Origin of the sequence: Fusicatenibacter faecihominis, from assembly GCF_020686945.1 — a bacterium.
Classification (GTDB): domain Bacteria; phylum Bacillota; class Clostridia; order Lachnospirales; family Lachnospiraceae; genus Limivivens; species Limivivens faecihominis.
This window is the reverse complement of sequence record NZ_JAJEPR010000004.1, coordinates 1-57,671: the sequence shown is the minus strand read 5'-3', so window position 1 is coordinate 57,671 and position 57,671 is coordinate 1. Positions and strand designations below refer to the sequence as shown.

General features: G+C 51.2%; 51 protein-coding genes and 1 tRNA gene (1 of these 52 running past the window's edge). 11 read left to right on the top strand and 41 right to left on the bottom strand.

Features of this window, described 5'->3' with window-relative positions; genetic code table 11:
- The 9 genes from LKD71_RS03290 to plsX all read right to left on the bottom strand — a co-directional run.
- Positions 1-299, bottom strand: partial view of a CDP-alcohol phosphatidyltransferase family protein gene (locus LKD71_RS03290; protein WP_178046112.1) — the beginning only. It extends 325 nt beyond the left edge of the window; the window shows 299 of its 624 coding nt (coding positions 1-299); it begins with the start codon at positions 297-299; the stop codon falls past the left edge of the window.
- Between the two features lie 15 nt (positions 300-314).
- Complete coding sequence (locus LKD71_RS03285) at positions 315-1,367, bottom strand: lysylphosphatidylglycerol synthase transmembrane domain-containing protein (RefSeq protein WP_456298707.1); 1,053 nt, start codon at positions 1,365-1,367, stop codon at positions 315-317.
- A gap of 37 nt (positions 1,368-1,404) precedes the next feature.
- A complete protein-coding gene (locus tag LKD71_RS03280; protein ID WP_178046113.1) occupies positions 1,405-2,091 on the bottom strand; it encodes a phosphatase PAP2 family protein in 687 nt (228 codons plus the stop codon).
- A complete protein-coding gene (ilvA, locus tag LKD71_RS03275; RefSeq protein WP_227614323.1) occupies positions 2,078-3,295 on the bottom strand; it encodes a threonine ammonia-lyase in 1,218 nt (405 codons plus the stop codon). The genes LKD71_RS03280 and ilvA overlap by 14 nt, the downstream gene beginning before the upstream one ends.
- Before the next feature lie 24 nt (positions 3,296-3,319).
- The gene (ftsY, locus tag LKD71_RS03270) at positions 3,320-4,255 is read right to left on the bottom strand and encodes a signal recognition particle-docking protein FtsY (protein ID WP_178044656.1); all 936 of its coding nucleotides are present in this window, start codon (positions 4,253-4,255) and stop codon (positions 3,320-3,322) included.
- A gap of 16 nt (positions 4,256-4,271) precedes the next feature.
- Positions 4,272-7,832, bottom strand: coding sequence for a chromosome segregation protein SMC (smc, locus tag LKD71_RS03265; protein ID WP_227614322.1), 3,561 nt, complete (start codon positions 7,830-7,832; stop codon positions 4,272-4,274).
- A 4-nt stretch (positions 7,833-7,836) separates the two neighbouring features.
- Positions 7,837-8,535: a ribonuclease III gene (gene rnc / locus LKD71_RS03260; protein WP_178046481.1), complete on the bottom strand. Its 699-nt coding sequence runs from the start codon at positions 8,533-8,535 to the stop codon at positions 7,837-7,839.
- A gap of 124 nt (positions 8,536-8,659) precedes the next feature.
- A complete protein-coding gene (acpP, locus tag LKD71_RS03255; protein WP_117764539.1) occupies positions 8,660-8,890 on the bottom strand; it encodes an acyl carrier protein in 231 nt (76 codons plus the stop codon).
- A gap of 5 nt (positions 8,891-8,895) precedes the next feature.
- Positions 8,896-9,921 (bottom strand): phosphate acyltransferase PlsX, encoded by a 1,026-nt coding sequence (gene plsX, locus LKD71_RS03250; protein WP_227614321.1) that lies wholly within the window; start codon positions 9,919-9,921, stop codon positions 8,896-8,898.
- A gap of 162 nt (positions 9,922-10,083) precedes the next feature.
- Here plsX and LKD71_RS03245 point away from each other — a divergent pair, with 162 nt between their 5' ends.
- Entirely contained in the window at positions 10,084-10,326 is a 243-nt protein-coding gene (locus tag LKD71_RS03245; protein WP_178046483.1) for a hypothetical protein, read from the top strand.
- A 108-nt stretch (positions 10,327-10,434) separates the two neighbouring features.
- Here the strand turns inward: LKD71_RS03245 and LKD71_RS03240 are convergent, their stop codons facing one another.
- From LKD71_RS03240 to pta, 13 genes are all read right to left on the bottom strand, one after another.
- Positions 10,435-11,067 (bottom strand): GNAT family N-acetyltransferase, encoded by a 633-nt coding sequence (locus LKD71_RS03240; protein ID WP_178046484.1) that lies wholly within the window; start codon positions 11,065-11,067, stop codon positions 10,435-10,437.
- Between the two features lie 8 nt (positions 11,068-11,075).
- On the bottom strand, positions 11,076-13,085 hold the full coding sequence (locus LKD71_RS03235; RefSeq protein WP_227614320.1) for a M28 family peptidase: 2,010 nt from the start codon (positions 13,083-13,085) through the stop codon (positions 11,076-11,078).
- Between the two features lie 42 nt (positions 13,086-13,127).
- Entirely contained in the window at positions 13,128-14,801 is a 1,674-nt protein-coding gene (locus tag LKD71_RS03230; RefSeq protein ID WP_227614319.1) for a M3 family oligoendopeptidase, read from the bottom strand.
- 27 nt (positions 14,802-14,828) lie between these two features.
- On the bottom strand, positions 14,829-15,926 hold the full coding sequence (locus tag LKD71_RS03225) for a M24 family metallopeptidase (protein ID WP_227614318.1): 1,098 nt from the start codon (positions 15,924-15,926) through the stop codon (positions 14,829-14,831).
- Positions 15,907-17,559: an SEL1-like repeat protein gene (locus tag LKD71_RS03220; RefSeq protein WP_227614317.1), complete on the bottom strand. Its 1,653-nt coding sequence runs from the start codon at positions 17,557-17,559 to the stop codon at positions 15,907-15,909. The genes LKD71_RS03225 and LKD71_RS03220 overlap by 20 nt, the downstream gene beginning before the upstream one ends.
- A gap of 10 nt (positions 17,560-17,569) precedes the next feature.
- Entirely contained in the window at positions 17,570-18,691 is a 1,122-nt protein-coding gene (locus LKD71_RS03215; protein WP_227614316.1) for an MGDG synthase family glycosyltransferase, read from the bottom strand.
- Positions 18,692-18,700: 9 nt separating this feature from the next.
- Positions 18,701-19,312 carry a glycerol-3-phosphate acyltransferase gene (locus LKD71_RS03210; protein ID WP_178047164.1) on the bottom strand — a complete coding sequence of 204 codons (612 nt, stop codon included), beginning with the start codon at positions 19,310-19,312 and terminating at the stop codon, positions 18,701-18,703.
- A gap of 21 nt (positions 19,313-19,333) precedes the next feature.
- Positions 19,334-20,236 carry a D-alanyl-D-alanine carboxypeptidase family protein gene (locus LKD71_RS03205; protein ID WP_227614315.1) on the bottom strand — a complete coding sequence of 301 codons (903 nt, stop codon included), beginning with the start codon at positions 20,234-20,236 and terminating at the stop codon, positions 19,334-19,336.
- 67 nt (positions 20,237-20,303) lie between these two features.
- Positions 20,304-21,086, bottom strand: a complete 783-nt coding sequence (locus LKD71_RS03200; RefSeq protein ID WP_227614314.1) for a histidinol-phosphatase — start codon at positions 21,084-21,086, stop codon at positions 20,304-20,306.
- A gap of 122 nt (positions 21,087-21,208) precedes the next feature.
- Positions 21,209-21,391: a 50S ribosomal protein L32 gene (rpmF, locus tag LKD71_RS03195; protein ID WP_117764519.1), complete on the bottom strand. Its 183-nt coding sequence runs from the start codon at positions 21,389-21,391 to the stop codon at positions 21,209-21,211.
- A gap of 3 nt (positions 21,392-21,394) precedes the next feature.
- On the bottom strand, positions 21,395-21,922 hold the full coding sequence (locus LKD71_RS03190; protein WP_178047166.1) for a YceD family protein: 528 nt from the start codon (positions 21,920-21,922) through the stop codon (positions 21,395-21,397).
- A gap of 84 nt (positions 21,923-22,006) precedes the next feature.
- On the bottom strand, positions 22,007-23,200 hold the full coding sequence (locus LKD71_RS03185; RefSeq protein ID WP_178047167.1) for an acetate/propionate family kinase: 1,194 nt from the start codon (positions 23,198-23,200) through the stop codon (positions 22,007-22,009).
- Positions 23,201-23,316: 116 nt separating this feature from the next.
- A complete protein-coding gene (pta, locus tag LKD71_RS03180) occupies positions 23,317-24,312 on the bottom strand; it encodes a phosphate acetyltransferase (RefSeq protein ID WP_178047168.1) in 996 nt (331 codons plus the stop codon).
- 215 nt (positions 24,313-24,527) lie between these two features.
- On the opposite strand from pta, the gene LKD71_RS03175 reads away from it, so the two are divergent.
- Positions 24,528-25,802: a tRNA(Met) cytidine acetate ligase gene (locus tag LKD71_RS03175; RefSeq protein WP_227614313.1), complete on the top strand. Its 1,275-nt coding sequence runs from the start codon at positions 24,528-24,530 to the stop codon at positions 25,800-25,802.
- Here LKD71_RS03175 and LKD71_RS03170 read toward each other — a convergent pair.
- From LKD71_RS03170 to LKD71_RS03145, 6 genes are all read right to left on the bottom strand, one after another.
- The gene (locus tag LKD71_RS03170) at positions 25,799-27,163 is read right to left on the bottom strand and encodes a PFL family protein (RefSeq protein WP_227614312.1); all 1,365 of its coding nucleotides are present in this window, start codon (positions 27,161-27,163) and stop codon (positions 25,799-25,801) included. The genes LKD71_RS03175 and LKD71_RS03170 overlap by 4 nt on opposite strands.
- Positions 27,164-27,190: 27 nt before the next feature.
- Positions 27,191-27,463, bottom strand: coding sequence for an ACT domain-containing protein (locus tag LKD71_RS03165; protein ID WP_178046986.1), 273 nt, complete (start codon positions 27,461-27,463; stop codon positions 27,191-27,193).
- Between the two features lie 82 nt (positions 27,464-27,545).
- Entirely contained in the window at positions 27,546-28,343 is a 798-nt protein-coding gene (locus LKD71_RS03160) for an MBL fold metallo-hydrolase (RefSeq protein WP_178046985.1), read from the bottom strand.
- Positions 28,330-28,935, bottom strand: a complete 606-nt coding sequence (gene coaE / locus LKD71_RS03155) for a dephospho-CoA kinase (RefSeq protein WP_178046984.1) — start codon at positions 28,933-28,935, stop codon at positions 28,330-28,332. Before coaE ends, LKD71_RS03160 begins: the two co-directional genes overlap by 14 nt.
- A 12-nt stretch (positions 28,936-28,947) precedes the next feature.
- Positions 28,948-31,596: a DNA polymerase I gene (polA, locus tag LKD71_RS03150; RefSeq protein ID WP_227614311.1), complete on the bottom strand. Its 2,649-nt coding sequence runs from the start codon at positions 31,594-31,596 to the stop codon at positions 28,948-28,950.
- Positions 31,597-31,617: 21 nt separating this feature from the next.
- Positions 31,618-32,142 carry an anti-sigma factor family protein gene (locus LKD71_RS03145; protein WP_227614310.1) on the bottom strand — a complete coding sequence of 175 codons (525 nt, stop codon included), beginning with the start codon at positions 32,140-32,142 and terminating at the stop codon, positions 31,618-31,620.
- A gap of 166 nt (positions 32,143-32,308) precedes the next feature.
- Here LKD71_RS03145 and LKD71_RS03140 point away from each other — a divergent pair.
- Positions 32,309-32,391, top strand: a tRNA-Leu gene (locus LKD71_RS03140).
- Between the two features lie 119 nt (positions 32,392-32,510).
- On the opposite strand, the gene LKD71_RS03135 is transcribed toward LKD71_RS03140, so the two are convergent.
- The 8 genes from LKD71_RS03135 to LKD71_RS03100 form a co-directional block, all read right to left on the bottom strand.
- On the bottom strand, positions 32,511-33,953 hold the full coding sequence (locus LKD71_RS03135) for a TrkH family potassium uptake protein (RefSeq protein WP_227614309.1): 1,443 nt from the start codon (positions 33,951-33,953) through the stop codon (positions 32,511-32,513).
- A gap of 14 nt (positions 33,954-33,967) precedes the next feature.
- Positions 33,968-35,329 carry a Trk system potassium transporter TrkA gene (trkA, locus tag LKD71_RS03130; protein WP_178045692.1) on the bottom strand — a complete coding sequence of 454 codons (1,362 nt, stop codon included), beginning with the start codon at positions 35,327-35,329 and terminating at the stop codon, positions 33,968-33,970.
- A 113-nt stretch (positions 35,330-35,442) separates the two neighbouring features.
- On the bottom strand, positions 35,443-37,065 hold the full coding sequence (locus LKD71_RS03125) for an NlpC/P60 family protein (RefSeq protein WP_227614308.1): 1,623 nt from the start codon (positions 37,063-37,065) through the stop codon (positions 35,443-35,445).
- A gap of 12 nt (positions 37,066-37,077) precedes the next feature.
- A complete protein-coding gene (locus LKD71_RS03120) occupies positions 37,078-38,349 on the bottom strand; it encodes a diaminopimelate decarboxylase (RefSeq protein WP_227614307.1) in 1,272 nt (423 codons plus the stop codon).
- 15 nt (positions 38,350-38,364) lie between these two features.
- The gene (locus LKD71_RS03115) at positions 38,365-40,368 is read right to left on the bottom strand and encodes an LTA synthase family protein (protein ID WP_227614306.1); all 2,004 of its coding nucleotides are present in this window, start codon (positions 40,366-40,368) and stop codon (positions 38,365-38,367) included.
- A 21-nt stretch (positions 40,369-40,389) separates the two neighbouring features.
- On the bottom strand, positions 40,390-41,823 hold the full coding sequence (pyk, locus tag LKD71_RS03110; protein ID WP_227614305.1) for a pyruvate kinase: 1,434 nt from the start codon (positions 41,821-41,823) through the stop codon (positions 40,390-40,392).
- Positions 41,824-41,835: 12 nt separating this feature from the next.
- Positions 41,836-42,681 carry a rhomboid family intramembrane serine protease gene (locus tag LKD71_RS03105; RefSeq protein ID WP_227614304.1) on the bottom strand — a complete coding sequence of 282 codons (846 nt, stop codon included), beginning with the start codon at positions 42,679-42,681 and terminating at the stop codon, positions 41,836-41,838.
- A 36-nt stretch (positions 42,682-42,717) separates the two neighbouring features.
- Positions 42,718-43,659 (bottom strand): magnesium transporter CorA family protein, encoded by a 942-nt coding sequence (locus LKD71_RS03100; protein ID WP_227614303.1) that lies wholly within the window; start codon positions 43,657-43,659, stop codon positions 42,718-42,720.
- A 208-nt stretch (positions 43,660-43,867) separates the two neighbouring features.
- On the opposite strand from LKD71_RS03100, the gene aroC reads away from it, so the two are divergent.
- Entirely contained in the window at positions 43,868-44,971 is a 1,104-nt protein-coding gene (gene aroC, locus LKD71_RS03095; RefSeq protein WP_227614302.1) for a chorismate synthase, read from the top strand.
- Between the two features lie 44 nt (positions 44,972-45,015).
- On the opposite strand, the gene LKD71_RS03090 is transcribed toward aroC, so the two are convergent.
- Positions 45,016-46,086: a lactonase family protein gene (locus LKD71_RS03090; RefSeq protein WP_227614301.1), complete on the bottom strand. Its 1,071-nt coding sequence runs from the start codon at positions 46,084-46,086 to the stop codon at positions 45,016-45,018.
- A gap of 273 nt (positions 46,087-46,359) precedes the next feature.
- On the opposite strand from LKD71_RS03090, the gene LKD71_RS03085 reads away from it, so the two are divergent.
- Genes LKD71_RS03085 through LKD71_RS03065 form a run of 6 tightly spaced genes read left to right on the top strand, consistent with a single transcriptional unit; the run spans position 46,360 to position 51,602 of the window.
- Entirely contained in the window at positions 46,360-46,899 is a 540-nt protein-coding gene (locus LKD71_RS03085) for a helix-turn-helix domain-containing protein (protein ID WP_227614300.1), read from the top strand.
- Positions 46,900-46,925: 26 nt separating this feature from the next.
- Positions 46,926-47,999, top strand: coding sequence for a spermidine/putrescine ABC transporter ATP-binding protein (potA, locus tag LKD71_RS03080; protein ID WP_227614299.1), 1,074 nt, complete (start codon positions 46,926-46,928; stop codon positions 47,997-47,999).
- Positions 47,971-48,810 (top strand): ABC transporter permease, encoded by an 840-nt coding sequence (locus tag LKD71_RS03075; protein WP_227614298.1) that lies wholly within the window; start codon positions 47,971-47,973, stop codon positions 48,808-48,810. Before potA ends, LKD71_RS03075 begins: the two co-directional genes overlap by 29 nt.
- On the top strand, positions 48,811-49,623 hold the full coding sequence (locus tag LKD71_RS18665) for an ABC transporter permease (protein ID WP_331466370.1): 813 nt from the start codon (positions 48,811-48,813) through the stop codon (positions 49,621-49,623).
- Positions 49,624-49,643: 20 nt separating this feature from the next.
- Entirely contained in the window at positions 49,644-50,711 is a 1,068-nt protein-coding gene (locus LKD71_RS18660) for an ABC transporter substrate-binding protein (protein WP_331466369.1), read from the top strand.
- Complete coding sequence (locus tag LKD71_RS03065) at positions 50,712-51,602, top strand: RluA family pseudouridine synthase (protein WP_227614297.1); 891 nt, start codon at positions 50,712-50,714, stop codon at positions 51,600-51,602.
- Positions 51,603-51,608: 6 nt separating this feature from the next.
- Here the strand turns inward: LKD71_RS03065 and LKD71_RS03060 are convergent, their stop codons facing one another.
- The 4 genes from LKD71_RS03060 to pepV form a co-directional block, all read right to left on the bottom strand.
- Positions 51,609-52,112, bottom strand: coding sequence for a heme-degrading domain-containing protein (locus LKD71_RS03060; protein WP_227614296.1), 504 nt, complete (start codon positions 52,110-52,112; stop codon positions 51,609-51,611).
- A gap of 83 nt (positions 52,113-52,195) precedes the next feature.
- Positions 52,196-54,043, bottom strand: coding sequence for an ABC transporter ATP-binding protein (locus LKD71_RS03055; protein ID WP_227614295.1), 1,848 nt, complete (start codon positions 54,041-54,043; stop codon positions 52,196-52,198).
- Complete coding sequence (locus LKD71_RS03050; RefSeq protein WP_227614454.1) at positions 54,043-55,764, bottom strand: ABC transporter ATP-binding protein; 1,722 nt, start codon at positions 55,762-55,764, stop codon at positions 54,043-54,045. The genes LKD71_RS03055 and LKD71_RS03050 overlap by 1 nt, the downstream gene beginning before the upstream one ends.
- Before the next feature lie 129 nt (positions 55,765-55,893).
- The gene (pepV, locus tag LKD71_RS03045; RefSeq protein ID WP_227614294.1) at positions 55,894-57,261 is read right to left on the bottom strand and encodes a dipeptidase PepV; all 1,368 of its coding nucleotides are present in this window, start codon (positions 57,259-57,261) and stop codon (positions 55,894-55,896) included.
- Positions 57,262-57,410: 149 nt separating this feature from the next.
- Between pepV and LKD71_RS03040 the strand changes: the two genes are divergently transcribed.
- The coding region (locus tag LKD71_RS03040; RefSeq protein ID WP_227614293.1) for a hypothetical protein at positions 57,411-57,671 on the top strand (261 nt) is incomplete at its 3' end.

The window sequence follows — 57,671 nt, the reverse complement described above, 5'->3', positions numbered from 1 at the left end:
GAGATCGTTCCCACAATGCCTCTCACACCCAGGGCGTAGGTTAAAAACGCCGGAAAAGCACCGAAGCAGAAAAGATCACAGAGCGAATCGATCTGGATACCAAAATTCTTCTGATCTTCAGTCCGGTCTTTCTTGGTTCTGGCCACCTTTCCATCCAGCATATCACAGATACCGGATACCACAAGACAGGCGATGGCATTTCCGAAACGGCCATCCAGAGCCTCCGTCATTCCCACGATAGAACTTAGAAGGCTCATATAAGTAAGCACTACCGTATAGTCGTAAAATCCTATAAACATTTTCTTTCTCCCTCTCTACATTTTCTTTGGTGTATTCCCCTGCTTCTGAAAAGATCTCCTTACCAGATTGAAATGGGCGATAAAAGTGAGCACCGCACTGATGATGAGCAGCGCGTAATAGCTGATGCCGCGGCTTAAAAGCATACCCGGCAGGAGTTTCTCGCCGAAGACCGGCTCAAACATCGTCATAAAGAGCCCCTCGCTGACTCCCACGCCTCCCGGAAGCGGAAGCATATCCACCGCCACGGAGATCACAGCCTGCAGAATGACCACCAGCCCCATGGGCGTTCCGGAAAGTCTGAAAGACCGATAGACCATCCAGGTCACAAAAAACAGGCAGAATCTCTGAAAAATTGTGATCAGCATCACATGAAATACCACTCTCTTATGCGTACGGAAATAAACGCTGGCTTCCCGGTACTTGTTCATCGAAAGCAGAAGCTTTCTCGTCCGGGCCCTTTTATGTTTCAGAAGATGCATTTTCTCCAGGAAACGGAGCCCGTAATAGAGAATCCGTTTCGTCCAGCCCGGCACAAACACCAGAATCATCATACTGGTCACGGCAATGACATTCAGGCCCATTCCCAGATACAGAAGATACCGGGAAGCTCCCATATAAGTATGAACCGTGGGACTCATGAAGATCAGCACCACAAAACCCACCAGCACCAGCACCGCCTTGTAAGTGATGGTCACGATCATCAGCACCAGAGTGGATATCGAGACATCCAGACCGTCCTTACTCATATAGTAGATCTGCGCCGGCTGACCGCCGGAGGCGGAAGGGGTGATGCAGCTGTAAAAAAAGCCGATGAAGCTGTAGCGAATACACTGATGAAGCTTCGTCTTCTTTCCCAGGGAGATCATCATATAATGAATGATCACCGACTCGCTGCAGACAAAAACAATAACCAGGACCAGCGCCGCGATGAGCCAGCCCGGGCTTGCCGTCTTTAAGACCTGATTGATTTCGTCCAGTTCCTGATCTTTCAGGAGCGCATAAAAGGTAAATACCACCAGAAGCACCAGAAACAGAATCTCCAGAATGCTCTTTTTATTTTTCCTGATAAATTCCATTGTCTGGTCCTCCTTTTTTCCATCACATTTATTTTAGCAATTTTTCACGAATTTTACCATTGATTTTTTCATAAAATTGTCTTACGTTTTTGTAATATTTCGTTTTTCCAAAAAACTGCCACATCAGTTCGGCCAGCAGGAAGCCCGCTGCAATATCCAGCACGACATGCTGTCGGATGAAAACCGTAGACAGACCGATGAGCCAGGCAAATACGAAGGAAAAAATCCGGTACCAGCGGGGGATATCTTTTCGGCCGCGCACGGCAATATAACAGAACCAGCTGTTCATGCAGTGGATGGAAGGCAGCAGATTCGCCGGTTTGTCAATGGAATAAAGCCAGCCAAGAAGATGAACGCTCAGGGAATTTCCCACAAGCTCCGGACGGGTATTCGTGGTTGGGAAAAATACAAAAAACAGGAAACAGATCAGACGGGCCGTCAGATCTGCGGAAAGATAACGGTAAAAATAATCCTTTCCGTTTCCGGCTGCCAGAACATAGTTTACGATCCAGAAAAGATAACAGATCAGATAAATATACACAAAGCCTGGAACGAAGGGAATCCTCCGGTCCAGGTTTGTGGTAAGGTCAAAATGATAACGGTTTCCGGCGATGGCCATTCCTCCCCAGTACACCAGATCGTTTAAAAGAAAGGTACTGAGAAGAGGGATGATCGCATAGCCGTATTTTTCCTTATACTTATTAAAGATTTGCATGGGTAAGCTTAGGTTTGTAACCCTTGTCCTTCAGAGCTTTGACGATCTTTTCCTTGTGCTCTGTTCCAAATGCCTCCACGGTGATCTTCAGCTCTACGGCGGCATTGCGGTTTGTGCTGAAGAACTGGTTATGATCCAGTTTGATAACGTTGCCCTGCTGCTCGGCTATGACAGCTGCCACTCTTGCCAGCTCGCCTGCGCGGTCCGGAAGCAGAACGGACACGGTGAAGATACGGTCTCTGAGGATCAGGCCGTGCTGGATGACGGAAGACATCGTGATCACGTCCATATTACCGCCACTCAGGATAGAAGCAACTTTCTTTCCTTCCGGTTTCAGATGTTTCAGAGCTGCGACAGTCAGAAGACCGGAGTTCTCGACGATCATCTTGTGATTCTCTACCATATCCAGGAAGGAACCGATGATCTCTGCATCGGAAATTGTGATGATATCATCCAGATTCTTCTGCAGGTACGGGAAAAGCTTGTCGCCCGGGGTCTTTACTGCGGTACCGTCAGCAATGGTGTTGACGGTAGGAAGGGTCACTACATGGCCTTCCTGCAGGGAAGCTTTCATGCAGGCAGCGCCTTCCGGCTCCACACCGATAACTTTGATCTTCGGATTCAGAAGTTTTGCCAGAGTGGAAACGCCGGTAGCCAGTCCGCCTCCTCCGATCGGAACCAGAATATAATCCACCAGCGGAAGCTCTTTTACGATCTCCATAGCAATGGTTCCCTGACCGGTGGCAACCGTCAGATCGTTGAAGGGATGGATGAAGGTCAGGCCTTCTTTTGCCTCCAGCTCCTTTGCGTACTCGCAGGCATCATCGTAAACGTCGCCTTTTAAGACAACCTCAGCGCCGTAGCTCTTCGTGCGGTTCACTTTGATGAGCGGGGTAGTGGTGGGCATTACGATAACGGCGCGCACGCCGAATTTCTTTGCCGCATAAGCCACGCCCTGGGCATGGTTTCCTGCAGATGCGGTTACCAGACCCTTATTTCTCTCCTCTTCGGTAAGGGTACTGATCTTATAATAGGCACCACGGATCTTGTAAGCGCCGGTCACCTGCATATTTTCGGGCTTCAAGTAAACCTTGTTTCCGGTCTGCTCTGAGAAATAATCGCTGTATACCAGCTTCGTCTCTGCGGCAGCCTGTCTTACGATGTTATATGCCTCTTCAAATTTTTCGATGGTCAACTGCTCCATAATGTTCTCCTTCTTTCTTTTGTTTTATTTGTCCTGACTCACGTTAAAAAGCGCATTTACGAACTGGTTTGCGTCGAACTTCTGAAGATCGTCGATGCTCTCTCCCACTCCGATGTATTTCACCGGAATGCCCAGCTCCGAATGGATGGCCACGGCGATACCGCCTTTGGCTGTTCCGTCCAGCTTCGTGAGGATGATGCCGGTGATATCGGCTACCTCTTTGAACTCTTTGGCCTGTGCCAGTGCATTCTGGCCGGTGGTGCCGTCCAGGACTACCAGGGTCTCGCGGTAAGCTTCCGGATATTCTTTTTCAATGATCCGGTTGAGCTTTCCAAGCTCCGCCATAAGGTTTTTCTTGTTGTGGAGTCTTCCTGCGGTGTCCACCAGAAGAACGTCCGCATGTCTTGCCTTGGCCGCCTGGATGGCGTCGTAGACAACGGCTCCCGGGTCGGAACCCTCCTGACCGCTGATGATCTCCACACCGGCCCGGTTTGCCCAGCTCACCAGCTGCTCCCCTGCCGCCGCGCGGAAGGTGTCGGCCGCAGCCAGAACCACTTTTTTGCCCTGGTCCTTGAGCTTGCCCGCCAGCTTGCCGATACTTGTGGTCTTGCCCACACCGTTGACGCCGATGACCAGTACCACCGACGTGCGGTTTTCAAACTCATAGGCGGTCTCGCCCACGTTCATCTCTTCCTTGATGCTCTCGATCAGGAGCTCCTTGCACTCAGCCGGATCTTTGATGTGCTGCTCCTTCACTTTTCGTTTCAGGTCTTCGATGATGGAGGTCGTGGCATTGATCCCCAGATCTCCCATGATAAGAATCTCCTCGATCTCATCATAAAAATCATCATCGATGCTGGAAAATCCGCTGAAAATCGAATCAATTCCAGACACGATGTTGTTTCTGGTCTTGGTCAGTCCCTCAACCAGCCGTTTAAAAAAGCCTTTCTTTTCTTCCATATTTCACTCCATTTGCTTACTCATCCAGATCGTCCTCGATGAGATTTACAGAGACAAGGGCGGAAACGCCTTTTTCCTGCATCGTGATACCGTACAGGCGGTCGGCTGCCGCCATCGTGCCTCTTCTATGTGTTATAATAATAAACTGTGTATTTTTTGTCAACTTGTGAAGATAATTTGCATATCTGGCCACATTGGATTCGTCCAGAGCCGCCTCGATCTCGTCTAAGAGACAGAAGGGCGAGGGTTTCAGGTTCTGGATCGCAAAAAGCAGGGCAATGGCCGTGAGAGCCTTCTCTCCGCCGGAGAGCAGAATCATGTTCTGCAGCTTCTTGCCTGGCGGCTGGGCGATGATGCGGACGCCTGCCTCAAGGATATCCTCCCCTTCCACAAGCTCCAGCTTGCCGTGGCCGCCGCCGAAGAGCTGGCGGAAAGCTTTGTCAAACTCCGTCTGGATCTTGACAAAGTTTTCTTCAAACTGCCGGCGCATGCCTGCGTCCAGGTCGTCGATGACACCAAGGAGAGCTTTTTCGCTCTCTACCAGATCGTCGTGCTGGCTTTTTAAGAAACTGTGACGCTCGGAAATCTCCTTAAACTCCTCAATGGCATTGACGTTGACGCTTCCCAGGGAGCGGATCTCATTTTTCAGATCCAGCACCGCTTTCTTGAGCTGGTTCATCTCCTGGTATTCTTCGCGTTTCATCTCTCTGGCGCTGCCCGGGGTCAGCTCGTACTGCTCCCAGATATCGTTGATCCGGGCATCCCGGCTCTCCACGAGTTTTTCCTGTCTGGCGCTCAGGCGGAAATTCTCCTTATCCAGGAGGCTTTTCTGCTCCGTCAGAGCTTCCCTCTCGGTGAAAAAGCCCTTCTGCGTCACCATGCAGGCGTTTTTCTCCTCAGTGAGCACCCGGATCTTCTCCTCGGCTTCCTTCTGGACGTCCGCTCCGGAATCGATGGTCTCCTGGATTTTTTTCAGATTCTCTTCTTTTTCAAGAGTCTCTTTTTCGCCGTCCTCCATCTTTTTCTGAACGGAAACCTTTTCCTCATTGAGGGTGCGGACCTCCCGTTCGATACGACTGGTATTCTGCTTTAAGAAGTCTTCCTTCTGAAGGAAACCGGCCAGCTTTAAATGTACATTCTCAAACCGCTGTTTCTGCTCTGTCAGGTTGGCCTGTTCTTCTTTCAGGGCTTTCTGATTTTTCTCAATCCGGTCGTTGAGCTCCTGCTCCTGCTTGACGGAGGCATCCAGCTCTTCCTGAATCCGGTGCTTTTCCTCTTTGATCTCCGCCATCTGGGTCTCGATCTCCACAGCTTCATCCTTCAGGTGATGATAGCCGGAAGCCGTCTCGTCCCGGCGGGATTCCATCTGGCTGATCTCCATTTTTGCCGTATTCTGGACGAGATATTCTTTCTGGAGCTTTTCCGCCAGAGCGGCGATCTTATCTCGCAATGCATTTCTCTTGCTCCGGTTCTCGTCGATGGCCTGGTTGAGGTCATCCAGATCCTTTTTCAGAAGCTTTACGCTCTCCTCCAGCTCCTCGATCTCACGCCGACGGCCCAAAAGATTGCTCGAATTTTTGAACGCACCACCAGTCATAGAGCCGCCGGGGCTTAAAAGCTCTCCCTCCAGGGTGACAATTCGAAGAGAATAGCGGTATTTTCTTGCCAGGGCTACCGCGTGGTCGATCGTGTCTGCCACCACCACCCGGCCTAAAAGATACCGCACCAAGCCTTCGTATTGCTGATCCGCCTGAACAAGAGTACTCGCAAGACCGATGACTCCCGGTTCCTTTAAGGCCCCGTTGTCGGTGAAACCGCCCCGGAGGCCCACGCTGGTCAGCGGCAGGAAGGTCGCCCGGCCAAATTTATTTTTTTTCAGGAAATCGATCATCCGCTTCGCCGTGTCCTCATCCGAAGTGACGATGTTCTGGATGCTGCCTCCAAGGGCGGTCTCGATGGCTACCTCATAGGCTTTTTCCACCTTGATGAGATCTGCCACTACGCCCAGAAGGCCGGGTTCCCGGGATTTCTGCTCCATACAACGGCGGATGCTGTTTCCGTAGCCGTCGTAGCGCTCCGTGATGTTTTTCAGGGATTCCAGCCGGGAAGCTTCCCGGTGAAAAGCGGTCTGGCCCTGCTCCGCCTGCTGGTTCTGCCTCACCAGCTCCCGGCGGATCTTCTCCACGGCTTCCTCATAGGTACGGCTCTCCTCCGTCAGATCCTCGATCTTCTCGGAAACTGTCTCGTATTTTTCCTGCAGTTCTTTCAGAGAGTCTTCCTGCTCGTTTTCCTCGCTTCGAAGTCTTAAGAGCCGCTGGCTTACCTCCGCCCGGCGGATCTGGTTCTGCTCCATCATCGTGTCGTAACGCTGGATCTTTCCTTTGGTGGAAGCCCTCTGATTCAGAATCCGGATGATCTCGCTCTTATCGCCCTCGATCTCCCGGTTTAAATGGGAAATGGAAGCCTCAATGGCATCATTTTCCACGGAGATGTCTTCCTCTTCCTCCTGGGCCTGTTTTCGCTCCTCCTTCAGGCCATTTAATTCCAGGCGGCTGGCCTCCAGCTCTTTTTTTCGCTCCGTCAGATCCTTCTCGATGGTCTCCAGACGTTCCAGCTGATTCTTTCTGGAAGTCTCCACGGAACGGATCTGCTCTCTTAAGACCTCCATCTGACCGGCCAGCTGCTGGCGTTTTAGCTGGTTCTCATTGTTTCTCGCCCGCTCGCTGTCGATCTGGCCGTCGAGACCGCCGATCTTCTCCTCCAGCCTGTCATACTCGATGCGGATGCTCTCGTATTTCTGACTGTTTTCCTTTAAATCCCGCTCGGAAATGGCCAGCTTTTCTTCCAAAGCTGCCAGCTCTGTCCGGCTCTCTTCCATTTCCAGGAGGAACATATTGACATCCAGGACTTTCAGCTCGTCTCTTTTTTTCAGATAGATCTTTGCTGTCTCCGCCTGTTTTTCCAGAGGAGTCAGCTGTCTCGTGAGCTCCGAGAGGATATCGTTGACGCGGACCAGATTCTGGCGCTCGTCTTCCAGCTTTTTCTGGGCGGCGGCTTTCCGGCGCTTAAACTTGACGATACCCACAGCCTCGTCGAAGAGTTCCCGCCGTTCTTCCGGTTTACCACTCAGGATCTTGTCAATCTGGCCCTGACCGATGATGGAATAGCCCTCCTTACCGATACCGGTGTCGTAGAAAAGCTCGTTGATATCTTTCAGGCGACAGGCAGAACCGTTGATCCGGTACTCGCTCTCGCCGGAACGATAGACCCTTCTCGTCACCGTCACCTCGTCAAATTCGATAGGAAGCTTGTGGTCTGAGTTGTCCATCGTGATCGAGACGGAAGCAAAGCCCATGGGCTTTCGGTTCTCTGTTCCGGAAAAAATGACATCCTGCATGCTGGCTCCCCGAAGGGACTTGGCGCTCTGTTCACCCAAAACCCAGCGCACCGCGTCTCCGACGTTGCTCTTTCCGCTGCCGTTGGGTCCTACGATGCCGGTGATTCCGTTGTGGAACTCGAACAGGATCTTATTCGCAAAGGATTTAAAGCCCTGTACTTCAATGCTTTTCAGATACATGCAGTTACTCCTGTTTTTCTTTCCAGTTGATCAGGCAGCGGTAAGCAGCATCCTGCTCGGCTGCCTTTTTCGTACGGCCTTTTCCGCTGCTCTTTTTCTCTCCTGCCACATAGAGATCCACCAGAAAGGTCTTGTCGTGGTCCGGACCTTCTTCGCCGGTGAGAACATAAGATATCTCGCCGTCATGCCAGTTTTTCTGTACCTGTTCCTGTAAAATAGTCTTGCTATCATAAAAGAGCTTTTTATGCTCAATGTCCGTCATGATAAAACGATGTACAAACTCTTTTGCACTAGCAAAACCACCGTCCAGATAGATTGCACCGATCAGAGCCTCCATGGCGTCCGATACGATGGAATCTCTTTTTCTTCCGCCGGTGTGTTCCTCGCCTTTGCCCAGCAGCAGGAAATCTCCGAGATCCAGTTCCCTCGCACAGAGAGCCAGCGTCGGTTCACAGACGATACTCGCGCGAAGCTTGGTCAGATCTCCCTCAGGAAGGGCCGGATAATGGCGGAACAGAAATTCGCTGCTCACAACCTCAAGGACCGCATCTCCTAAAAATTCCAGTCTTTCATTGTCATGATACCCTTTTGCCTTATGCTCGTTGGCGTAAGAGCTGTGGGTCATGGCCTGTTTTAAAAGATGGGGATTCTGAAAATGATACCCGCTCTTTTTTTCCAGTAGCTCAAACTGATGATTTTCCATTAGTTTTCTCCTTTTTCATCTGTCTTTAAAACTAATTTTTTTGTAATTGGAAATTCCATCGAAATTTCCGGTTACAAAATAAAGGGGGATGTTTGAAACATCCCCTCTTCACGGTAATCCGAATTTAGTTTACGGCGTTTTTGATCTGCTCTACAGCATCGCCTACGGTAACGATCTTCTCGGCTTCCTCAGATGGGATCTCGATATCAAACTCTTCCTCGATTCCCATAATAATCTGGAATACATCCAGAGAGTCTGCACCCAGATCGTCCACAAAAGTGGTGTCCATGGTGATCTCATCTGCATCCACATTTAAAACTTCCGCGATAATATTCTTCAACTTTTCGAATTCCATAACATTCAATCCTCTCTTATTTCTTCTTTTACCGATATGTGCTCTTTGATCTTTTCATTGATGTTCTGTTGTTTGAACTGCACACACTGAATAATGGAATTGGTGATCTCCACAGCTTTGGAACTTCCGTGAGTTTTCACCACAAGCCCCTTCAGTCCAAGAAGAGGCGCGCCGCCGTACTGGCTGGCATCGAAAGACTTCAGGGTTGCCTTCAGAGCGGGTTTCACGAGAAGTGCCCCGATTTTGCTCCGAAGATTCTGCATCATACCGGCCTTTACTTTACTGATCAGAGTAGCTCCTACACCCTCATAAAGTTTCAGGATCACATTGCCGACAAAGGCTTCGCAGACAATCACATCACAGACGCCGGCCGGAATATCTCTGGCCTCCACGCTGCCGATGAAATTGATGTCCTTACATTCCTTCAGAAGAGGGAAGGTCTCTTTCACGAGTGCGTTTCCTTTTTCTTCTTCCGCACCGATGTTGACGATTCCTACTCTCGGGTTCTTCACCCCGACCACATTTTCCATATAAATGGAACCCATCTTCGCAAACTGTACCAGATGGGAGGGTCTGGCATCTACGTTGGCTCCGCAGTCAATCAGCAGTGCTACCCCATCCTTCGTGGGGATCAGCGGTGTAAGGGGCGGACGCTCCACGCCTTTGATCCTGCCTACAATCACCTGTCCTCCTACCAGAACAGCTCCGGTACTTCCAGCGGATACGAAAGCGTCTGCCTCGCCTTTTTTCACAAGATTCATTCCGACCACAATTGAAGAATCTTTCTTTTTGCGAATGGCATTCACCGGCGGTTCCGCCATCTCGATGACCTCGGTGGTGTTTACCACTTCAATCCGGTCCTTCGGATAGGTGTACTTAGATAACTCTCCCTCGACCAGCTCCTGCCGGCCCGTCAGGATCACTTTGATGTCCTTCCTGGTGTTCACCGCATCTACAGCGCCTTTCACCGTTTCCTGCGGCGCGTTGTCTCCGCCCATGGCATCCACAACGACTTTCACAAGTTCCTGCATGATTCATCCTCCTTGTACTATGACTAATATACTAAACATCATTCTAAAAATCAACAGTAAATTTTCAGAAGTTCCTTTCGCCTTCTTGATGGATTTTCTCATAGCCAGAATGGGCGCTCTGTGCTATAATAAGCGCGCAAATTGATAAGAAGGAGTTTGTCTATGTTTAATAATGTATCCCAGCTTCTTGAGCTGAGGGCTTTAAGGAATCGTTTTGAGAAAAATCATCCGAAGTTTTTTCCGTTTATGAAGGCGGCTAAGACCCGGGCGCTGGAGGAAGGGAGTCTGATTGAGATCTCCGTCACCCCGCCGGATGGGGAAATGATTTCCACCAATCTGAAGGTGCAGGCGTCAGATCTGGAATTGCTTCAGAAGCTGACGGAGGTTCTCAGCCAGAACCAATAAGGGGCTTCTCGCTTTTGGAAAGCGGAAGAAAAAAACTACAAGGGGAAACCAGGACTGCTCAACTCTGATGGTTTCCCCTTGCAGGTTTTAGCTAGGCTTTGAAAAAACCTATACTTCTCTTATCATACAATATTGCTTAAGATCAAAATGTTTATTCAGCACCCCATACAATTTGAACCCCAAATGCTGATAAAACTCCACATTTTTCGGATTATGCGTCTCGAGCGACACCATCATATGGTGCTCGTCCGCATACCGGATCACCTCATTCATAAGACAGGCCGCCAGCCCATGATGCTGCATGCTCGGCCTTACGGCCAGGTAAATCACATGCAGCCTGTTATCCTGATGCAGCTGGTCCGTCCAGTTGGAATTAAGGTAATCCCTTCCCAGAACAAAGTTCCAGAAGGTCTTCATACTGGCATCTTCCTTCAGAAGATACCCCTCGGTCCGGAGTACCGCCTCAATCTCCGTAAAATAGTATTTGAACAGGTTGTAGGACTCTGCCTCATCGGAGACCACCAGAAGGCTGTTCAGATCCTTCGTGTCTGCATAGATCTCACAGGTTTCGTAAAATTCTGACAGGTCACATTTAAAGAGCTCCGGCATGAGCCTTTTTCGAATTTCCTCGTTGGGTATCAGCTTCTGGTAAAGCGGATCCTCCCGAAAGCATTCTGTCAGGAGCTTCTCAAGCTCCGGCAGGTCCTCACGCTGCACCCGGTATAATCGATCTGTTTCCATGAATCCTCCTATAGTAATTCTTTTGCTTCCTGAAGAATCAGGAGCATTTTTTCTGTGGACTTGATCATATAATCCACATCTTCCTTCAGATAGGCCTGCTGGCGTTTCTCCACAGCCTCCAGGCGAAGGATTTCCTCTCTGACTTCCGTCTCTCCCCGGCGGTATTTTTCCAGAAGTCCCTCCACCAGATCATAGAGATTTTCATGATGGACAATTCGTCCGGCTCCCCACTGCAGGCGGTCCGGTTCCTGATGGAACACATAGTCCGTAAAATGCTCATATACACTCCGGCTGAACTGGAACGCATAGGCGTTGTTGTCGATCTCGTAGAGGGCCTCCAGAGCCGTCTCCAGGTTCTTCCGTTTCAGGGAACGGACGGCTTTGCGGATATAGTAAAGGTTGTTCTGGGCGGCCTCCTCGGGGAACAGCACTTCATCTGCCCAGTTCAGGCGAACAAAACGGTCCTGCTCCATCTTAAACACAGAAAGGAGTTTTTTCTCTGCCTCCCGTACCCGGTCAAGCTCCACCGCCTCCCCGGCCAGTCTTGCCTCGTTCACATCCCAGATCCGGTCGTAAATCTCATCGGAAAGCTCCTGCGCCTTTTCCAGAAGCTCCAGAAGAGCCGTCACCCGGGCTCCCGCTTTCTGGCAGTAAATTACATCCAGGCTCTTGGCCGCTTCCTCGAAGACTTCCGCAAAATTTAAGGGCACCACCGCCTGAGCATCCAGTTCCAGCAAAAGCAGGCCATAGAGCTCGTGATGGAAGCGGTAGACCGCCTCATCGTAAAACTCGTCGCTGTCAAACTGGGAATGATAATGGGTCTCCATAAAAGGTCCCGCGCTGAACTCATTGACCATGGAGGGAATGCCTCCGATGGCCACGGAGAAATCGTCGGACCAGGTCTCAATAGGAGCCGATACCCGGACACCCTCCATGTAGGCCGGAGTCAGAGCCGGAAGCTTTTTCACGCACTCCTCCAGGAAATCCCGGTACTCGTAGGTACTGCGGATGCCGTCCAGATTTCCGTTGGAGAGGGCCGGAAGCTCAAAGTTGAAGTTTCCGATGACCTTTCCAGCCCAGTCCGGATGGACCTTAAAAATCTCCTGGTAAGCGCCGGTGGACCAGTCGTACTTGGTGTCGCATTTACCCCACTCTTCCGCTGCCATCCCGCAGAAAACCCAGGTATTTTCCGGCTGATAGCCGATTTTTAAGTAGGCTCTCGCGATGCCCAGCATCATGGCAATGGCCGTATTGTCATCCTGGAAACCGCTGAAATAGGAATCGTAATGGGCTGAGAGCAGAATCATCCGCTCCGGCCGTTTTCCCGGAATCTCCCCGACAATATTGTAAGTCGGCACATTTTTCATGACAACGGAACGGGCGTTCAACCCTACCCGGATCTCTCCCTTTTCATCCAGAGACTCCCGGATCTTCTCCCAGTCCTCCTGGGACATGGAGAATGCAGGAGCCTCCGCGGGACCGGCGATATCCTGGGCATTCAAGGCCTGTTTGTCGATCTGGCCGTAACCTCCGGTCTGGACCGCAATCAGGGCCTTCGCCCCTTTTTCACAGGCCTGGTACACCGGGAAGTTGATCCACCACTCGTTTCGTTGGTTGATCTCCACCACCACGAGCTTTCCCCGTACGTCTTTTCCTTCATAATCCCTGGCGGTTCCTTTTCCCAGGAAGACAAGATCGAAGCTTTCCTCTCCCTCGGTCACAAAATCCGTCTGGTACGCGCCAAGGACCGCCCGGCAGGTGTTCCCTGCCCGGTCCTTGTATGTAAGCTCCGCTTTTTCAAACTCCCAGCCGTCCACCAGGATCTCGTCTTTGCGGACATTGGAAAGCCCCATGGCTTCCATTTCTTTTTTCAGGCGTTCTCCGGTCTCAAATTCAGCCCGGGAGCCGGCCGGGCGGTAGCCAAGCTTTGGATTGCTTCGATAGCTCTCCATCTCCTTGGCCAGACGGTAGGAAGTCTCCACATCCACGGCCTCCATATAACGTTCTTTCCACGCCATTTTTCTCTACCTCCTCTCGGGCTTTTTTTAAGTCCTGATATTTTACAGCAATTCCCGGATTCCTTTTACGATCTCCTGGATCGTTCCCTCCTTGAAGGGGCTCTTCAAACCGTTCTCCTCCAGCATTTCCGCATAGAAACCGGAACCGGATTCCCTGCTGAATTTCAGGTAGCTGTCAAAAGCTGCCCTGTAGTCTTTTTCCATCCAGATCCGGTACTGGAACGCACTGGTCTGGGCGATACAGTAATCGATGTAATAGAAGGGACCGGCATAGATATGGTTCTGTCTCTGCCAGTAGCTTCCTGTTCCGAAGAAGGGATATTCCTCGCCGAAGTCCAGATGAGGTTTATACACCTTCTCCAGGCCCTTCCAGGCCTCTTTGCGCTCTGCCGGGGTCATCTCCGGGTGATCGTAAACGATGTGCTGGAACTCATCCACCATACAGCCGTAGGGGATGAAGGCCACAGCGTCCTCCACCTGGGATTTCTTGAAATCATCGGCCCGGTCTCCGAAGAAAAGGTTCATCCAGGGATTTGTGAAAAATTCCATGGACATGGAGTGGGTCTCGGCGGTCTCCATCGTGATATCTGCGTGCTCCAGAATCGGATCGTCGGCAGTCAGATAACCCTGAAAGGCATGGCCACACTCATGGGTGATGACATCCACATCCCCGCTGGTGCCGTTGAAGTTGGCAAAGACGAAGGGAGAATGGAAATCCGGCATGTAAGTCATATAGCCGCCCACTTTTTTGTGCTTGCCCGGCAGTACCTGCAAAAGATGATCATCCAGCATGAAATCGAAAAATTCTCCGGTCTTCTCGGAGAGCTCCCGGTACATTTTCTGACCGGCCAGGAGAGTGTCCTCATAGCTTCCGATGGGTTTCGGGCTTCCTTCCGGAAAACTCACGCCCTCGTCGCAGAAATAAAGCTTGTCAAGGCCCAGACGCTTCCGGCGGTTGTCCCAGAACTCCTCAGCCAGCGGAACCCAGTACTCTTTGATCTGGGAGCGGAATTTCTCCACCTCCGGGCGGCGGTAGCTGTTCCGGATCATCCGGTTATAGCCCAGCTCTGTGAAGTTCTCATACCCCAGAGCCTTTGCCTGGGCGGTACGGTTTTTTACCAGGGCATCGTAGATCTCGTCCAGTTCTTTTCCCTTGCTGGCATAGAAGGCATCCACCTTTTTGCCGGCTTCCTGTCTGACCTTCCGGTCTTTGGAACGCTGGAACGGAGTCATCTGGGAGATATTGTAAATCTGGCCCTCCCACTCTATGGCAGCGGAAGCCATCATTTTCTCATAACGGCTGACCAGCGCATTCTCCTCCTGTTTCAAAGGAATGATAGCCTCGCTGGTGGATTTCTCCGCAAGCTCCATATTTCGGAAAGCCGGATGGCCGATGATCTCCTCCAGCTCCTTGCGGAAGGGCGATTTCAGCAGCAGCTTCGCGTACTCCACAGCGAGATTGCTGTAAGCCGGATACTCCCGGTCATAATAATCCTTCTCCTGATCGTAAAACGCATCGGAAGTATCCAGGCTGTTTCTCGTGGAAGCCAGAGTCATCTCGGTCTGGATATGTCTGGCCATTTTGTAATATTCCTGATGAACGGCAAACTGTTCTTCCGCGCTCTTTGCGGCCTGGAAGCGCTTCATCAGTTCCTTTAAATATCTGGTCTCCTCCGCAAAATCAATGCGGCTGTATGGCATTTCTTCGTATTTCATCTTATAAATCCCCCTGTTTTCTTTTTTTCAGTCTTTTTTCTCAAAAGGAACTTCAATGAGGTCCTTTGTGAAATGATTCAGCACTTCATGACCGTCCTCTGTCACCAGAACCAGGTCCTCGATGCGGACGCCTGCCACACCCGGCACATAGATGCCCGGCTCCACAGAAAAGGTCATGCCCGGTTTCAGAATCTCATCGTTGGATGAGGAGACATCGCCGAACTCATGCACTTCGATACCGATGCAGTGGCCGGTACGGTGAGTGAAGGCATCGCCGTATCCCATCTCCGTGATGTAGTCTCTGGCAGCCTTATCCACATCGGAGAAACGGGCTCCCGGCCCTACGGCCTCGATGCCTCTCCGGTTGGCCTCTTTTACGATCTCATAGATCTTTCTCGCCTCATCAGATGCCTTTCCCAGGAAAACGGTTCTCGTCATATCAGAGCAGTAACCGTTTAAGAGGCAGCCGATATCGAGCACAACACAGTCTCCATATTTGCCGGTGGACTCATCGGACTCATGATGCGGATCCGCTCCGTTATCGCCAAAACCGACGATCGGTTCAAAGGAGTGGCCCACTGCCCCGTTTTTCACATAAATCTTACGAAGTTCCTCGCCAAGTTCCACTTCATTCATACCGGAAGCAGTCAGCGGAATCAGCTCACCCATGCTCTGATCGTTCACCAGGGAAGCCGCACGCATTTTTTCCTGCTCTTCGGGTGTCTTCACCTGACGGATATGGTCGATGATATAGGAAGCGTTGACATACTTGTCACCCACGCCAAGCTCCATGAGGCGAAGCAGGAAACGTGCCGGCCAGGTCTTGTCGATGCCGATGGTGCCGCCTTTTCTCATATGGGAAGCCAGCACGCCCACAGCGTCGTCCGTGTCGTCAAAATAAACTACCGGGAAACCTAAAGTCTCCTCATTCTGCGGAAACAGTTTGCCGATGATCAGCAGCGGTTTCTCTTTCTCCACATCCAGGTAGAGAGCCATCATACGCTCCATGCAGTTGACCAGCTTTCCGGTCAGATAATAAACGGAAACGGAATCCGTCACGATAAGCTGAGCAATTCCTTCCTCTTTCATAGAATCAATGACTCTTTTATATCTTGTCCAATCCATTTGAAACGTCCTCCTCTTTCATGGTTTTCTTTATTTTATCCAGCAGCCTCTCCACCCGTTCGGATAATTCCTCTTCGGGAAACTGCACCGAAGGGCTCAGGGAAAAGTCCGGACAGACTCTGCGGCAGTATTCCTCCGCCTTCGTCTCGTCCTTCTCCTCCGCCTCCTCAGAATAATAGAGAGCCAGCCGGTAAAGGGCTTCCTCGCTCTGATTCTCCGCCCCTTTCCGGTAGAGCTTCAGCGCTTTCTTCCGGTCTTTTTCCACTGCCAGGCCTTTTTCATAGCAGTAGCCCAGAAGATACATGGCGTACTCGCCGTCTTTTCCCACATACTTGCTCCGGGCCCGGTTTTTCAGGATAGAAACCGCCCGCTCCGGGTCCGGCTTCTCCGCGATACCGGTCAAGCAGCAGAACGCCACGGTGACATCAGAAAGGACGTCGCCTTTCTTTGCGGCCTTCTCAAACCAGTACCGGGCCTTTGCGAGATTCTTTCTGACACTCCGGCCATCCCGGTAGATCATACCCATAACGCGCATTCCCAAAGCGTCTCCCCGCTCTGCCGCGGCCTCGTAAAACTCCAGAGCCTTTCCGCCGTCTCTCTCCACGCCTTTTCCCAGCTCGTAAAGGCGGCCTATCCGCACCATCGCGTCGCTGTCTCCCAGCATCGCGCATTTTTCCAGATATTCCGCTGTCTTTTTTTCATCTTTGGGAGCGCCCTTACCGTCCTGGTAAAAACGGGCCGCGTTCCGGCAGCCGTAACTGCTTCCGCGCTCCGCGGCCCGCTCATACCACATGAGGGCTGCCTGCTCATCTTTTTCCACGCCGTTTCCGCGCTCGTAGCAGGCTCCCAGGTTATTCATTCCTGTGGCATGCCCGTGAAGAGCTGCCTTCTGATACCAGAGAACGGCTTCCTTCGGGTCTTTTTCCACTCCGACACCCTGTTCCAGGCAGACGCCATAGCAGCACTCCCCGTCGGGATAGCCCTGCTCCGCCGCCTTTTTATACCAGCTGGCAGCGAGCTCCGGGTCCGCCGCCACGCCTTTTCCAAACTCATAGCAGCGGCCGACCTCCGTCTCTCCCGGAGCAAAATGCTGAAGCGCAGCAGACTGATACCAGAAAAATTCCTGCTCCTCATCCTTCTCCGTACCGAAACCGGTCTCAAAGCAGAAACCCACCTTCATCTGGGCCCGGTCAAAACCCACTTCCGCCGCCGTGAGATAACAATGAAAGGCCTCCTCCGGATCCCGGTCCTTTCCAAGACCGTACTGGAAACACCGGCCCAGCTGGTAGAACGCCGGCACATAACCGAGCTCCGCCGCCTGCTCATAGAGCCAGGCCGCTGTGGAGAGGTCTTTTTCAAGCCCCCAGCCGTTTTCCTGATAGATTGCCAGATTTGTCATGCCGCAGGCATTTCCGGCCTCCGTCGCCTTCTGAAAGCAGTAAAGGCTCCGGCCGCCGGTATCCTCTTCCTCCTGCCGGCTCCAGAAAACGCCCAGATCCGCCCACTGCTCCCCCGTGAGCTTTTCCTCCGGAACATTCAACATCAGCCCGCCACACTTGGGGCATACGGGATATTCTCCGCTCTCTCCCTCCGCCATATACCGGCAGGCGGGATCTGTACACGCAAAGATCATTCCTTCCTCCTCACTGCCAGGGACGGATATGACGTTCCGCGAAATGAACGATATCCTCCGCCGCCTCGCTCCGGACATGGCGATGCTGGGCTTTCTTCATTTTTTCCTGGATCTCCGGTGAATTTAAGAGCTTCACGCCCACCTTTGCCAGCGCCAGCGGGGAATGGGCATACATGCACATTCCATGGCTGGCAAAAAACTTCCGGTTCTCCGTCTCACAGCCCGGGATCGGAAAGGTATGAATCAGGGACTTTCCGGCCACCGCCGTCTCCGTGGAAGTAAGCCCTCCGGGCTTCGTATAGACGATATCCGCCGCTGCCATATAGAGCGGCATCTGATCGGTGTAACCGATGACGGAGACGGTCTCATCCTCTGCGAAACGTTTTTCCAGCTGCTCCCGGATCTTCTCGTTGTTTCCGCAGATCACAGCCAGCTCGCTCTCCTCCCCGTTCCGTTTCCGGACTTCCCGGGCCAGTTTTTCCAGGTTTCCGGCTCCCATGCTGCCTCCGATGAGGAGATGAAGCTTCTTTTTCGGTGAAAAACCAAGTTCCTCTTTTGCCTTTTCCTGATCCTCCAGTTCCCGGAACTTCCGGCTCACGGGAATTCCGAAGGGGATCATTTTTTCCTGTGGAATCCCTCTTTTCGCACACTCATCGATGAGTTCCGGATGGGGCACAATGTAGTAATCGCAGCAGGTCTCCTCCCAGAACGGAATGCAGGTATAATCCGTCATCACTGCGATGGTCAGCGGCAGAGGCATACCCTTCTTTTTCATATAGGAAACCGTCTCCGCCGGGTAAAGATGGGGCATAAAGATCACATCCACGGGATGCTCTTTCAGATAGCGGTTCAGATATTTGGCCATCAGGCTGTTCACATAGTAAACCGGAGATTTTTTTGCGGTTTTGCTCACGAACATACCAAGCTTGTAGGCACAGCCAAAGGCTTTCGGCGCCTTCTTTACCACATCGATATAGAGATCACCTACCAGAGCGGAAGTCCATTTTCCCGCCAGGGTCAGATAATCCAGAAAAATGGCTTCATGGCCTCTCTCCTCCAGCATTTCCCTTAAAGCGGCTCCGGCCGCATTGTGCCCGCCGCCGGTATTGCAGGATAAAATCAATGCTTTCATATATAAAAACTATCCTTTCCTCAGTGCAAAACACGCCTGTCCTTTCGGGATCCTCCTGATCTCCGGGAGATGCTTGCGGATCACCACAAACGCGATGAGCACGATGCCATATTTTATAGAAGACAACGGTGTAAAATGGACGCCTAAAACGGACCAGATCAGAAACGTAAGGCCGGTCCTGAGACTGTGGGGCTCCACCACCAGAACTAGGGAGAAAAACAGATAAACCCCGGCCAGAAGAAGCACCGGCAAAAAAACAGGATAAAGGCCCAGAAGAACGCCGAAGGATACAGCGATGGCCTTGCCACCCTTCCCGTACCGGTCAATCAGCGGATAGGCATGGCCCACCACCGGAGCCGCCATTACCAGTGCAAAAAGCTTTTCCTCCGGGTCCAGATGACGGGCTGCCAGAAAGACCGGCAGAGCGCCTTTTCCCAGATCTGCCAGCAGGACCAGAATCCCGCAAAACACGCCGCCGTAGAGAAAGGCGTTGGCCGTTCCCGGATTTCCGTCGCTGCTTAAAGCCCGCACATCCACTCCTTTGATGAGCCTGGGGATCAGATAACCAAAAGTAACGCTGCCGAAGAGATACCCCAGCAGGCAAAATACCACATATTCCATACGCTGGCACACTCCCTTCTTTTACTGTTCTCCGATCTGGCCATAGACCTTCAGGGCGTCCGTCACATGGGCATCCCCGGCGTCTTCCGCCTTGGCCGTCACCAGAATGTATTCCTTTCCTTTTACCTCCGCAAGACTGGCCAGACAAAGGCCTGCCCGGAAGGTATTTCCCGTCTTTCCGCCCAGAAGCTGTCCGCCGGTAAAGCCACGGTCTCCCAGCGCCCGGAACATCGTACTGTAGACCGTAAAGCCGTCGGGATGGACATTGGTCGGGGACATTGCATGGCTCTGACTCGTAAAGATCGCCCGGAAATCCACATTTTTTAGGGCATACCGAAGAAGCTTTGCGATATCTTTCGCCGTGGAATAATGATCGTCGTTATGAAGACCGGTGCAGTTCACGAAATGGGTGGATCTCATACCGATCTTTTTGGCCTTCTGGTTCATCAGCTCCGCATAGGCCTCTTCTGAACCCGCGATCCCTCTTGCCAGCGTGAGGCAGCATTCCGCCCCGGAGGGAAGCATGACGCCATAGAGAAGGTCCCTCACCGTAACCACCTCTCCCGCCTCAAAGCCGGCCGTGGAGGCCTGCTCGGAATAGATCGCGTCAAAAATATCGGAGGGAACGGTCATGGTCTCATCGAGATCTGGGCATTTCTCCAGCGCCAGGATTGCCGTCATGATCTTCGTCATGGAGGCCGGATACATCTGTTCCTTTTCCGCCTTTCCCGCCAGCTTAAAACCGGTCCCGGCGTCCACCAGAATCGCATATTCACTGTCAATGCCGCTTAGATCCACCTTTGCCATGGGATGCAGAATCATGTTTTCTGCCAGTGCCAGCCCTACAAACAGAAGCACGATCAGAAATACGGAAAAAGTATAAAAAGGCCTTCCATGTCTTTTCCTTCGTTTCTTTTTCTTCAAAATTTTCTCTCCTCGTATGTATGTTCTCGTCTATACAGCTTATCCCAGCGCCGGCATTTTGTCAAGTTCAGAGAAGTGTTCCTGCGGGATTGACAAGCTCTGTCGTGTCCAGAAGATAAAGGCCATTCTCTTTTACGATCTCCTCTCCTTTTTTCAGGGCGGCAGGATTCCAGACCTTATCCGGCTCATGGGCGTCGGAACCGAAGATCACCGGATTTCCGACCTCTCCCACAATCTTCCAGAACGCAGGATTCGGGTAATGACGGTGGCCGCCGATCCCCAGGAAATTGATCTCCAGCGGAAGACCTGCCTTTTTCGCATCCTCGCAGAGTCCTCTCATCCAGTGGTCATAGACGGCAGGATCCCCGGTAAAATGAAGAAGATCCGGGTGGGCAAAATAGGTAAAGCAGCCCGTCAGCATGGCCTCGCGGCATTGCAGACAATAGCGCTCCAGAATCTTCGGATCCTGGGTCTCGTCTCCGCTGTAGACATCGTCGATCTCATTTCCGAGAAAATGCTGGGCCAGCAGGAAATATTCGATCGGATACTGACCCGTGATATGGAGAAGCTCCTTAAAATATTTCGGATAATATTCCACTTCCAGCCCCAGATGAATCTCGATATCCTTCTCATATTCTTTCTTCAGATTCAGAACCGTATCCACATAGCCTTCCAGCTGGTTTAAACGCATTTTCACATTGCTCACATAGCCATTGGCATAGGGCATCGGCGTGTGATCGGAAAAACCCAGGATCTTCAGGCCGCCCTCGATGGCCCTTTCCACATATTCTCTCTCCGTACCTTCCGCGTGCATGCAGCGCCAGGTATGCGTGTGATAATTGGCAATCATCTTGTCTCCTCCTTTTCGTCTCTACCATCATACCACGTTCCTACCTTTGGTTAAACCCTTTTTAAACGAAAAAATCCCCCGGTTCCGTTTACACAGAACCGGGGGGATTTCCTAGACCTAGATTAGTCCTCCTGCGGGATGATCTCTTTCTTATTATAAGTACCGCAGTTTTTGCATACACGGTGGGGCATCATAAGCTCGCCGCATTTGCTGCATTTTACGAGATTCGGAGCAGCCATTTTCCAGTTTGCTCTTCTTTTATCTCTTCTTCCTTTGGAAGATTTATTCTTCGGGCAGATTGACATGTGTTACACCTCCTTAAATTTGCTAAAGACATCACGGATTTTCGCCATTCTTGGATCTAAATCTGTGCTATCACAGTCGCAAGTCGTCAGGTTCAGATTTGCGCCACAGGAGGGGCAGAGTCCCTTGCAGTCCTCTTTACACAATACCTGCATCGGCCAATTCATCAGAATCTCACCATAGACAAGCTTATCCACATCAAGGTCGTATCCATCGATATAATTGTGTTCGTCAAGCGCCGCCATCCGTTCAGACTCGGAAAGAGCCATGTCTACATTTCTCTCGAAATCCAGGTCAAACTCCTCCGTCACATCCTCCAGGCAACGGCTGCATGGTATCACAATCTCCAATGTCACCTTGCCACTGATGTTCAGCTTGCGCTCTCCCTCGTTTGTCAAACTCAAGAGTACCGGCGTCTTGCTCACAATAGGAAATGTTCCAAGCTTCGATGAAAACTCGTTCATCTCCAGATCTGCTTCTGTAGTAAAAGTTTTCTTTTCTTTCTTCAACACAGGGTTCAGGTCTATTCGCATCTCTATCTCCTATTCACACTTTTCCCATTATACATATACCGTTCCTGTTTGTCAACAGGTTTTCCAATTTTTTGTCAAGTTTTTTTACTTTACAAGTGCAACGGTGTCGCGGCAGATAGCCAGCTCCTCGTTGGTTGGGATAACAGCTACTTTTACTTTGGAATCAGCGGTGGAAATCACGCGCTCCTCTCCTCTGTGGTTGTTCTCCTCTTTGTCCAGTTTCACACCGAGGTAACCCAGATAGCTGACAACTTTCTCACGAACCGGGATTGCGTTCTCACCGATACCGGCGGTAAAGATGATCGCATCCACGCCGTTCATAGCAGCTACATAGCCACCTACGAATTTAGCGATGCCGTAGCAGAGAACATCCAGAGCGTTTGCTGCATCCTGGTTTCCGTTCTCAGTAGCCTCGTTCAGGTCACGGAAGTCGCTGGAGAGATTTCCGGACAGACCGTACAGACCGGATTTCTTGTTCAGAACGTTCATAACGCCTGCAATATCCAGGTTCTCTTTCTTGGCGATGAACTCCATGATAGCCGGATCAATGTTACCGGAACGGGTTCCCATTACAACACCTTCCAGCGGGGTAAGACCCATGGTAGTATCGATACATTTGCCGTTTACAACAGCGCTGATGGAGGAACCATTGCCCAGATGGCAGACGATAACTTTGGAGTTGTCTTTGTCAAGTCCCAGGAACTCAACGGCACGTTTGGAAACGAAGCTGTGGGAAGTTCCGTGGAAACCGTATCTTCTTACTTTGTATTTCTTGTAGTAATCCAGAGGCAGACCATAGAGGTAAGCTTTCGGCGGCATGGTCTGATGGAAAGCGGTATCGAAAACAGCTACCTGCGGAACGCCGGGCATCAGCTCGGAGCAGACATTGATACCGATCAGGTTTGCCGGGTTGTGAAGCGGAGCCAGATCGTTGCACTCCTCAACGGCTTTGATCACTTCGTCGGTGATGATGCAGGAAGAAGCAAACTTCTCGCCGCCATGTACCACACGATGACCAACTGCATTTACCTCTTTCAGGGAAGAGATTGCTCCGGTCTTCTCGTTGGTCAGAGCGTCCAGAACCATCTGGATGGCCTCTTTGTGGGTGGGCATGGGAGCTTCGGTGATCTCTTTGTCACAGCCGGCTTTCTGGTAAACCAGACGGCCGTCGATGCCGATACGCTCGCAGAGACCTTTTGCCAGAACATCCTCTGTATCAGAGTTGATGAGCTGATATTTCAGGGAAGAGCTTCCGCAGTTAATTACTAATACATTCATCTTTTTATCCTCCATATGAACACAAGGGAGTGCGCCGTTTATCTGACGCACTCTCTTCTATACTGACCGCTGCCGTCTTTCCGCAGACAGCAGCTGTGTCTTACCAAAAACCTGGTTTACTCAGCCTGGCACTGTACAGCGGTGATGGCAACAACGCCTACGATATCCTCAGCGGAGCATCCACGGGACAGATCGTTGACCGGTTTTGCGATACCCTGGGTAACAGGGCCATAAGCCTCTGCCTTTGCCAGTCTCTGGGTCAGTTTGTAACCGATGTTTCCAGCATCCAGATCCGGGAAGATCAGGACGTTGGCTTTACCTGCTACGGAGCTGCCCGGAGCCTTGCTTGCGCCTACGCTCGGAACGATTGCCGCGTCAAGCTGGAACTCGCCGTCCAGTTTGAGGTCCGGATAAGACTCTTTTGCAATCCTGGTAGCTTCTACAACTTTGTCTACATCTGCATGTTTTGCGGAACCCTTGGTGGAGTGGCTCAGCATTGCGACAACCGGCTCCTCCTGAACAAGGAGTTTGAAGGACTCGGCAGAAGAACCTGCGATAGCTGCCAGCTCTTCCGGATTCGGGTTCTGGTTCAGACCGGAATCTGCGAAGATGAAGGTTCCGTTTGCGCCGTACTCACAGTTCGGAACAACCATCAGGAAGAAAGCGGATACCAGTTTGGTGCCCGGTTTGGTCTTCAGAATCTGCAGGCAGGGACGTAAGGTATCTGCAGTAGAATGGCAGGCACCGGAAACCATTCCGTCAGCGTCTCCCATTTTTACCATCATAACACCGTAGTACAGGTACTGGTTGAGAAGGATCTCTTTTGCCTGCTCCGGGGTCATGCCCTTTTTCTGTCTCAGCTCAACGAGCTTGTCGATGTATCCCTGGGTCTTATCAGAGGTAGCCGGATCAACGACAACTGCACCGCTGATATCCAGTCCTTCGCTGCCTTTCTTTACTGCTTCCTCGCTGCCGACCAGCACGATGTTTGCGATTCCTTCTTTCAGGATCTGTGCAGCAGCTTCATAGGTTCTGCGGTCCTCGGTCTCCGGCAGAACGATGGTTTTCTTATTTGCTTTTGCTCTTTCTTTGATTACGTCAATAAATCCCATGATTCTTGACTCCTTTCGTAAATAATAAAAGGCTTTCTTTTCCAGCCACATATCAAGTTTATTATATCGCTAGATTCCCCTATTTTCAACTGTAAATATGTATCTTTTTGTATACATTTATCGGAGGAAAGTTCTTTTTCGCCTATTTTCCCATGTACAGATTTTCCCAAAACGGTTATACTGAGATAAGAATTTTTTATCAGGAGGAGCAGCTTATGAAAGTCACCGGTATCATCGCCGAATACAATCCCTTCCACCAGGGCCACGCCTATCACCTCGCCAGAGCCCGGGAGCTCACCGGAGCCGACCGGATTCTCGTGGTCATGGGTGGAAATTTCATGCAGCGCGGAGAACCGGCCATCGTAGATAAATACGCCCGGGCGGAAATGGCTCTCAAAAACGGAGCCGATCTCGTCCTGGAACTTCCCGCTGCTGCCGCCACCGGAAGCGCGGAATATTTCGCTGAGGGGGCTGTGGAGCTTCTGGATGCCTCTGGTGTGGTGGACGCCCTCTGCTTCGGAAGTGAGCTCGGAAAACTTGCTCCCCTTGAAAAAGCGGCGGCTCTCCTTCTTGAGGAGCCGGAAGAATACCGGCAGTTTCTCCGGGAAGAATTAAAAAGAGGGAAAAATTTTCCGGAGGCGAGAGAAACCGCCCTCTCCGCCTTTTTCCCCGAAAGGGAACTTCTCTCCGCCCCCAACAATATCCTTGCCATCGAGTATCTGAAAGCATTAAAGCGAAGAAAGAGCTCCATCAAGGCAGTAACGATCCCGCGGCTCGGGAATTATCACGGCAATGACTCCGGGCAGGTGCCGCAGGGTGCGGACAGTTCGGAATCTGTCTCCAGCAGCGCTGCCCCTGCTCTGGAAACTTCATCCCTGCGTTTCGCCTCCGCCAGCGAGATCCGGCGGAAACTGTACGCCCTGGAAGAACTGCTGCAAAAGTCTCCGGACCAGCCCGGCGGCTGGCAGAGCCTGATGGCAAATCTCGCAGATGAGCTGCCGCCCTCCTCCTTCGCGCTTTTGCAAGATACGCTTCTTGCGGCTCACTTTGTCCGGGCGGAGGATTTTGCCCTGCCCCTTCACTACCGGCTTATGCAGGCGAAAGATTCCCTCGAATTTGCCGCCTATCTGGACGTCTCCGAGGAGCTTTCCCGGCGAATTTATTCTCTTCGGCAGGATTTTACCGGCTGGGATGCCTTTGTGGACCTCGTCCGTACCCGACAGTACACCAGAAGCCGGGTTTCAAGAGCCCTGCTCCATATTTTCCTCGATATCCGTCAGGAGATGGCACGGCTTCCCAAAGAACTCCGGGTCCTGGGCTTTCGCCGGGAGGCTTCCGATCTTCTCTCGGAAATCAAGAAAAAAAGCCGGCTGCCTCTCGTCACCAAGGCAGCCGGCCATCCGGAACTTTCCGAAGAAATCCGGATCTCTTCTTTCTATCATCTCGGGGAGTCCTACAACGAACTTTCCAGACAACTTATCATTCTTTAGTTCTTGAAGCTGTGGATCGGAGCGGGGATTCTTCCTCCTCTGTCCACAAAGTTCTCGCAGTTGAAGCGGTTGACCGGCATGACCGGAGCGTAGCCCAGAAGGCCGCCAAACTCTACATTGTCTCCCACTTTCTTTCCGATAACCGGAATCAGGCGGACAGCCGTTGTCTTCTGGTTTACCATACCGATGGCCATCTCGTCGGCGATTACGCCTGCGATGGAGGCTGCGGAGGTATCGCCCGGAACAGCGATCATATCGAGACCTACGGAGCAGACACAGGTCATAGCTTCCAGTTTCTCGATCGTAAGAGCGCCTGCTGTTACCGCGTCAATCATTCCCTTATCCTCGCTGACCGGAATGAATGCGCCGCTTAAACCGCCCACATAGGAGGAAGCCATAACGCCGCCTTTTTTCACCTGGTCGTTCAGAAGAGCCAGAGCAGCGGTGGTTCCCGGAGCGCCCGGATATTCCACGCCGATCTCGCAGAGAATCTCAGCTACGCTGTCACCCACAGCCGGGGTCGGAGCCAGGGAAAGGTCGATGATACCGAAAGGAACGCCCAGACGGCGGCTGGCTTCCTGAGCTACCAGTTGTCCTACACGGGTAACTTTGAAAGCAGTCTTCTTGATGGTCTCGCAGAGGATCTCGAAGTTCTTTCCGCGAACCTCAGTAAGGGCCTGTTTTACAACGCCAGGACCGCTGACACCTACGTTGATGATGGCATCTGCCTCGGTCACGCCATGGAAAGCGCCTGCCATGAAGGGGTTGTCATCCGGAGCGTTGCAGAGAACGACGAGTTTTGCACAGCCCAGGGAATCCTGGTCTTTCGTGAGCTCTGCGGTCTCTTTTACGATATCGCCCATGAGGCGGACAGCATCCATGTTGATGCCGCATTTAGTGGAACCTACATTGACAGAGCTGCAGATACGCTCGGTGGTAGCCAGAGCTTCCGGAATGGAACGGATCAGGTTCTCATCATTCTTTGTCATTCCCTTGGATACCAGGGCAGAATAACCGCCGATGAAGTTGACGCCAACCTCGTGGGCAGCCTTGTCCAGAGTCTTCGCGATGGTCACGAAATCCCCCGGTTTCTTGCAGGCATTTCCGCCTACCAGAGCGATCGGAGTCACAGAGATTCTTTTATTTACGATGGGAATCCCGTATTCCCGCTCGATGGCCTCGCCTGTCGGCACCAGATCATGAGCCAGACGGAGGATCTTGTCGTAGATATTCTGATTCAGTTTTTCCAGATCATCGGATATGCAGTCCAGAAGACTGATTCCCATGGTGATCGTACGGACATCCAGATTCTCCTGGGTGATCATCTTATTTGTCTCGTTTACTTCAAACATGTTAATCATAGTCGTTTTTCCCCTTTATCCGTCCTCTTAGATCCTGTGCATTTTGTTGAAGATATCCTCGTGCTGGCAGCGAATGCTTACACCGATGGAATCTCCGAGCTTCTCCAGGCCGTCAGCCAGCTCTGCGATATCTTTCTGGCTGTTGTTGGCATCTGTCACCATCATCATGTTAAAGAAGCCCTGAACGATGGTCTGGGAAATATCCAGAATGTTCACGTTGTTCTCTGCAAGATAGGTGCAGACCTTTGCGATGATACCGACGGTATCTTTTCCTACTACCGTAATGATTGTTTTTTTCATGACTTAACTCTCCTTTGTTTTAATTATGATAATCAGACGGGCAGAAAAAAGTGTCCGCCGCAATATCCCTCGTTGTGCCTCTCTACAGTCTCACTGCAGCTGACGGAAGGTCCCTTTTTGCCACACAGATCGGAAAATCCGAAGCGCGGTAAGGACTCTCTCCCATGGTGATCTCGGCGCAGACCGTCTCATAAGCCAGCTCCTCGTAATTGTTTTCCTTACTCAGATGGCCAAGCATCACCGTGTTCATATCGTCATTGAGGATCTCGGAGAGAAGCTTTCCCGCATTTTCGTTGGAAAGATGACCTCTGTCCCCCAGGATTCTCTGTTTCAGGTAATAGGGATAACTCCCTACCTGAAGCATGTTGATATCGTGATTCGATTCCAGAAGGACTGCATTAAGTCCTTTCAGGTGCTCGATGATATAATCGTCATAATAACCCAGGTCCGTACACACAGCCACCGTATGCTCCTCGTGGGCCACCCGGTAAGCCACGGGCTCCGCCGCATCATGAGAGATACGGAAGGGTAAAATATCCAGATCCCCGATCTGAAAATGTTCGTCCGCATGGATCTCATGAAGAAGCTCAGGGTCCAGTTTTCCAAGTGTGCTGGTGCTCCGGATCGCTTCCATGGTTCCGGGCGTCGCATAGATGGGAAGATGGTGCTTTCTCGCCAGAACCCCGAGCCCTTTGATGTGGTCGGAATGTTCATGGGTCACGAGAATCCCCTTCAGATCCTTCGCCGTGTGGTCAAAACTGTTGAGTCCTTCTTCCACCTTTTTGCCGCTGATCCCCGCGTCCACCAGGACGGAGGAAGAGTTGCTGCCTATGTAAATACAGTTGCCGGTGCTTCCACTGGCAATACTACAAAATTCCATGTTCTTTCAGTCCTCTATCAATTTGTTCATATGTATTCTGCACAATTTCACTGCTATTGTCAATTACAAATTGACAAGACTCCCGAAAAATCTCGTCCGGAAGCTGATTTTTCATGATGGAATCCGATTTTGCGCTGGTGTATCCACGGGAGGCGGCCAGACGTCTTCGACGCGCATCCTCATCCGCGTAAACGTACCAGAGCTCATCACAGATCGTATCGTAATGGTCTTCGATGAGAAGGGCGGCTTCCACCGCCACGAAAGGAACCTTTCCTTCCTTTCTCTCCTTTTCAATCTCCGACGCAATGTATTCTTTTACTGCCGGATGGACCAGGCTGTTGAGCTTCACGAGCTTTTCCTGATCGTCAAAAACGAGTTTTCCCAGTTTCTGACGGTCAATGCTCTGATCCCCTCTTAAGATCCCGCTCCCGAAGGTCTCCACGATATGATAATAGACCTTCTGGCCGGGCTCCATAAGAAAATGGCCAACCTTGTCCGCCTCAATGATCCGGGCGTGGTATCTCCGGTTGAGATAATCCAGGATCGTGCTCTTTCCGGCCCCCACGCCTCCGGTAATTCCCAGTACTTTCATCTATATCCTCTCCTACTTGGCTTCGTACCAGTTCTTTCCTGTATGCATATCAATCTCCAGCCGGACAGAAAGCTCTGCGGCTCCCTGCATCTCCTCCCGGAGGATCGTTTTTACCTGTTCCAGCTCGCTCTCCTCGGCCTCGATGAGAAGCTCATCGTGAACCTGGAGGATCAACCTGGATTTCAGCTGTTCTTTTTTCAGCCGCTCGCTGACATGAATCATCGCAATTTTGATGATGTCCGCCGCGGTTCCCTGGATCGGCGCATTCATAGCCACCCGCTCTCCAAAAGACCGCTGCATGAAATTGGAAGATTTGAGTTCCGGCATCGGACGGCGTCTTCCGTACAGAGTCGTCACATAACCATTCTTTTTCGCATTTTCCACGAGTCCGTCCAGGAAGCTCTTGATCCCCGGATAGGTCTCAAAATATTTTTCAATATATTCGGAGGCCTCCTTCCGGCTGATGCTGAGATCCTGGCTTAAACCAAAGGAACTGATGCCGTAGACAATGCCGAAGTTCACGGCCTTGGCATTTCGTCTCTGAAGAGGCGTCACCTCGTCAAAGGGGATGTGGAATACCTGGGAGGCCGTAATCCGATGGATGTCCTCCGCATCCCGGTAGGCCTGGATCAGCCGTTCATCTCTGGAAAGATGTGCCAGCACACGAAGCTCGATCTGGGAATAGTCCGCATCCACGAAGACACAGCCAGGCTTCGGCACAAAAACTTTCCGGATCAGCCGGCCAAGTTCCATCCGAACCGGAATATTCTGAAGGTTCGGCTCGGTACTGCTGATCCGGCCTGTGGCTGTGATCGTCTGATTGAAGGTGCTGTGGATTCTGCCGTCCGGTCCGATAAAACCTGCCAGACCATCCGCATAAGTGGATTTAAGCTTTGCCAGTGTCCGGTATTCCAGGATGGAAGCCACGATCGGATGCTCCGGAGCCAGCTTTTCCAGCACATCTGCCGCTGTGGAATAGCCGGTCTTCGTCTTCTTGCCGCCGGGAAGCTGCATTTTTTCAAAAAGAATCACGCCCAGCTGCTTGGGCGAATTGATATTGAAGGTCTCTCCGGCCTGTTCATAGATCGCGGTCTCCAGCTCACGGATCCGGCCAGCCAGCTGGTCGCCGTAGGTTTTCAGGGCCTCCGCCTCTACGGAGATTCCCGCCCGCTCCATATCCCGGAGGGTGTAGACCAGGGGCATCTCGATATCACGGAAGAGGTGCTCCATCTCCATTTCTCTCAGCTTCGCGAGAACTGGTTCCAGAGCCGCTGCCGCCACATAAGCCTGATAGCAGGCCCATTTTGCAAACACCTCTCCGTTTTCTTTTGCCTTTTCCAGGGGATCTTTCCCAAAAAGTTCCGCTCTGCCGGGAATCAGCTGATCCAGATATTCCTTCGCGATATCCTCGTAGGGATAATGGTCCTTCAGCGGATTCACGAGATAGGCTCCGATAGAGAGATCGAACAGTTTCTCCCGGTCAGGAACCGTGAAAAGATCCAACTGGGACTTGAGATCCAGCACAGCGGCTGTTTTTCCGTAGACCAGCAGTTCTTCCAGATGATCTCTCAGGAAATCAAGCGCCAGGCCATTTTCGTCAAAGCTTCCCTCCGCCAGAAGAAAAGCCGTTCCCTCATCACCGAGAGAGAGGGACAGACCGTAAATCTTATCCTTTTCCTCGATCCAGGCAAAGCCAAAGCTCTCTGCTTTCGCCGCCTTTTCCAGGAATTTTTCCGCCTTTTCCCTGGTGTCTGCCAGCTCAAAATGGTCGGCCGCTTCATCCTTCGGCGCTTCCACATGGAAACGGCTCAGGAGATTCTTAAACTCCAGCTTTTTCATCCATGTGAAAGCCTCCGGCGTATAAAGATCAGTAAGCTTCGCCGCCTGGAGATCCAGCGTGACGGGACTCTCCGTATTGATCTTTGCCAGCGTCTTGGAGAGAACCGCCAGATCGTAATGCTCCTCCAGGGAAAGCTTTGCCTTGTTGGGCTTGATTTCCTCCAGATGATCATGGGCATTCTCGATGGAACCGAACTCCGAGATGATCTTTGTGGCAGTCTTCTCTCCGACTCCGGGAATGCCGGGGATATTGTCGGAGGCATCGCCCATAAGGGCCTTCACATCCACAAATTCCGTTGGCGTCACCAGATATTTCTCTTTCACATCCGCCGCATAATAGTTCTCGATCTCGGTTCCCGTCCGTTTGGTCTTGGGAATGCGGATCTGCACCTTGTCTGTGGCCAGCTGAAGGAGGTCCCGGTCTCCGGAAACAATGGAAACTTCAAGGCCGGCCCGCTCCGCCTGGCCCGCGATCGTTCCCAGAAGGTCGTCAGCCTCGTAACCCTCCTTCATCAAAAGGGGCACGCCCATGGCCGAAAGCACTTCTTTCATGAGCGGCACCTGTTCCCGAAGCTCTTCCGGCATGGCCTTTCTCGTGCCCTTGTATTCCGCATACATTTTATGCCGGAACGTCGGAGCTTTCAAGTCGAAAGCCACTGCCAGATACTGGGCCTTCTCTTCGTCCAGAATCTTAAAGAGAATGTTCAAAAAACCATAAACTGCGTTCGTATGAAGCCCCTCGGAGTTCGTAAGCTCCGGAATTCCATAAAAAGCACGGTTTAAAATACTGTGTCCGTCTATCAGAACTATTTTTTCACTCATGTGAAACCTCCGTCTTGTTTTCTATGATGCCGGGGTCCAGCTTTCGTGGCCGGATGCTCCCCAGAGATCCGGCGGCGCCATAAGCCGCGGATTCAGCGTCAGAGCTTCTGTCTCTGTCTCCGCTGAGGTCTCTGTTTCCACCGATGTTTCCGTCTCTTCCCCGGCTCCCGGATGGAAAAACTGATACAGTCCGGTCTCCCCAATACTCTTCTCCGGAAACATTTCCAGCTGGGTCATAACCGTCAGAAGAAGCAGGATCTCCGCCAGAGCCACCACGCAGGCCGTCACCCCATGAAAAATCTTTCTCCTGTGGATCCGGTTTTTGGTGTCCCGAAGATTTTCCTTCAGCATTTTGGGAATATTAAAGGAAATCTTATCATCCTCATCCAGCTTCTGTAAGGCATAGTGAACCGTAAAATGGATCTCCAGTTCCTCATAGCACTCTTTGCAGTTTTCGATATGCTCCAAAAAATCCTCTGTCTCCTCATCACTCAGCTGATCGTTGATATAAGGAATTACCAGACTCTGAGCTGTCTTACAATCCATGTTTTTCTCCTTTGGCAAACCTACCATATGATACCTATCTAATAGTATACCCGCCATGGGGGGATTGGGCAAGATAAAATTCTTTCATATCGCACAAACTTGGTTGATGCAGAAAAAAATTGCTTGCTTTTTTCAGAAAATTATGCTATGATAACGAAGTTGATAGGCCGGCGTGTCGGAATGGCAGACGATGCAGACTCAAAATCTGTTGCGGGTAACCGCGTGCGGGTTCAAGTCCCGCTGCCGGCATTAAACATATAAGTGATGAGCATCCAATTTATTTGGATGCTCATTTTTATTTTACGAATAAAAGTCTCATACAAAAAGGCAGACTGCTTCAATATTTTTTATAGCAGTCTGCCTATATATCAGAATTTTCTCCAGGTATCCGGCACAAAAAGCAGAAGCAACGGGAAGATCTCCAGTCTGCCTGCCAGCATATCGAAAATCAGCACGAGCTTGGAGGGTACGGACAGGATGCCGAAGTTGGCTGCCGGACCCACCAGGTCCAGGCCGGGACCGATGTTGTTGATGGTCGCCGCCACAGAGGTAAAGGTCGTGGTGAAATCAAAATTATCCAGAGAGACAATCAATATCGACACCGCATAGATCAGAAGATACGCGATCAGGAACACATTGATGGAACGCACAACCTCATGCTCCACAGGCTTTCCGTCCATCTTGATCTTTGAAATGCTGTGGGGATGAAGGTACTGTTTCAGTTCTTTCTTCACGCTTTTGGCCAGAATCACAATACGGGAAACCTTAATACCGCCGCCGGTACTTCCCGCGGAAGCTCCGATAAACATCAGAAGCACCAGCACCGTCTTGGAAAAGGTCGGCCAAGTGTTAAAGTCCACCGTGGAATAACCGGTGGTCGTGATGATGGAACCTACCTGGAAAGCCGCATGATGGAAAGCCAGGAAAGGATTGCCAAATTTTCCGGCGATATTGACCGTGATCAGAAGAATTGCACCCAGGATGATTCCCAGATAAGCGCGGAGCTCCTCGTTTTTCAGTCCCTGCCTGATTTTTTTCAGAAGAAACAGGAAATAAACGTTGAAGTTCACACCGAAGAGGATCATAAAGATCGTGATCACCGTCTGCTGATAGGTCGTATAACTTCCAATACTGTCATTCTTGATACCGAAACCGCCGGTGCCCGCTGTACCGAAGGTCAGAGTCAGGGCATCAAACATCGGCATTTTTCCCACAAGGAGCAGCAGAAGCTCCAGCAGAGAGAGACAGATATAGATTCCATAGAGAATCTTGGCCGTGGACTTTACCGTGGGAACAAAACGCTCCACAGAGGGTCCCGGACTCTCCGCCCGCATGAGGTTCATGTGATAGCCTCCGGACATCGGAAGGATCGTCAGCATAAAGACCAGCACGCCCATTCCGCCGACCCAGTGAGTGAAGCTCCGCCAGAACAGCATACATTTCGGCAGAGCCTCCACATCTGAAAGAATACTGGAACCGGTCGTCGTAAAGCCGGAAACCGTCTCAAAAAGCGCATCCACCGGATGAGGGATGGAGCCGGAGATCACGAAGGGCAGCGCCCCCATCACACTTAAGGCCACCCAGCTTAAGCCCACACTCACAAAACCATCTTTCGCGTAAAAGACTGCCTGTTTCGGTCTTTTCAGCAAGACCATGGGGACTCCGATGACCAGACAGAGCAGCATCGTGGCAAAGATCGCCCAGGCTGATTTTTCCCGATAGATCAGCCCTACCACAAAGGACGGACTCATAAAAGCAGCTTCAAAATTCAGGATCCATCCGATGATATATCTTATCATTGCGTAATTCATAATCTGTCACCCTTCTATTTCCGCAGAATATCCTTCAGATCGTTGAGTCCCAGCTGAGTGGTAACTACGATAACCCGGTCTCCCACTTGAATACGGTCTCCGCCTCGGGGGATCCAGGTGTTGCCACCGCGGCTGATACAGCCAATCAGAAGGTTTTTCTTCAGATTCAGCTCTGAAAGCGGAATATTGGTGACACCGGAAGTCTCATGGACGGCAAATTCCAGAGCCTCGGCCTTGTTGTCCAGAATCTGATAGAGGGTTTCCACGTTGCTTCCGATGGAGTTCTGCATGGCCCGGACGTACTGGAGAATGTAATCCGCCGTAATGTATTTCGGATAGATCACACTGCCGATATCCAGTCGGTCGATGATCTCCGTATACGCCACACGATTTACTTTGGTGACGGTCTTCAGCCCTTCGGTCTGCTGCTCGGCAAAAAGTGAGAGGAAAATATTCTCCTCGTCCATATTGGTCAGGCTGACGAAAGACTCCGCATGGGGAAGTCCCTCCTGCATCAGAAGGTCACGGTTTGTGCCATCGCCGTTGATGACGGTCACATCCGGCAGGATCTTGCTCAGATGCTCACAGCGGGCCCGGTTCAGCTCGATGATCCGCACCCGGATTTTCATATCCTGAAGCTGTTTTGCCAGATAATAGGCGATGGTGCCGCCGCCCACGATCATGGTATTTTTCACCTGGTTGGTTTTAAGCCCTACCTTCCGGAAAAAGTCCGCCGCATTCGTCGGGGTCGCAATGATGGAGATAAGATCCCCGTCCTGCAGGATAAAGTTACCATCCGGTATATAAACCGTCTTATCGCGCTCCGCACTGCAGAACAGAATATCGCAGTGATAGCGGTCCATAATATCCATGATCCGGTTTCCGCCCAGACGGAATTCCGGTTTCAGTTTGAATTTCAGAAGCTCTGCCCGGCCTTTCGCGAAGGTATCGATCTTGATCGCCGAGGGAAAACGAAGAATCCGTGAGATCTCCGTGGCCGCCGCCAGTTCCGGATTGATAATCATGGAAAGACCAATGCTCTCCCGGATAAAATCGATCTCTTGGTTGTAAATGGGGTTTCTGACTCTGGCGATCGTGCTCACATGGCCTGCCTTTTTCGCGATCAGGCAGCACAGAAGGTTCAATTCATCCGAACCGGTGACAGCAATCAGAATGTCCGCTCTCTCAATACCCGCATCCTGAAGGGTACTGATGCTGGCTCCGTTTCCCAGAATCTTCATGACATCCAGATCGTCAGAAAGATTCTGGAGCTTGTCAGCAGAAGAATCCACAAGGGTAATGTCATGATTTTCATCGCTCAGCTGTTCTGCCAGGCTGAGTCCGACCTTTCCACACCCGATAATAATAATGTACATATCTTCTCCTAAGTAAACATTTTATGAAAAAAGCACCGCCTTTTTCTTTCTCACACGGCCACGGCTATTATAGCACGGAGTCCTCTGTTTGAATAGCATTTTCCGAAATTCTTTTACCAGTACCGCGCGCAGCCGGTGATGGTTCGGTAATCATAGGCTGTACGGATGATGCCCCGCTCCTCGTTGAAGGCGTGGATGATCGTCCCGTTGCCCAGATAAATGGCCGCGTGATTCACGGGATTTCCGTAAAATACCAGATCTCCCGGCTGGAGCTCCGATACGGAAATTTTTTTCGGTGTCGCATAGGTTCCCCCGTAAAGCGAGGTTCCGGTGAGTTGTCCCGCGGAAAGCCTCGGCACCGCAATGCCAAAGTGCGCCAACACGCTCTGGGTAAAGCCGGAAGAATCCGCTCCCTCCGTCAGGCTGGTACCGCCGTTTTTATAAGGCTTTCCCTCAAAAAGCATGGCATAATCTGCGATGGCATGCCCCTTTTCCGCGCCGGCAGAAATTTTTGTCTCCCTGATCACTCTTCCGTCTTCGTTGAAGAGATAACGGATTCCTTTCAGGGCGATCTCCGTATTTCTCGCCATTTTTCCCGAGCCCGGCATAAAATAATATTTCGTCCCGGCAATCTCAAGAAAGCCTGTCGTCATCACACCGTAATTATCAAAAAAGTAGCTGTCCTCATCCACATGAACCATACCATGGGCAGGAAGCCCCTCCGCATCAAAATAGTAAGTCTTTCCGCCGATTACACAGAGCCGCTCCGTCACCCGGCTTCCCCTATCATCGGCGTAATAGTCCCCGATCCAGGTATCTTTCTGAAGCTCTCCGGAAGTCTCGTCAAAATAGTAGGCCTTCTCTCCCACATAGACCCAGCCCGTCAGCTTCTGATAGCTGCTGCCCAGATAATAGGTCTTGTCATTCTCAGTGAAAAAACCCGGCTTTCTTGTCTTTCCGGTGCGTTTTCCGTCAGCACCCACATACCAGGCGTCAATCCAGGTGTTTTTCTGCAGGATACCGTTTTCATCCAGATAACAGTCTTCCACCCAGGCTCCCCTGGTCAGAAGGCCTTCTTCATCGAAATAATAGGTTTTGCCTTCCACGGTCACAAAACCTTTTTTCATCCGGCCGGTCTTCTCGTCCAGATAATATGTTTCATCGCCCAGCTTCAGCCAGCCTTTGTGCATTGAGCCGTCGTCATCTACATAATAGTTGGGGCCGATCCAGCGGTTGGAGAGCATAATTCCTCTGGAATTAAAATAATACTTTTTGCCCTGCACGGTCCGCCAGCCTGTCAGGGCCCTGCCGTTCACCCGGCTGAAATAATACTCATAAGAACCGATCTTCGTCCAGCCCGTCCTCTTCTTTCCTGTTTTCGGGTCAAAATAATACCGCCGCCCAGCCTGAATGACCAGGCCGGCCGGACGGCAAACCAGCCCTCTGGCATCAGTAAACAAAAGCCTTCCGTTGACACGGTGAAAGCCCTTTACCGCATACCAGCGGCTGGTAAAATAATACGTTTTTCCCGAAACGCGGATGAGCCCTCTTTTTCGCACGCCGGTATCGGAGTCAATATAATAATATTTCCCCCCGATTCTTTGTACGCCGTTCATCTCTGCTTTCTGAAGACTGCCGGACAGAGAAGCGCCGACTGCTCCCGCCGCCTCTGTCGCAGCGGGAAATCTCAGGATCAATCCTCCGGCCACAAAGGCCGCCAGCAGTTTCTTTCTCATATTCTCTCCTGATTACTCAAAGATCTTATCATAGATCGGGAAGCAGTCAAAGGTTGCAAAATAATCCTTCGGAGTCTCTGCCCGGCGGATCAGCTTGGCGGTTCCGTCCTCCTTCAGAAGGATCTCAGCGGATTTCAGACGGCCGTTATAGTTGTAACCCATGGCAAAACCGTGGGCTCCTGTATCATGGATGAAAAGGATATCTCCCATGTCGATCTTCGGAAGGGCGCGGTCCACGGCAAATTTATCGTTATTCTCGCAGAGGCTTCCGGTCACATCGTAAACGTGATCGCAGGGAGCGTCTTCTTTTCCCATAACGGTGATGTGATGGTAAGCGCCGTACATAGCCGGACGCATGAGGTTTACCGCGCAGGCATCCACACCGATGTACTCTTTATGAGTATGTTTCTCATGGATGGTTTTTGTCACCAGCCCGCCGTAAGGGCCTGTCATGAAACGGCCAAGTTCGGTGAAGATGGAGATATCGTCCATTCCTGCGGGAACCAGAACTTTCTCGTATACTTTTTTCACGCCGGCTCCGATGAGATGGATATCGTTCGGCTCCTGGTCGGGTCTGTAGGGAATACCTACGCCACCGGAAAGGTTGATGAAGGTGATGTGGGCTCCGGTCTCCTCTTTCAGCTTCACAGCCAGCTCAAAGAGCTGTTTTGCCAGCATCGGATAATACTCGTTGGTCACGGTGTTGCTGGCCAGGAATGCATGAATACCGAATTCCTCAACGCCTTTTGCTTTCAGGATCTTGTAAGCCTCGAAGATCTGCGGTGTGGTCATTCCGTACTTGGCATCGCCGGGGTTGTCCATGATGCCATTGCTCATACGGAAAACTCCGCCGGGATTGTAACGGCAACAGATCTTTTTCGGCAGATGGCCCAGAGTCTTTTCCAGAAAATCGATATGAGTGATATCGTCCAGATTGATGATGGCTCCCAGCTCGTCAGCCAGCTTGAAATCCTCAGCCGGTGTATCGTTGGAAGAGAACATGATATCGTCTCCTCTGCCGCCCATAGCCTTGGCCAGCATCAGCTCTGTCAGAGATGAGCAGTCGAAACCGCAGCCCTCCTTCTGCATGATCTCGATGACAAAGGGGTTCGGCTCTGCTTTTACAGCAAAATACTCGCGGAAACCTTTGTTCCAGGAAAATGCATCGTACATGGCTTTCGCATTCTCACGGATGCCTTTCTCGTCGTAGAGGTGAAACGGTGTGGGGTACTTCTCCAGAATGCTTTTTAACTGCTCATTGGTCACAAAAGGTACTTTTTTCATAATCATTCGCTCTCCTCAATCAAAAAAATTTGTCAGTCGGTGTTTCCAGTCGGTTAAATTATTGTATTGCAGGATATTGTAATCGTGCACCTTCGTGTCAGAGGGGAGCTCTTCCCATTTGTGGAAAGTGAGATCATCTGCTGTTCCGTCTGCATAGAAGTTTGCCGTTATTACCGGATATTCTTCCCGGAGGCCCAAAAGCCAGGTCTGATAACCGGAAAGGGGAAGGCCGATCTTGTCCAGAAGGTAGCCACTTAAATAGTTGGCGCTGATCGCATTGTCCTCCTCTTTCTCCAGATCGTAGTTGGACCAGAGAATATAGGGAACCACATAGCCTTTCCGGAGCTCGTCCACAGAAGTCTCCCGGATCGAAGAATCCTGTCCCATGAGCCTGAGAATCGGATTACAGATATAATCGCTGGGCTGATGGTCGCCGAACATCAGGATCACCGTCGGCTCGTCCTGAGTTGCAAAATATTCCGTCAGCTCTTTGAAAGCCGCATCGGTCTTCTGCACGAGGGTGAGATATTTCTCGGTGGCCTCGGTGTTGGTAGTCTCTTTTCCGGAGTAGCCGGTGAGACGGATATCCGGAAAAAGATCCGTGTATTCCTTGCTGTAGCCGCCGTGGTTCTGCATCGTGACTTCAAAAGCAAAGAGGGGACTCTCTCCCTGCCGCTCCTGATAAAGCTCCTTGAGTTTTGCAAAGGCAGATTCGTCATCGACATAGCCCCGAAGCTTCGTGGCATTCTCAAAATCGTTCTGGAAATAGGTGTTGTCAAAACCAAGCCACGGATAAACCTTGTCTCTGCACCAGCCCGCTGCACGGTAGGGATGAAGGGCGCTGGTCACATAGCCGAGAGCCCCGAGGTGGCTGGCCAGGGAAGGCTGCTCCTGCTTGATATACTGCTGATAGGGCACGCTTCCTGCCGGAAGGAAGCCCATGGAGTTGCCGGTGAGAAACTCAAATTCGGTATTTGCCGTATTTCCACCCTTTACGGAGACATACAGTTTTCCCACTTCCGCCTCCTTTGATTCTTTCAGAGAATGGATAAAGGGCATATAGTCCTCGCTGGTCTCAAAATCTCCGTAAATATCCAGGTCCGAGAAAGCCTCGTTCATGATAACAATGATATTCGGGCTCTCCTTCGTGGCCTTTGTCACCGTTGCCGTATTCTCCTCCGTCTCCACACTCTCCGCCAGCTCCTCAGCCGCAGATACGGAATAACCAGCAGGCTTTTCCACATCCATAAACTTCAGATTGGAGACAAAAGCGGCAATGAGGCCATTGTTCCGGTAGAGAACATTCGGAGTGAAAAGCGTCGTGTCAAGCCCTGCCAGCTCTCCCACCTCGTCGGTTTTCACCGCCTGCACATAGCCAAAGACCAGACCGATGGAGACAACCACCGATACCAGCCGGATCTTCCACTGTTTTTTCTGAAATTTCAGGCTGGTCCGTCTTCCCAGAAAAATCACAGCCACAAAGCCAAAAATTACAAAGAGAAGCCGAAAAGGGACATCCAGATTATAGTTGTCCGCCACGCTGGCCGCTGTTCCCAGAGAATAGAAGTCCCAGGGCACCACCGGGGAAGACCGGAAGCTCACCACATAATAGTTGACAAGGCCAAAAATCATCGGAACCAGTGTTCCAAAAGTAAGGCCTCCTCTGGTGCTTCCAAAGACAGTGATTCCCGCCAGGCAGAGAATCAGATACGCCAGGTAGTTCAGAAAAAAAATTGCCGGGGTCAGATCCTGGGGAACATGGGTAAAACATTCCGTCAGGCAGAGGGTCAGGATCGGAAGAAGCGGGATAAGAAGGGCGCTTACCCATTTCGGAAAACGGATCTCCTTCCGGATCAGAAGACTGCCGCCCAGAAGCAGGCTGATGAGAATGCCTAAAGCCAGCTTCCAGACCGTAAGACCGTCGGCTTTCACTGCAAGCCCGGTCAAAATCAGGAGGATTGCAGCAACAACCCCTGCTGCCGCAATCCTCGCCTTTGAGTAATCAAATATTTTGTTCATTTTTTTTGCCTTTGTTTCTACTTATTTTACTACTACTACATTCATCATATTGGTCATGCTCTTGCCGTCTACATCGTTGGTAGCCGCATCACCGGCAGTAAAGACAACCAGATCGTCCTTCTTTACTTTTCCTTTTTCCTTCAGGACTTTTAGGGAATTTCTCATAATCTTGGTGGAAGACTCTTCCATCATTCCCTTGTAGGGATAAACGCCCCAGTAAAGCTGCATCCGTCTCATGGCTCTGTCATGAGGAGAAACACCGTAGATCGGCATTTTCGGACGGAAGTGCGCGATCAGGCGGGCCGTCTGGCCGTAGAAGGTCGGAGTGATGATACAGTCCGCATTCAGCGCAATCGCTGTGGAAACGGCCGCATAACCCACTGCCTCGGAAATACCGCTGCTCACCTTGTTTTTTGCCTTCATGAAATGGGTGTCGTAATCCAGATGCTCCTCCGTGGTCTCGGCGATCTTCGCCATCATCTTCACGGATTCCAGCGGATATTTACCCATGGCAGTCTCACCGGAAAGCATAATCGCGTCGGTGCCGTCGTAGATGGCGTTTGCCACGTCTCCGGCCTCCGCTCTCGTCGGTCTCGGGTTGCGGATCATGGAATCCAGCATCTGGGTCGCCGTGATGACGGGTTTGAGATGCTCGTTGCACTTGGCAATGATCCGTTTCTGAATGTAGGGAACCTCGTCAGCCGGGATCTCTACTCCGAGGTCGCCTCTGGCCACCATAATGCCGTCGGCCTCCTCCAGGATCGCATCGATGTTTTCCACACCTTCCGCATTCTCGATCTTGGCAATGATCTGCATGTGCTTGCCGCCGTTCTCTTTTAAAAGGCTGCGGATCGTACGGATGCACTCGGCGCTCCGCACAAAAGAAGCTGCAATGAAATCAAAGCCCTGGGTAATACCAAAAAGGATATCTTCTTTGTCTTTGTCTGTCACATCAGGCAGGCCAACGCTGACGTTAGGCACATTGACGCCCTTTCTCTGTCCCAACTCGCCGCCATTGGCTACCTGACAGACGATCGCGTCCGCTGTGATCTCTTTTACCGTCAGCCCGATCAGACCGTCGTCAATCAGGATCGTGTCTCCCGGTTTTACGTCCTTGGAAAGTTCCTGGTAAGTGATGGAGGTGCCGTGCTCGTCGCCCTCCTGCTCTGTTAAGTACAGGGAAAACTCGTTTCCCGTCTCCAGGTTCACTTTTTTTCCGTCTTTTAAGAGGCCGGTACGGATCTCCGGTCCCTTCGTATCCAGAAGCATGGCGATGGGCAGATCCAGCTCATCCCGAAGTTCCTTTAAAGTTTCTATTCTCTTTTCGTGCTCCTCGTGGTCTCCATGAGAGAAATTGAATCTGGCCACATCCATTCCGGCCAATATCATGTCACGAAGAAGGTTTCTGTCGCTGGTGTTAGGTCCCATGGTGCATACAATTTTCGTTTTTTTCATAATCCTTTCACCTCACTGTTTTTTATGGACATGCTGGTGGGTAAAGAGATGATCCTGACAGTACTCGTAATTTCCGTCACACTTGGAGCAGTAACGGAACTCCAGATCGTCCCCGTCCAGCTCGGTCCGTCCGCACACAGCACATTTGTGCATAGGCTGTCTGCCGTTTCCGGGCTTTGCGGTGTCCATCTGGCGTTTGAAATCCTGCTTTCTCCGGATCTCCTTCGGAGAAACTCTGCGGTAATCGCGAGTCATCAGGAAGAAGACGATGAAATTCAGCAGAGAAGCAATGATCGCCACTTTACCGACCCAGCTGCTCTTCACGAAGGAATATACGATGAAAAAGCCGTACAGGATACCCATCCATTTCATCTTGATAGGGATGAAAAAGTACAGCATGACTTGCATATTCGGATAACTTACAGCAAAAGCGAGGAAGATCGACATATTAATATAGTAGGTACTGAAAAGGGCATTGCCGAAAAGCACGTTTCCTCCGAAAATCGCATAGAGGAGAAAAGCGCCCAGAACCGTCGAGATCATTCCCATGAAAATGTAGACGTTGTAACGGAAAGCTCCCCAGGTCTGTTCCAGACTGTTTCCAAGAGAATAATAGAAAAACAGCATAATGATGGTAAAAATACCCGGTGACTCCGGCGGAATCAGAATCCAGGTCACCAGTCTCCAGATCTGACCGTGCAGAATATAATAGGGCTCGAGAGTCAGATAGCTGAAAATACTGGCAGGAGCAAAGAAGTATAAAAGATAGCCTGCCACATAAAGAGCAATGATATAGGCAGAAAGATTATGGATCGCATATCTGCCAAACTTTCTTTCCATTTTATTCAGAAAATTCATATCGGTTCCTTTCTGTAAAACTGTTTTGCCTCAGGGTCAGAAGAGATCTTTCTTGGAGCAGATCAGCGCCACCACAAGGCTTAAAGCCAGAGAGATCAGGATAACGATCAGGAAACCGTCATGACTGACGGAAAACGGGATTCCGCTGAGATTCAGGTTCATTCCGTAAGCGCTGAATACCATGGTGGGAATCGCCATGACGATAGTTATCGTTGTCAGAAATTTCATAACGCCATTGACATTATTGGAAATGACCGACGAGAAGGTGTCCATCATGCTGTTGAGGATACCCGTATAAACATGGGCCATCTCGATGGCCTGCTTGTTCTCGGTGATGACATCCTCCAGTAGATCCGTGTCCTCCGGATATTTCTTGATACTTTCCACTTTCAGAAGTTTCTCCAGCACCACCTCGTTCACCCGGAGGGAGGTGGTGAAATATACCAGAGATTTCTGCATCTCCAGAAGCTCGATGATCTCCTGATTCTTCGGTGAACCGTGAAGTTTCTGCTCCATGACCTCACTTTTTTTATCCAGAATACGGAGGTAATGCAGGTACATGCTGGCATTCCGGTAAAGGATCTGCAGGATAAAGCGCGTCTTCTTATAGGTAAAGAAATTCCTGACTCTCCCATCCATAAAAGCATCCAGAACAGGAGTCTCTTCCAGGCAGACCGTAAAGATCATATCCTCCGAAATGATGATACCCAGCGGCACCGTGCCGAACCAGTCCTTCTCATTTCGTTCCTCGATGACAGGAATATCTACCAGGATCAGGGTGTAATTATCTTCCACCTCAATACGCGATCTCTCTTCTTCATCCAGAGGTGCCCGAAGATCATCCTGATCAATATGATATTTGTTGGCTGTTTCCAGAATTTCTGTAGCCGTGGGATTGGCAAGCACCACCCAGCAGCCCTCAGACGCTTCATTCAACTGATGAATATGCCCGTCTATGGTCCGGAAAATCTTTATCATGATTCCATAACTCCTTTCGATCATCCGCAAAACAGACAATCCATCGAACGCTTCTTCATGGCATTACTATCGCCATTATATGTTTTTCGCCCTTCTTTGTCAATCACAGCCCTGATTTTTTTCAAAAGATTTAAGAAACCTTGAAATCTTTTTTTCTTTCCATTATAATCGTTTCATACGACTAAATATTATATAAGGAATGATGATTATGTCAGGTTCAACTTATGGAACTATTTTCCGTATCACCACCTGGGGCGAATCCCACGGTGCCGGCGTCGGCGTGGTTGTGGATGGCTGCCCGGCCGGCCTCTCTCTCACGGAGGCTGATATTCAGGTCTTTCTGGACCGGAGAAAACCGGGGACCAGCCGCTACTCTACCCCCCGGAAGGAAGGCGATCAGGTAGAAATCCTCTCCGGCGTCTTCGAGGGAAAAACCACCGGAACTCCCATCTCCCTCCTCGTGCGGAACACCTCCCAACGCTCTGCCGACTACAGCGAGATCGCGAGCTACTACCGTCCGGGTCACGCGGATATGACTTATGATATGAAATACGGTTTCCGGGATTACCGGGGCGGCGGCCGCTCCTCTGGAAGAGAGACCATCGGCCGGGTGGCTGCCGGAGCCATCGCCGTCAAGATTTTAAACAGCTTAGGGATTCAGCTTTTCACCTACACCCGCTCCATCGGCCCGGTAAAAATCCACCCAGAGCGTTTTCAGATCGAAGAGACTTCCCTGAATCCCCTCTGCATGCCCGACGCAGCTGCTGCCCAGGAGGCTTCAGAATATCTCGACGGCCTTATGAAGGAGGGCGATTCCGCCGGCGGTGTCATCGAATGCATCATCCGCGGCATGAAGCCCGGCGTGGGCGATCCCGCCTTCGAAAAGCTGAACGCCAACCTCGGAAAAGCTATTCTTTCCATCGGAGCAGTCAAGGGTTTCGAGATCGGCGACGGCTTCGCTGTGGCCAGAGCCCGCGGAAGCCAGAATAACGACCCCTACGCCTATACCTCTGACGGAACCCTCGAAAAGCTGGCCAATCATTCCGGCGGCATCCTGGGCGGCATCAGCGACGGCAGCGATATCATTTTCCGGGCTGCCATCAAGCCCACGCCCTCCATCTCCATGGAACAGGATACAGTCAACAAGAGCGGTGAAAATATCCGCGTCCGGATCAAAGGCCGTCACGACCCGATCATCGTTCCGAGAGCTGTTGTCGTGGTGGAAGCCATGGCCGCCATCACGCTTCTCGATATGCTTTTTGCAAGCATCCCGTCCCGTATGGACAATCTGATCCGTTTCTTTAACAAATAAAATGGACATGTCGCCGGTAGGCGACATGTCCATTTTATTTGTTATTAGTCTGTAAATTCTCCGACCTTGGAAATCAGAATGCAGTTCGGTGTTTCGATGCGGATGGGTTTTCCTTTCATGACCATGAGGCCTTTCTCGTAGTCCACCTGGAAAAAGCGAATCTCGTTGGACTCGTGATTTAAGACCACCAGCGTCTTTTCATCCGGGAAGACTGCCACATCCTTGGGGTACTTGCCACTGATCGGAAGTATGCAGATCTTCGTAAGCTTGCCGGTCTCGTGATCGATCTTAAAGATTCCCACAGTCTCCTCTCCCGCTGTAGAACAGTAGAGATAATCGCCGCTCGGGGAAATCTTCAGAGCGGAAGCGGCCTTCGCGCTTTCGTCGTTGTCCAGATAAGTCGGAACTTTCTGAACCAGCTCGAACTCCGGCAGCCGTCCGGAACCGTCATAAGTATATACCAGAATCTCGTTGCTGTGCTCACAGATCACATAGGCAAACTTGCCGTCGCGGCTGAAACGAATCCAGCGGGGAGCAGATTCCAGCTCACAGCGGAGAATATCCACCATTTTCAGGCGGCCGGTCGTGGGATTGACCGTATAGATATTGATATGGTCCACGCCGCTGTCCACGACGCAGAGGAACTTGTTGTCCGGTGTGGGCATCACACAGCTGATATGGGGCCGGAAGTTTCTCTCTGCCACGCTGCCGAGACCTTTATGGAAAATGCCGTCCATGACTCTTCCCAGTCTTCCGTCACTGTGGGTGTGTACCACAGTGACTTTTCCGTCGTGGTAGCCGCCCACAAAGAGGAATTTTCCTGCCTTATCGGTGGAAAGGAAACAGCCTCTCATGCCATCAATCCCCACTTTATTGATCGGGGTCAGGCCGCCGTCGGCTCCGATCTTCATCACAGCCACTCCCTCATCGGCGATGGAATAGAGATATTTGCCGTTGTTGGATTTGGCGATATGGGAAGCGTTGTTTACCGGCACCACATTCCGCTCGGTCATGTAGCCGTTCTCCACATCCAGATCGTAGACATGGATGCCAATGCTGCTTCCATGGGTGTAGGTGCCCACATATGCCACATATTTATCGTTACTGTTGTACATTTTCTTGTCCTCCTGCTTCTCGATTCTGTTAAAAACGGACAGAAAGATTCCGTTTCTTCGCACATTTTTCTTTATTTTACCATAAACCTCCCTTTTTGTTAATAGAAATTGCGTATGTTTTTTACAAAAATGTGGTTGACATTCTGCGCGGATTCTGTATAATCATTGTTTAGTGCAACTAAACTTGAAGTTTAGAATTACATGGATGCAAAATTGCGTGAGCTGCTTCGAGCGAAGCAATTTGTCTGTATTCCTTAAGAAGAAGGTGACTATATGGAGATAGGCAAGAAGATCAAGGACCTCAGGATCGCCAAGGGTCTGACCCAGGAAGAGCTGGCAGACCGTTCCGAACTGTCCAAGGGATTTATTTCCCAGCTGGAGCGGGATCTGACCTCCCCTTCCATCGCTACTCTGACAGATATCCTGCAGGTCCTGGGCAGCAGCCTTAATGAATTTTTCTACGAAGCTCCCGAGGAGCAGATCGTTTTCAAAGCCGAAGATTACTTCGTTAAAACCGATCCTGAGCTGAACAACACCATCGAGTGGATTGTTCCCAACGCTCAGCGGAACATCATGGAACCCATCCGCCTGACTCTCGGGCCCGGCGGCACCACCTATATGGATCTTCCTCATGAGGGAGAGGAATTTGGCTATGTCCTTACCGGAACGGTCACAATCCATATCGGAAATAAGAATTATAAAGCCAAAAAAGGGGAAACCTTTTATCTGATCCCCAACAAGAGTCATTACCTCAAGAACCCCAGCAAGACGCCGGCCCAGGTTCTCTGGATCAGCTCTCCCCCGAGCTTCTAATCAACCACGAAGGAGAAAAAACGACCATGAGCAAACATCTCATCGATTTACAGCATATTTCCAAATCCTACGACGGCCAGATGGTCCTGGACGATCTGAATCTCTATATCCGTGAGAATGAGTTCCTCACGCTCCTCGGCCCCAGCGGATGCGGAAAGACCACGACGCTGCGCCTCATCGGCGGCTTTGAGACCCCCGATCAGGGCCGGATCATCTTTGACGGCAAGGATATCACTTCCCTTCCGCCAAACAAACGACAGCTGAATACCGTTTTCCAAAAATACGCCCTTTTTCCCCATATGACCATCGCCGAGAACATTGCCTTCGGCCTCAAGATCAAGAAAAAAAGCGACGCCTACATTCAGGATAAGATCAAATACGCTTTAAAGCTCGTAAACCTGGACGGTTTTGAAAACCGGAATCCGGATTCCTTAAGCGGCGGCCAGCAGCAGCGTATCGCCATCGCCCGCGCCATTGTAAACGAGCCAAAGGTCCTGCTTCTGGACGAGCCCTTAGGCGCTCTGGACCTGAAACTCCGTCAGGACATGCAGTACGAGCTGATCCGCCTGAAAAATGAACTGGGTATCACCTTCATCTATGTCACCCACGACCAGGAGGAGGCCCTCACGATGTCCGATACCATCGTGGTCATGAACCAGGGTTACATTCAGCAGATCGGCACTCCTGTGGATATCTACAATGAGCCGGAAAATGCCTTCGTCGCCGACTTTATCGGAGACAGCAACATCATCGACGGCATCATGCTGGAGGATAAACTAGTGGAGATCCTCGGCGTCAGATTTCGCTGCGTGGACACCGGCTTCGGCCAGAACCGCCCGGTGGACGTCGTGATCCGTCCCGAGGATGTGGATCTCGTCAAACCCGAGGAAGGCATCATCGACGGCGTTGTCACCCATCTGATCTTCAAAGGCGTCCATTATGAGATGGAGGTCATGGCAAATGGCTACGAGTGGCTGGTACACAGCACCGACTGTTTCCCCGTAGGTACGAAGGTTGGCATTTCCGTGGATCCCTTCGATATCCAGATCATGAACAAACCGGAATCTGAAGATGAGGAGGCTGCCAATATTGAAAACTAAAAACAAAGCTCTCCTGGCCGGTCCTTTCCTCGTCTGGACCGTAGCCTTTATCGCGATTCCACTCCTCATGGTGATCTATTACGGCTTCACCGGGGATGACGGAAGCTTTACCCTTGAAAATGTCAAGCGGATCCTGGCCCCCCACTATCTCAAATCCCTGTGGCTGGCCCTGCTCCTCTCTCTGGTAAGCACCGTGGCCTGTCTTGTCATGTCCTATCCTCTGGCCATGATTTTAAGCAAATTAAAAGGAAACAAGAGCCAGCTCATCGTCCTGATCTTCATCATCCCGATGTGGATGAACTTTCTGCTTAGGACCATGGCCTGGCAGACCCTGTTGGAGAAAAACGGCGTCATCAACACCGTGCTCCGTTTTCTCCATCTGCCCACCTTAAGGATCATCAATACTCCCTACGCTATCATTCTGGGTATGATCTACAACTTCCTGCCCTTCATGCTGCTTCCTATTTATAATAGTCTCATCAAGGTAGACTTAAGCGTGATCCAGGCAGCCGAGGATCTGGGGGCAAATAAATTCCAGACCTTCACGAAGGTTATTTTCCCGCTGACTCTTCCGGGAGTCATAAGCGGTATCACGATGGTGTTCGTGCCCGCCATGACCACTTTCGTGCTCTCCGACCTTCTGGGCGGAAGCAAGATCCTGCTCATTGGAAACGTCATCGAGCAGCAGTTCAAACAGGTCAACAACTGGCACATGGGAAGCGGACTCTCCCTCGTGCTGATGATCTTCATCGCCATCAGTATGGCCATCATGAACAAATACGACAAAGAGGGAAAGGGGGCGTCATTCTAAATGAAAACACTGAAAAAAGTCTGCTCCAATATTTATCTGGTCTTTATTTTCGTGCTTTTGTACGCGCCCATCCTGACACTGATGGTGCTCTCCTTCAACCAGTCCAAGAGCCGGGCCCGCTGGGGCGGTTTTACCACCCGCTGGTACACCGAACTTTTCCAGAATGAAGAGATCCTTCTGGCCTTTCGAAATACGATGGTCATCGCCTTTCTCTCCGCTCTAATGGCCACCCTCATCGGCCTCTGCGCCTGCATGGCCATGAACAATATGAAAAAACGCTGGCGTTCCCTTTTCATGGGCATCGCCAACATACCCATGCTGAATGCAGAGATCGTCACCGGTATCTCCCTGATGCTGGTTTTCCTGGTCATCGGAAATTTCCTTTCCCATTTTGACCGGGAGCTGCCCTTCGGCTTCTGGACCGTGCTGATCGGACATATTACTTTTAATATTCCCTACACGATCTTAAGCATCATGCCGAAGCTCCGGCAGACCAGCCGCTACACCTATGAGGCCGCCCTGGATCTTGGAGCCACCCCATTTTACGCTTTTTACAAAACCACCCTTCCGGACCTGATGCCCGGAATCCTCTCCGGTTTCCTCCTGGCTTTCACGATGTCCCTGGATGATTTCGTCATCACCCACTTTGTAAAGGGAGCCGGTTTTGACACGCTTTCCACCAAGATCTATACAGAGGTAAAAAAAGGCATCAAACCGGAAATGTATGCCCTTTCCAGCCTGCTTTTTCTCGCCGTACTGATCCTTCTTCTGCTCTCCAATTACCGCCCGAAGCGCAGAAAGAAAGCTGACTAATCTGAAAAGGAGCCATCGCCATGAAACGTTCGATTGTACTGGGAGCCACACTCCTTCTTGCCGCTCTTACCTTTTCCGGCTGTAAAAAAGAAGATCCAGCAGATGCCGCCACCTCCAATTCCCTGGTGGTCTATAACTGGGGAGAATATATCGATCCCGATGTGCTGGATGAATTCGAGGAAGAGACCGGCATTTCCATCATCTATGATGAATTTGAGACCAACGAAATCATGTACCCCAAAGTGGAAGCCGGCGCTGTCGTCTACGATGTCATCTGTCCCTCCGATTATATGGTGCAGAAAATGATCGAAAACGACCTTCTGGAGCCGTTGGATTACGACAAAATCCCGAATATTTCCAACATCGATCCGGATTATCTGAAATCCGCCGAGCAGTTTGACCCCGGAAACCGCTACTGCGTCCCCTATTGCTGGGGTACCGTGGGTATCCTTTACAACAAGACCATGGTAGACGAACCCGTGGACAGCTGGGATATCCTCTGGGATGAGAAATACAAGGATGAAATTCTCATGCAGGACAGCGTCCGCGACACCTTTGCCGTAGCCCTGAAACGTCTCGGCTATTCCTTAAACTCCACCGACAGCAAGGAGCTTCAGGAAGCCGCCGATTCCCTGAAGGAACAGAAAGATCTGGTTCAGGCCTATGTGGTCGATCAGGTCCGCGATAAAATGATCGGAAACGAGGCCGCTCTCGGCGTCATCTACTCCGGAGAGGCCATCTACACCCAGAGAGAAAACCCGAACCTGGAATATGTGATCCCGAAGGAGGGCTCCAACGTCTGGATCGACGGCTGGGTCATCCCGAAAAACGCCCGGCACAAAGAAAATGCCCTGAAATTTCTGGATTTCCTCTGCCGCCCGGAAATCGCCCTCAAGAATTTTGAGTACATCACCTATTCCACCCCGAACAAAGCAGCCAGAGCCCTTATCGAAGACGACGATATCCGCAACAGCACGATCGCTTTCCCCACAGCGGACATGCTGAAAAACTGTGAGACCTACACTTATCTTGGATCGGATATGGATTTTGAGTACAATGAGCTCTGGAACGAGGTAAAAGCATATTAAATGGAACGGATTTTTGAATATCAGATCACCGCTGCCGAGGAAGGCAGAAAAATCGGAGATTTTCTCCGAGAGAAGGGATATTCGAGACATCTGCTTCGGCAGCTCAAAGAGACAGAAGACGGCCTTTTGAGAAACGCTCAGCCAACCTTTACGACAGTAGCGTTAAAGGCCGGCGACCGGATCCGGGTCCGTCTTCTGGAAAAAGCAGAAGGGAGCGAGGCGATCATGCCCGCTCCCCTTCCTTTTGAGATCGTTTATGAGGATGAGGACCTGCTGGTGGTCAATAAGCCCGCTGACATGCCCATCCACCCTTCTTTTCAGAACCACGGAAACACCCTGGCCGATGCCCTCACCTGGCATTATCAGCAGCACGGAGAGGATTTCGTCTACCGCTGTATCAACCGGCTGGACCGGGACACCACAGGCCTTCTCATCGTCGCCAAACACCTGCTCTCCGCCTCCATCCTTTCCGATATGGTCGGAAAACGGGAGATTCACCGAGAATATCTGGCCATCGTCAAGGGAATTCCCCCTGAAAATGGCACGATCTCCGCTCCAATCGGCAGGAAAAAAGGCTCTGCCATCCTGCGGGAGGTCAACTTTGAGACCGGTGAACCGGCCGTGACCCATTTTGCACGACTGGAGATTCGAAATGGTCTCTCTCTGGTTTCCTTAAAGCTGGAAACCGGCCGGACTCATCAGATCCGGGTTCATATGGGCTATATCGGCTGTCCCCTGATCGGAGATTATCTCTATTATCCCGAGTGCAGCCGGATCAGCCGCCAGGCGCTCCACTCCCACCGCCTTTCCTTTCTTCATCCCATAACAGGAAAGGCCCTTTCCTTTACCGCTCCGCTTCCGGAGGATATGGAAAAGGCCTTCTGGTCATAAATTTTTTCAGGAAAGGATGTCGCCCCGGATTCTCGGCACTTCATCGATATGCAGATATCTGCTCACACATTTCACAATAAAATCGTGGTCGGAGACATGGTCCAGACCGGACACCAGAATGGCTCCGATCACGCCCACTTCTTCCACCCGAACCGGGAAACCGCCGCCGCAGCAGGCATATTCTTTTTCATCCAGGAAAAGATTTTCCATGGTCTCTTCGTTCTTCCGAAGCAGCATGTAGGTATAAAGGCTGCTCTTTTCCAGTGTTTTCACGGTGTTGAATTTTCTCCGGAGCCAGTTTTCATTGTGAAGGTTCGTGCCGTCTCCCGCATACTGGAATACGGTATATCCGTTGTTCAGGCGGATGCTGATGACCACTGGCATCTTTCTTCGTCTGGCCTCTGCCACCATGATATTTCCAAGTTCCCAGGCATCCTCATTGGTAAAATGATTAAACTGCAGGATCTCTTCCTGCATCTCAAGCATTGCGATCAATTCTTCTACTGTCATATTCATTCCTCCCAGATGTTTCTGTCATCTCTAATACTACACTTTTTCTGCTCAGGATACAAGCCTGAATATTCTGATTTGTTTTAATCCAGCTCCACTTTTCCTGTATATAACTGATAATAGCGCCCTTTTTCTTCCAAAAGCTCCTGATGATCCCCTCTCTCGATGATCTTTCCCTTTTCCAGAACCAGGATGGCCTTGGAATTTTTCACTGTGGAAAGCCGGTGAGCGATGACGAAAACCGTCCGGTTCTCCATAAGGGCATCCATGCCTTTCTCGATGAGAGCTTCCGTGCGGGTATCGATGGAGCTGGTAGCCTCGTCCAGAATCAGCACCGGAGGCCGGGAAATCGCAGCCCGGGCGATCGCCAGAAGCTGCCGCTGGCCCTGAGAAAGGTTACTTCCGTCGGCATAGAGCATCGTGTCGTAACCCATTGGCAGACGGCGAATAAAGGAATCGGCGCTGGCCACTCTCGCCGCCTCACGCACCTCCTCATCCGTGGCATCCAGCCGGCCGTAGCGAATATTTTCCATAATCGTTCCGGTAAAAAGATGGGTGTCCTGAATCACCATAGAGAGAGACCGGCGAAGATCATCCTTCTGAATCTTACGGATATCGATACCGTCGTAGGTGATCTCCCCCGACTGGATCTCATAGAAGCGGTTCACCAGATTGATGATCGTCGTCTTTCCGGCACCTGTGGAACCCACGAAAGCGATCTTCTGTCCCGGCTTGGCAAAGAGACTGATGCCATCCAGAATCCGCCGTTTCTCCGTGTAGCCAAAGACCACGTCGTGAAAACGCACGTCTCCTTTTAAGGGAATCAGCTCCCCGTTTTCTTTTTTCCAGGCGTAGGAACCGCTGTAGGAGTCGGTCTCTTTCAGACCGCCTTCCGGCATCTCTGTCACCTCGCAGAGCATCACTTTTCCTTCGTCGATCTCCGGCTCCTCGTCCATGATCTCAAATATCCGTTCCGCACCGGAAAGGGCGGAAAGGATGAAATTCAGCTGCTGGGTGAACTGGTTCATCGGCATGGCGCTCTGGCGCACATAAACCAGATAGGAAGCCAGACTTCCGAGATCCATCCGTCCTGCGATCGCGAAGAGACCGCCCATGCAGGCGGAAGCCGCGTAATTAAAATAGGAAAGGGCCACGATTGTGGGAACCGTCATTCCCGAGTAGGACAGCGCCGCCGTGGATGCCTTCCGGAGCTTCTCATTTTTCTCACAGAAGGTTGCAAAATTGATGGCCTCATGGTTGAAGACTTTCTCCACCTTCTGGCCGGCCACCATCTCCTCCACGAAACCGTTGAGTTCTCCCATGGCCGCCTGCTGCTCGTTGAAATAACGCTTGCTCCGTTTGCTGTTATACTTGATGAAGGCAAACATACAACTCAGGAAAAACAGCACGATGAGAGACAGCGGCACATTTAAGACCATCAGCATCGTGACGGTTCCCGTCAGCACCAGGAAACTCTGAATCATCATGGAAAAGCTGTTATTCAAGGCCTCCTGGATCGTGTCCACATCATTGGTGAAACGGCTCATCATTTCCCCGTGGGTATGGGCGTCAAAATAGGTGAGCGGCAGTTTCTGCACATGAGAGAAAAGATCCGAGCGGATCTCCGCCACCACCTTCTGGGCCGTCCGGGACATGAGCTGGCCATAGCCGAAGGTGGCCGCCACTCCTGCTCCATAGAGGATTCCCATAAAAATCAGCATCCGGATCAGCCCCGGCACGTCTCCCGAAAGGATGTATTTATTGACCACCGGCTTCACGAGATAGGTGCCGAAAATATTAGCCGAACTGCTGATGCAGACCAGCACAGCCACCAGAGCCATGGACCACTTATGGATCCCCATATAATGAAGCATCCGTTTTAAGGTCTTTTTCGTATCTTTCGGTCGTTTGTAACCCACATACTTTGCCATCAGAGCGCCCCCTTTCTCTGGGATTCGGCGATCTCCCGATAAATTTCACAGGACTTCATCAGTTCCTCATGCGTGCCGGCAGCCTCCAGTTTTCCATCGTCCAGCACCAGAATGAGATTCGCCTGCTTCACGGAGGAAATCCGCTGGGCAATGATGATCCGGGTCATATGAGGCAGTTCCTCCCGAAGCCGCTTCTGGATTTCCACCTCCGTGGCCGTATCAACAGCGCTGGTGGAATCATCCAGAATCAATATTTTCGGTTTCTTCAGGATGGCCCGGGCAATACAGATTCTCTGCTTCTGTCCGCCGGAGATGTTGCTTCCGCCCTGACCCATCTCCGTATCAAGGCCGTTTTCCAGCCGGTCCAGAAATTCGTCCACCCGGGCGATGCGGCAGGCCCTTAAGAGCTCCTCATCGGAGGCCTCCGGATTTCCCCAGAGAAGATTTTCCCGCAGACTTCCGGAAAACAGCGTGTTTTTCTGAAGCACCATGGCCACGGCATCTCGAAGATGGGCGAGACTGTACTCCTCCACCGGCACGCCGTCCACCTTCACGATTCCTTTTGTGGCTTCATAGAGCCTTGGAATCAGCTGAACCAGCGTTGTCTTGGCCGCTCCGGTCTGCCCCACAATCCCCACGGTCTTTCCAGCAGGAATCTCAAAGCTCACATCGGAAAGTACATATTCCTTCGCCTCTTTCCGGTATTTGAACCAGACATGATCGAAGGTGACGCTTCCTTCGGTGACTTTTTTCTCCTTCGATCCATGATCTTTGATCTCCGGCTCTTCATCGATGACCTCCAGAACACGGCGTCCTGAAGCCAGGGAGCGGGTCAGCATCATAAAGACGTTAGAAATCATCATGAGGGAGTTTAAAACCTGGAGCACATAGCTTAAAAATCCCGTGAGCTCTCCCACCTTCATGCTGCCGATCCGGATCTGTTTTCCTCCAAACCAGAGGATCGCCAGGATTGTGGAGTACATAACCAGCTGCATGGCCGGCATATTTAAGACTGCCAGCCGGAAAGCCCGCTCGGAAATTGTCTCCAGGTTATCGTTGACCTCCTCAAATTTTTCGATCTCATAGTCTCCCCGGACGTAGGATTTTACGACACGCACCGCCGTTAAATTCTCCTGCACAATCCGGTTCACGAGATCCATGGCCCCCTGCATTTTCCCATACAAGGGGCGCACATGGCGGATGATCTGAAAAAGCAGCACCGCCAATATCGGCAGGGCCACAAAGAAGACCACCGCCAGGGAACGGTTGATAAAAAAAGACAGGCCCAGAGCCAGCACCATCATAAAAGGCGCTCTGCAGGCCGGACGCATGCCTGTAGAAACAGAGTTCTGGATCGTGGTCACATCCCCGGTCAGTCTCGTGATCAGAGAAGAAACCCGAAAATGATCCATGTTTCCGAAAGAAAATTCCTGGAGCTTCTGGTATTCCGCCTTCCTCAACTCCGCTCCCAGGCCCTGGCCGCAGATAGCAGAAAATCTGGCGCTTGCGATACCAATGGCCAGCGCTGCCAGCGCACAGAACACCATCAGGGCTCCCCGCTGAAAAATATAGGTCTTATCGCCGTTTGCCACACCCACATCCACCATATCTGCCATGATAAAAGGCACAATGAGCTCAAAAAAGGTCTCCGCCACAATACAGACAGCCGCCAGAATCCCGTATTTTTTATAAGGTCCGATATAAGAAAATATCCGTCTGATCATCTCAATTCCTTTCTCTTATTTTTCAAAAAAGAATCCGCCACGGCACGCTGAAAATCAGAATGCCGCGGCGGATCACTATCCCCTACGGTCTGTCCGCCAGATTCGCAAGGCTTTTTTCATTTGTTATCAGTCTTTCTGAGCCAGCTCATACATCGCTGCTGCTACGATCTGGCAGGATTTCATCATCTTGTCGATCTCGACAAACTCGTTCGGCTGATGGATGGCGCTGCCCTGTCCCGGGAATTCCGGTCCGAACGCAACCATGTTCTTGAAGGCTTTCGCATAAGTACCACCGCCGATTGCCAGGGGCTCCAGGTGTTCGCCGGTCTCCTCTGCATAAACCTTGCAGAGCTTCTTGATCAGCGGAGTCTCTTTGGAGATATAAAGGATCGGGGTGATTATGCAGCGAAGAACGCCCATGTCCTCTTTCTTAAGAGCAGCTTCCACATTGGCGCTGACATCTGCCACAACTGCGTTCTTCGGATAGCGGATATCCAGGGTCAGGCTCATCTCCTCGCCGTCGTAATTTACAACGCCAAGGTTTACTGTAGTCTCGCCGGTCTCGTCATCCTGATAGTAGATGCCAAGAGTCTTACCGTTGGTCTCGCCGTTCAGCTCGTTTCTCACAAAGTTGATCATGTGCTGGAAATCGCCGCCGAAATCAACGTCTTTGACTGCCTCAAAGAGACGCTCTGCTGCGTTGATACCTTTCTCCGGAGTGCTTCCATGAGCGCCGAAACCGTCTGCCTCAACGATAGTGTCGTTTCCTTCTTTATGTACGCGGACACCTTCCACTTCAGCTACCGGAATATCGCCCTCTACCACCAGTTTGCAGTAGGGAGTTACCACGTTGGCTGCGATGCCGCCGTGGAAAGATTTCACTTTGATCTTGCCCGGATCGGTGATTTTCTTGCCTACCAGCATGTTGTGAGCGCCTTTCTCACAGAAGATCAGCGGATAATCGCCATCGGGGGTGAAGCCCAGAGTCGGAAGCTCTCCGCCGTTCTCGATATAATAACGAACGCAGGAAGAACCGTTCTCCTCATCAGTACCGAAAAGGACACGGATACGGCGGTTGATCGGCAGGCCCAGATCGCGGATCGCTTTCAGTCCGTAGATGGCGCCGATGGTCGGTCCCTTATCGTCCTGCACGCCACGGCCATAGAGTTTACCGTCGTGGATCTCTGCTCCGAAGGGAGGATAAGTCCAGCCTTCGCCCACCGGAACAACGTCCAGATGACCCAGAACGCCGACCATCTCGTCGCCCTCACCGAACTCCACATAACCCACACGGTTACCCACGTTTCCGGTCTTGAACCCCAGGCTCTCGCCCAGCTTCAGAGCGTAATCCAGAGCTGCACGGCAGCCTTTTCCGTAGGGAGCTCCCTCTTCCGGAGCAGCTTTTACACTGTCGATCTGTACACAGCCCTGAACGGCTTTGATAATTTCATCCTGCATATCCATAATCTTTTCATTAAGCTTATCGTAACTCATTTTGTCAAACCTCCTGGTTTTCTTCTACTATTTGAAATTTTAACACCGCCCATAGGTAAAGTCAAGGTTGTCTGCCGCGATGTTTTTTGATAAAATGTAACTATTCAGAGACAGATAGATTTCCGGTCAAAAGTGTGAGTCATGCTTGCATGAACGAACACTTTTGGCTGGAAATCTATATGGCGAGAAGCCACAGCGAGATGCAGCGAAGCAGAATCGAGCTGGCAGAGACAGATAGATTTCCGGTCGAAAGTGTGAATCATGCTTGCATGAATGAACACTTTTGGCTGGAAATCTATATGGCGAGAAGCCACAGCGAGATGCAGCGAAGCAGAATCGAGCTGGCAGAGACAGATAGATTTCCGGTCGAAAGTGTGAATCATGCTTGCATGAATGAACACTTTTGGCTG

Coding starts and splice junctions, on each gene's coding strand:
- LKD71_RS03280 (WP_178046113.1), bottom strand. CDS start 2,091: ATGCAAATCTTTAATAAGTATAAGGAAAAATACGGCTATGCGATCATC.
- ilvA (WP_227614323.1), bottom strand. CDS start 3,295: ATGGAGCAGTTGACCATCGAAAAATTTGAAGAGGCATATAACATCGTA.
- ftsY (WP_178044656.1), bottom strand. CDS start 4,255: ATGGAAGAAAAGAAAGGCTTTTTTAAACGGCTGGTTGAGGGACTGACC.
- smc (WP_227614322.1), bottom strand. CDS start 7,832: ATGTATCTGAAAAGCATTGAAGTACAGGGCTTTAAATCCTTTGCGAAT.
- rnc (WP_178046481.1), bottom strand. CDS start 8,535: ATGGAAAATCATCAGTTTGAGCTACTGGAAAAAAAGAGCGGGTATCAT.
- acpP (WP_117764539.1), bottom strand. CDS start 8,890: ATGGAATTCGAAAAGTTGAAGAATATTATCGCGGAAGTTTTAAATGTG.
- plsX (WP_227614321.1), bottom strand. CDS start 9,921: ATGCAGGAACTTGTGAAAGTCGTTGTGGATGCCATGGGCGGAGACAAC.
- LKD71_RS03245 (WP_178046483.1), top strand. CDS start 10,084: ATGTTTAATAATGTATCCCAGCTTCTTGAGCTGAGGGCTTTAAGGAAT.
- LKD71_RS03240 (WP_178046484.1), bottom strand. CDS start 11,067: ATGGAAACAGATCGATTATACCGGGTGCAGCGTGAGGACCTGCCGGAG.
- LKD71_RS03235 (WP_227614320.1), bottom strand. CDS start 13,085: ATGGCGTGGAAAGAACGTTATATGGAGGCCGTGGATGTGGAGACTTCC.
- LKD71_RS03230 (WP_227614319.1), bottom strand. CDS start 14,801: ATGAAATACGAAGAAATGCCATACAGCCGCATTGATTTTGCGGAGGAG.
- LKD71_RS03225 (WP_227614318.1), bottom strand. CDS start 15,926: ATGGATTGGACAAGATATAAAAGAGTCATTGATTCTATGAAAGAGGAA.
- LKD71_RS03220 (WP_227614317.1), bottom strand. CDS start 17,559: ATGATCTTTGCGTGTACAGATCCCGCCTGCCGGTATATGGCGGAGGGA.
- LKD71_RS03215 (WP_227614316.1), bottom strand. CDS start 18,691: ATGAAAGCATTGATTTTATCCTGCAATACCGGCGGCGGGCACAATGCG.
- LKD71_RS03210 (WP_178047164.1), bottom strand. CDS start 19,312: ATGGAATATGTGGTATTTTGCCTGCTGGGGTATCTCTTCGGCAGCGTT.
- LKD71_RS03200 (WP_227614314.1), bottom strand. CDS start 21,086: ATGATTGCCAATTATCACACGCATACCTGGCGCTGCATGCACGCGGAA.
- rpmF (WP_117764519.1), bottom strand. CDS start 21,391: ATGTCAATCTGCCCGAAGAATAAATCTTCCAAAGGAAGAAGAGATAAA.
- LKD71_RS03190 (WP_178047166.1), bottom strand. CDS start 21,922: ATGCGAATAGACCTGAACCCTGTGTTGAAGAAAGAAAAGAAAACTTTT.
- LKD71_RS03185 (WP_178047167.1), bottom strand. CDS start 23,200: ATGAATGTATTAGTAATTAACTGCGGAAGCTCTTCCCTGAAATATCAG.
- pta (WP_178047168.1), bottom strand. CDS start 24,312: ATGGGATTTATTGACGTAATCAAAGAAAGAGCAAAAGCAAATAAGAAA.
- LKD71_RS03175 (WP_227614313.1), top strand. CDS start 24,528: ATGAAAGTCACCGGTATCATCGCCGAATACAATCCCTTCCACCAGGGC.
- LKD71_RS03170 (WP_227614312.1), bottom strand. CDS start 27,163: ATGATTAACATGTTTGAAGTAAACGAGACAAATAAGATGATCACCCAG.
- LKD71_RS03165 (WP_178046986.1), bottom strand. CDS start 27,463: ATGAAAAAAACAATCATTACGGTAGTAGGAAAAGATACCGTCGGTATC.
- LKD71_RS03160 (WP_178046985.1), bottom strand. CDS start 28,343: ATGGAATTTTGTAGTATTGCCAGTGGAAGCACCGGCAACTGTATTTAC.
- coaE (WP_178046984.1), bottom strand. CDS start 28,935: ATGAAAGTACTGGGAATTACCGGAGGCGTGGGGGCCGGAAAGAGCACG.
- polA (WP_227614311.1), bottom strand. CDS start 31,596: ATGAGTGAAAAAATAGTTCTGATAGACGGACACAGTATTTTAAACCGT.
- LKD71_RS03145 (WP_227614310.1), bottom strand. CDS start 32,142: ATGGATTGTAAGACAGCTCAGAGTCTGGTAATTCCTTATATCAACGAT.
- LKD71_RS03135 (WP_227614309.1), bottom strand. CDS start 33,953: ATGAATTACGCAATGATAAGATATATCATCGGATGGATCCTGAATTTT.
- trkA (WP_178045692.1), bottom strand. CDS start 35,329: ATGTACATTATTATTATCGGGTGTGGAAAGGTCGGACTCAGCCTGGCA.
- LKD71_RS03125 (WP_227614308.1), bottom strand. CDS start 37,065: ATGAGAAAGAAACTGCTGGCGGCCTTTGTGGCCGGAGGATTGATCCTG.
- LKD71_RS03120 (WP_227614307.1), bottom strand. CDS start 38,349: ATGAAAAAAGTACCTTTTGTGACCAATGAGCAGTTAAAAAGCATTCTG.
- LKD71_RS03115 (WP_227614306.1), bottom strand. CDS start 40,368: ATGAACAAAATATTTGATTACTCAAAGGCGAGGATTGCGGCAGCAGGG.
- pyk (WP_227614305.1), bottom strand. CDS start 41,823: ATGAAAAAAACGAAAATTGTATGCACCATGGGACCTAACACCAGCGAC.
- LKD71_RS03105 (WP_227614304.1), bottom strand. CDS start 42,681: ATGAATTTTCTGAATAAAATGGAAAGAAAGTTTGGCAGATATGCGATC.
- LKD71_RS03100 (WP_227614303.1), bottom strand. CDS start 43,659: ATGATAAAGATTTTCCGGACCATAGACGGGCATATTCATCAGTTGAAT.
- aroC (WP_227614302.1), top strand. CDS start 43,868: ATGTCAGGTTCAACTTATGGAACTATTTTCCGTATCACCACCTGGGGC.
- LKD71_RS03090 (WP_227614301.1), bottom strand. CDS start 46,086: ATGTACAACAGTAACGATAAATATGTGGCATATGTGGGCACCTACACC.
- LKD71_RS03085 (WP_227614300.1), top strand. CDS start 46,360: ATGGAGATAGGCAAGAAGATCAAGGACCTCAGGATCGCCAAGGGTCTG.
- potA (WP_227614299.1), top strand. CDS start 46,926: ATGAGCAAACATCTCATCGATTTACAGCATATTTCCAAATCCTACGAC.
- LKD71_RS03075 (WP_227614298.1), top strand. CDS start 47,971: ATGAGGAGGCTGCCAATATTGAAAACTAAAAACAAAGCTCTCCTGGCC.
- LKD71_RS18665 (WP_331466370.1), top strand. CDS start 48,811: ATGAAAACACTGAAAAAAGTCTGCTCCAATATTTATCTGGTCTTTATT.
- LKD71_RS18660 (WP_331466369.1), top strand. CDS start 49,644: ATGAAACGTTCGATTGTACTGGGAGCCACACTCCTTCTTGCCGCTCTT.
- LKD71_RS03065 (WP_227614297.1), top strand. CDS start 50,712: ATGGAACGGATTTTTGAATATCAGATCACCGCTGCCGAGGAAGGCAGA.
- LKD71_RS03060 (WP_227614296.1), bottom strand. CDS start 52,112: ATGACAGTAGAAGAATTGATCGCAATGCTTGAGATGCAGGAAGAGATC.
- LKD71_RS03055 (WP_227614295.1), bottom strand. CDS start 54,043: ATGGCAAAGTATGTGGGTTACAAACGACCGAAAGATACGAAAAAGACC.
- pepV (WP_227614294.1), bottom strand. CDS start 57,261: ATGAGTTACGATAAGCTTAATGAAAAGATTATGGATATGCAGGATGAA.